The sequence below is a fragment of the Pontibacter aquaedesilientis genome (assembly GCF_014773225.1).
Classification (GTDB): domain Bacteria; phylum Bacteroidota; class Bacteroidia; order Cytophagales; family Hymenobacteraceae; genus Pontibacter; species Pontibacter aquaedesilientis.
This window is the reverse complement of the sequence record NZ_JACXAJ010000006.1, coordinates 114,110-171,780: the sequence shown is the minus strand read 5'-3', so window position 1 is coordinate 171,780 and position 57,671 is coordinate 114,110. Positions and strand designations below refer to the sequence as shown.

54 protein-coding genes and 1 tRNA gene (2 of these 55 running past the window's edge) are annotated in these 57,671 nt (G+C 52.3%); 20 read left to right on the top strand and 35 right to left on the bottom strand.

The features are described from left to right. The 4 genes from H9Q13_RS13180 to H9Q13_RS13165 all read right to left on the bottom strand — a co-directional run. Positions 1-21, bottom strand: partial view of a hypothetical protein gene (locus tag H9Q13_RS13180; RefSeq protein WP_191184274.1) — the 5' end (the start) only. It extends 192 nt beyond the left edge of the window; only the first 21 of its 213 coding nucleotides appear in the window; it begins with the start codon at positions 19-21; its stop codon lies off the left edge, out of view. A gap of 239 nt (positions 22-260) precedes the next feature. Next, positions 261-962: a methyltransferase domain-containing protein gene (locus tag H9Q13_RS13175; RefSeq protein WP_191184273.1), complete on the bottom strand. Its 702-nt coding sequence runs from the start codon at positions 960-962 to the stop codon at positions 261-263. Next, the gene (locus tag H9Q13_RS13170; RefSeq protein WP_191184272.1) at positions 943-2,064 is read right to left on the bottom strand and encodes a type III polyketide synthase; all 1,122 of its coding nucleotides are present in this window, start codon (positions 2,062-2,064) and stop codon (positions 943-945) included. Before H9Q13_RS13170 ends, H9Q13_RS13175 begins: the two co-directional genes overlap by 20 nt. A 155-nt stretch (positions 2,065-2,219) precedes the next feature. Beyond that, positions 2,220-3,347, bottom strand: coding sequence for an NAD(P)/FAD-dependent oxidoreductase (locus H9Q13_RS13165; protein WP_191184271.1), 1,128 nt, complete (start codon positions 3,345-3,347; stop codon positions 2,220-2,222). Positions 3,348-3,507: 160 nt separating this feature from the next. Here H9Q13_RS13165 and H9Q13_RS13160 point away from each other — a divergent pair, with 160 nt between their 5' ends. Continuing rightward, positions 3,508-3,876 (top strand): T9SS type A sorting domain-containing protein, encoded by a 369-nt coding sequence (locus tag H9Q13_RS13160; protein ID WP_191184270.1) that lies wholly within the window; start codon positions 3,508-3,510, stop codon positions 3,874-3,876. 91 nt (positions 3,877-3,967) lie between these two features. Here the strand turns inward: H9Q13_RS13160 and H9Q13_RS13155 are convergent, their stop codons facing one another. Further along, a complete protein-coding gene (locus H9Q13_RS13155; RefSeq protein ID WP_191184269.1) occupies positions 3,968-4,312 on the bottom strand; it encodes a hypothetical protein in 345 nt (114 codons plus the stop codon). Positions 4,313-4,460: 148 nt separating this feature from the next. Further along, a tRNA-Arg gene (locus H9Q13_RS13150) sits at positions 4,461-4,532 on the bottom strand. Positions 4,533-4,897: 365 nt separating this feature from the next. Here H9Q13_RS13150 and H9Q13_RS13145 point away from each other — a divergent pair. Both H9Q13_RS13145 and H9Q13_RS13140 read left to right on the top strand, forming a co-directional pair. Beyond that, positions 4,898-5,455, top strand: coding sequence for an STAS/SEC14 domain-containing protein (locus tag H9Q13_RS13145; protein ID WP_224744276.1), 558 nt, complete (start codon positions 4,898-4,900; stop codon positions 5,453-5,455). Between the two features lie 52 nt (positions 5,456-5,507). Continuing rightward, complete coding sequence (locus tag H9Q13_RS13140) at positions 5,508-5,924, top strand: hypothetical protein (RefSeq protein ID WP_191184268.1); 417 nt, start codon at positions 5,508-5,510, stop codon at positions 5,922-5,924. A 38-nt stretch (positions 5,925-5,962) separates the two neighbouring features. Here H9Q13_RS13140 and H9Q13_RS13135 read toward each other — a convergent pair whose 3' ends face one another. From H9Q13_RS13135 to H9Q13_RS13120, 4 genes are all read right to left on the bottom strand, one after another. Further along, entirely contained in the window at positions 5,963-6,466 is a 504-nt protein-coding gene (locus H9Q13_RS13135) for a GAF domain-containing protein (protein WP_191184267.1), read from the bottom strand. Positions 6,467-6,586: 120 nt separating this feature from the next. Beyond that, positions 6,587-7,162 carry a heme NO-binding domain-containing protein gene (locus tag H9Q13_RS13130; protein ID WP_191184266.1) on the bottom strand — a complete coding sequence of 192 codons (576 nt, stop codon included), beginning with the start codon at positions 7,160-7,162 and terminating at the stop codon, positions 6,587-6,589. A 61-nt stretch (positions 7,163-7,223) separates the two neighbouring features. Beyond that, positions 7,224-7,658, bottom strand: coding sequence for an STAS/SEC14 domain-containing protein (locus tag H9Q13_RS13125; RefSeq protein WP_191184265.1), 435 nt, complete (start codon positions 7,656-7,658; stop codon positions 7,224-7,226). A gap of 461 nt (positions 7,659-8,119) precedes the next feature. Further along, complete coding sequence (locus tag H9Q13_RS13120) at positions 8,120-9,355, bottom strand: Pycsar system effector family protein (RefSeq protein WP_191184264.1); 1,236 nt, start codon at positions 9,353-9,355, stop codon at positions 8,120-8,122. 410 nt (positions 9,356-9,765) lie between these two features. Here H9Q13_RS13120 and H9Q13_RS13115 point away from each other — a divergent pair, with 410 nt between their 5' ends. Beyond that, positions 9,766-13,575: a metallophosphoesterase gene (locus H9Q13_RS13115; protein ID WP_224744275.1), complete on the top strand. Its 3,810-nt coding sequence runs from the start codon at positions 9,766-9,768 to the stop codon at positions 13,573-13,575. An 82-nt stretch (positions 13,576-13,657) separates the two neighbouring features. After that, a complete protein-coding gene (locus H9Q13_RS13110; protein ID WP_191184263.1) occupies positions 13,658-14,707 on the top strand; it encodes a DUF6268 family outer membrane beta-barrel protein in 1,050 nt (349 codons plus the stop codon). Between the two features lie 80 nt (positions 14,708-14,787). Here H9Q13_RS13110 and ppk1 read toward each other — a convergent pair whose 3' ends face one another. From ppk1 to hflX, 3 genes are all read right to left on the bottom strand, one after another. After that, positions 14,788-16,890, bottom strand: coding sequence for a polyphosphate kinase 1 (ppk1, locus tag H9Q13_RS13105; protein WP_191184262.1), 2,103 nt, complete (start codon positions 16,888-16,890; stop codon positions 14,788-14,790). A 95-nt stretch (positions 16,891-16,985) separates the two neighbouring features. Then, positions 16,986-17,480 carry a SixA phosphatase family protein gene (locus tag H9Q13_RS13100; RefSeq protein WP_191184261.1) on the bottom strand — a complete coding sequence of 165 codons (495 nt, stop codon included), beginning with the start codon at positions 17,478-17,480 and terminating at the stop codon, positions 16,986-16,988. Positions 17,481-17,705: 225 nt separating this feature from the next. Beyond that, positions 17,706-18,911 carry a GTPase HflX gene (gene hflX, locus H9Q13_RS13095; RefSeq protein WP_191184260.1) on the bottom strand — a complete coding sequence of 402 codons (1,206 nt, stop codon included), beginning with the start codon at positions 18,909-18,911 and terminating at the stop codon, positions 17,706-17,708. A gap of 212 nt (positions 18,912-19,123) precedes the next feature. On the opposite strand from hflX, the gene rfbC reads away from it, so the two are divergent. Next, positions 19,124-19,666: a dTDP-4-dehydrorhamnose 3,5-epimerase gene (gene rfbC, locus H9Q13_RS13090; protein ID WP_191184259.1), complete on the top strand. Its 543-nt coding sequence runs from the start codon at positions 19,124-19,126 to the stop codon at positions 19,664-19,666. A gap of 30 nt (positions 19,667-19,696) precedes the next feature. Here the strand turns inward: rfbC and H9Q13_RS13085 are convergent, their stop codons facing one another. From H9Q13_RS13085 to H9Q13_RS13075, 3 genes are all read right to left on the bottom strand, one after another. Next, positions 19,697-19,930: a hypothetical protein gene (locus tag H9Q13_RS13085; protein WP_191184258.1), complete on the bottom strand. Its 234-nt coding sequence runs from the start codon at positions 19,928-19,930 to the stop codon at positions 19,697-19,699. A gap of 19 nt (positions 19,931-19,949) precedes the next feature. Then, positions 19,950-20,657 (bottom strand): hypothetical protein, encoded by a 708-nt coding sequence (locus tag H9Q13_RS13080; RefSeq protein WP_191184257.1) that lies wholly within the window; start codon positions 20,655-20,657, stop codon positions 19,950-19,952. Between the two features lie 291 nt (positions 20,658-20,948). Continuing rightward, a complete protein-coding gene (locus H9Q13_RS13075) occupies positions 20,949-22,235 on the bottom strand; it encodes a UDP-N-acetylmuramoyl-tripeptide--D-alanyl-D-alanine ligase (protein ID WP_191184256.1) in 1,287 nt (428 codons plus the stop codon). An 85-nt stretch (positions 22,236-22,320) separates the two neighbouring features. Between H9Q13_RS13075 and H9Q13_RS13070 the strand changes: the two genes are divergently transcribed. Beyond that, a complete protein-coding gene (locus H9Q13_RS13070) occupies positions 22,321-24,600 on the top strand; it encodes a T9SS type A sorting domain-containing protein (protein WP_191184255.1) in 2,280 nt (759 codons plus the stop codon). Beyond that, the gene (locus H9Q13_RS13065; protein WP_191184254.1) at positions 24,600-24,971 is read left to right on the top strand and encodes a hypothetical protein; all 372 of its coding nucleotides are present in this window, start codon (positions 24,600-24,602) and stop codon (positions 24,969-24,971) included. The genes H9Q13_RS13070 and H9Q13_RS13065 overlap by 1 nt, the downstream gene beginning before the upstream one ends. Positions 24,972-25,053: 82 nt before the next feature. On the opposite strand, the gene H9Q13_RS13060 is transcribed toward H9Q13_RS13065, so the two are convergent. The 3 genes from H9Q13_RS13060 to H9Q13_RS13050 form a co-directional block, all read right to left on the bottom strand. Further along, positions 25,054-25,827, bottom strand: a complete 774-nt coding sequence (locus tag H9Q13_RS13060; RefSeq protein WP_191184253.1) for an amidohydrolase — start codon at positions 25,825-25,827, stop codon at positions 25,054-25,056. Between the two features lie 93 nt (positions 25,828-25,920). Continuing rightward, positions 25,921-27,069, bottom strand: coding sequence for a methionine aminotransferase (locus H9Q13_RS13055; protein ID WP_191184323.1), 1,149 nt, complete (start codon positions 27,067-27,069; stop codon positions 25,921-25,923). Between the two features lie 59 nt (positions 27,070-27,128). After that, positions 27,129-27,650 (bottom strand): uracil-DNA glycosylase family protein, encoded by a 522-nt coding sequence (locus H9Q13_RS13050; protein ID WP_317173904.1) that lies wholly within the window; start codon positions 27,648-27,650, stop codon positions 27,129-27,131. Between the two features lie 150 nt (positions 27,651-27,800). On the opposite strand from H9Q13_RS13050, the gene H9Q13_RS13045 reads away from it, so the two are divergent. Further along, positions 27,801-28,346 (top strand): hypothetical protein, encoded by a 546-nt coding sequence (locus H9Q13_RS13045; RefSeq protein ID WP_224744274.1) that lies wholly within the window; start codon positions 27,801-27,803, stop codon positions 28,344-28,346. Between the two features lie 14 nt (positions 28,347-28,360). On the opposite strand, the gene H9Q13_RS13040 is transcribed toward H9Q13_RS13045, so the two are convergent. The 10 genes from H9Q13_RS13040 to H9Q13_RS12995 form a co-directional block, all read right to left on the bottom strand. Further along, complete coding sequence (locus H9Q13_RS13040; RefSeq protein ID WP_191184251.1) at positions 28,361-28,798, bottom strand: acyltransferase; 438 nt, start codon at positions 28,796-28,798, stop codon at positions 28,361-28,363. A gap of 196 nt (positions 28,799-28,994) precedes the next feature. Then, positions 28,995-29,804, bottom strand: coding sequence for a hypothetical protein (locus tag H9Q13_RS13035; RefSeq protein ID WP_191184250.1), 810 nt, complete (start codon positions 29,802-29,804; stop codon positions 28,995-28,997). Positions 29,805-29,956: 152 nt separating this feature from the next. Further along, positions 29,957-30,364, bottom strand: coding sequence for a response regulator (locus H9Q13_RS13030; protein ID WP_191184249.1), 408 nt, complete (start codon positions 30,362-30,364; stop codon positions 29,957-29,959). 75 nt (positions 30,365-30,439) lie between these two features. Then, the gene (locus H9Q13_RS13025; protein WP_191184248.1) at positions 30,440-32,029 is read right to left on the bottom strand and encodes a PAS domain-containing protein; all 1,590 of its coding nucleotides are present in this window, start codon (positions 32,027-32,029) and stop codon (positions 30,440-30,442) included. A gap of 273 nt (positions 32,030-32,302) precedes the next feature. Beyond that, positions 32,303-35,674: a transcription-repair coupling factor gene (mfd, locus tag H9Q13_RS13020; RefSeq protein ID WP_191184247.1), complete on the bottom strand. Its 3,372-nt coding sequence runs from the start codon at positions 35,672-35,674 to the stop codon at positions 32,303-32,305. 160 nt (positions 35,675-35,834) lie between these two features. Further along, the gene (locus H9Q13_RS13015; protein WP_191184246.1) at positions 35,835-36,401 is read right to left on the bottom strand and encodes a hypothetical protein; all 567 of its coding nucleotides are present in this window, start codon (positions 36,399-36,401) and stop codon (positions 35,835-35,837) included. Between the two features lie 318 nt (positions 36,402-36,719). After that, a complete protein-coding gene (locus tag H9Q13_RS13010; protein ID WP_191184245.1) occupies positions 36,720-37,265 on the bottom strand; it encodes an REP-associated tyrosine transposase in 546 nt (181 codons plus the stop codon). Positions 37,266-37,370: 105 nt separating this feature from the next. Continuing rightward, positions 37,371-38,438 carry a J domain-containing protein gene (locus H9Q13_RS13005; RefSeq protein ID WP_191184244.1) on the bottom strand — a complete coding sequence of 356 codons (1,068 nt, stop codon included), beginning with the start codon at positions 38,436-38,438 and terminating at the stop codon, positions 37,371-37,373. 137 nt (positions 38,439-38,575) lie between these two features. Then, positions 38,576-39,937, bottom strand: coding sequence for a mechanosensitive ion channel family protein (locus H9Q13_RS13000; RefSeq protein WP_191184243.1), 1,362 nt, complete (start codon positions 39,935-39,937; stop codon positions 38,576-38,578). Positions 39,938-40,027: 90 nt separating this feature from the next. Beyond that, the gene (locus tag H9Q13_RS12995; protein ID WP_191184242.1) at positions 40,028-40,945 is read right to left on the bottom strand and encodes a glutamate--tRNA ligase family protein; all 918 of its coding nucleotides are present in this window, start codon (positions 40,943-40,945) and stop codon (positions 40,028-40,030) included. Positions 40,946-41,139: 194 nt separating this feature from the next. On the opposite strand from H9Q13_RS12995, the gene H9Q13_RS12990 reads away from it, so the two are divergent. The 7 genes from H9Q13_RS12990 (at position 41,140) to H9Q13_RS12960 (ending at position 46,593) form a co-directional block, all read left to right on the top strand. Continuing rightward, positions 41,140-41,565, top strand: coding sequence for a hypothetical protein (locus tag H9Q13_RS12990; protein WP_224744272.1), 426 nt, complete (start codon positions 41,140-41,142; stop codon positions 41,563-41,565). Positions 41,566-41,626: 61 nt separating this feature from the next. Continuing rightward, positions 41,627-42,586 carry a tetratricopeptide repeat protein gene (locus H9Q13_RS12985; RefSeq protein WP_191184240.1) on the top strand — a complete coding sequence of 320 codons (960 nt, stop codon included), beginning with the start codon at positions 41,627-41,629 and terminating at the stop codon, positions 42,584-42,586. A gap of 129 nt (positions 42,587-42,715) precedes the next feature. Further along, positions 42,716-43,681, top strand: a complete 966-nt coding sequence (locus H9Q13_RS12980) for a DUF2157 domain-containing protein (RefSeq protein WP_191184239.1) — start codon at positions 42,716-42,718, stop codon at positions 43,679-43,681. After that, on the top strand, positions 43,671-44,747 hold the full coding sequence (locus H9Q13_RS12975) for a DUF4401 domain-containing protein (RefSeq protein ID WP_191184238.1): 1,077 nt from the start codon (positions 43,671-43,673) through the stop codon (positions 44,745-44,747). Before H9Q13_RS12980 ends, H9Q13_RS12975 begins: the two co-directional genes overlap by 11 nt. Further along, complete coding sequence (locus H9Q13_RS12970; RefSeq protein WP_191184237.1) at positions 44,737-45,237, top strand: GDYXXLXY domain-containing protein; 501 nt, start codon at positions 44,737-44,739, stop codon at positions 45,235-45,237. Before H9Q13_RS12975 ends, H9Q13_RS12970 begins: the two co-directional genes overlap by 11 nt. Positions 45,238-45,256: 19 nt before the next feature. Beyond that, positions 45,257-45,760, top strand: a complete 504-nt coding sequence (locus H9Q13_RS12965; RefSeq protein ID WP_191184236.1) for a hypothetical protein — start codon at positions 45,257-45,259, stop codon at positions 45,758-45,760. A 212-nt stretch (positions 45,761-45,972) separates the two neighbouring features. Continuing rightward, complete coding sequence (locus H9Q13_RS12960) at positions 45,973-46,593, top strand: hypothetical protein (RefSeq protein WP_191184235.1); 621 nt, start codon at positions 45,973-45,975, stop codon at positions 46,591-46,593. Positions 46,594-46,609: 16 nt separating this feature from the next. Here H9Q13_RS12960 and H9Q13_RS12955 read toward each other — a convergent pair whose 3' ends face one another. Continuing rightward, positions 46,610-47,158, bottom strand: a complete 549-nt coding sequence (locus H9Q13_RS12955) for a lipocalin family protein (RefSeq protein ID WP_191184234.1) — start codon at positions 47,156-47,158, stop codon at positions 46,610-46,612. Positions 47,159-47,170: 12 nt separating this feature from the next. Continuing rightward, on the bottom strand, positions 47,171-47,602 hold the full coding sequence (locus tag H9Q13_RS12950; RefSeq protein WP_191184233.1) for a GNAT family N-acetyltransferase: 432 nt from the start codon (positions 47,600-47,602) through the stop codon (positions 47,171-47,173). Between the two features lie 278 nt (positions 47,603-47,880). Between H9Q13_RS12950 and H9Q13_RS12945 the strand changes: the two genes are divergently transcribed. The 4 genes from H9Q13_RS12945 to H9Q13_RS12930 all read left to right on the top strand — a co-directional run bounded on the left by H9Q13_RS12945 (position 47,881) and on the right by H9Q13_RS12930 (position 52,401). Further along, entirely contained in the window at positions 47,881-48,378 is a 498-nt protein-coding gene (locus H9Q13_RS12945; protein WP_191184232.1) for a YajQ family cyclic di-GMP-binding protein, read from the top strand. Between the two features lie 97 nt (positions 48,379-48,475). Further along, on the top strand, positions 48,476-49,255 hold the full coding sequence (locus tag H9Q13_RS12940; RefSeq protein ID WP_191184231.1) for a TerC family protein: 780 nt from the start codon (positions 48,476-48,478) through the stop codon (positions 49,253-49,255). Between the two features lie 182 nt (positions 49,256-49,437). Then, positions 49,438-51,720, top strand: a complete 2,283-nt coding sequence (locus tag H9Q13_RS12935) for a M20/M25/M40 family metallo-hydrolase (RefSeq protein WP_224744271.1) — start codon at positions 49,438-49,440, stop codon at positions 51,718-51,720. An 81-nt stretch (positions 51,721-51,801) separates the two neighbouring features. Further along, a complete protein-coding gene (locus tag H9Q13_RS12930; RefSeq protein WP_224744270.1) occupies positions 51,802-52,401 on the top strand; it encodes a DUF4142 domain-containing protein in 600 nt (199 codons plus the stop codon). A 28-nt stretch (positions 52,402-52,429) separates the two neighbouring features. Here H9Q13_RS12930 and H9Q13_RS12925 read toward each other — a convergent pair whose 3' ends face one another. The 4 genes from H9Q13_RS12925 to H9Q13_RS12905 form a co-directional block, all read right to left on the bottom strand. Beyond that, complete coding sequence (locus H9Q13_RS12925) at positions 52,430-53,098, bottom strand: hypothetical protein (protein ID WP_191184228.1); 669 nt, start codon at positions 53,096-53,098, stop codon at positions 52,430-52,432. Between the two features lie 477 nt (positions 53,099-53,575). Further along, positions 53,576-54,583, bottom strand: coding sequence for a dipeptidase (locus H9Q13_RS12915; protein ID WP_191184226.1), 1,008 nt, complete (start codon positions 54,581-54,583; stop codon positions 53,576-53,578). Between the two features lie 59 nt (positions 54,584-54,642). Next, positions 54,643-57,126 carry a TonB-dependent receptor domain-containing protein gene (locus H9Q13_RS12910; protein ID WP_191184225.1) on the bottom strand — a complete coding sequence of 828 codons (2,484 nt, stop codon included), beginning with the start codon at positions 57,124-57,126 and terminating at the stop codon, positions 54,643-54,645. Positions 57,127-57,452: 326 nt separating this feature from the next. Next, positions 57,453-57,671, bottom strand: the 3' end of a protein-coding gene (locus H9Q13_RS12905) for an RNA methyltransferase (RefSeq protein ID WP_191184224.1). Its footprint extends 312 nt past the window's final position; only the last 219 of its 531 coding nucleotides appear in the window; its start codon lies off the right edge, out of view; it ends in the stop codon at positions 57,453-57,455.

Genomic DNA, 57,671 nt, shown 5'->3' with positions numbered 1-57,671 from the left:
GTTAAGCGTGCTTTTGCTCATGTCGTCAGGTTTTGATTAAGCGATTAGCTATACTTTTTACGGGCGTACCACAGCACATAGTAAATAGCCGGTTGTAGCGTAGCAATGAGTGCCAGTACAAGCCAAATATTTGTTAAGAACTCGCGGGTCCAAGCAAAATAAAGGATTGTGGCTGCCAGCAGCACAGAAAGTAAATAGAGTATATTGAATCGTCGCATCATATGAGAGTTGCTTTTTATACCCTGTTAAGATACTAATTGTTAGGCTTTCTTCAAAAGAAGCTGCCACCGAAAAGCCCACATCCAGCGCAGACTATACCTGTCTATACCTGCCTCCTGCACCAATCTTTGTAGTTCATCTCTCCGGAAAGCCCGCCAAACGGAGAGCGGCGCATCGTTTTTAACCAGGTAGGAATCCGAAAAAAAATGGGTAAGCAGTTTGATGGAATGATAGGCCAGCCAGTGGCGGTGCAGGTCGTTGATGATGACGGCTATACCTGCCTGCCGGTGCAACTGCCTGAACATGCTCACGAGCTGTTCATCCGTGAAATGGTGGCAGAACAGACTGCAAACCACAATGTCGTATTGCTTTTGCTGAAACTGATCCGAGAACACATCATGCTGCTCCAGCCTGATTTCCGGAAAGCCGCCGCAGCGCTGCCGGGCGTACTGCACCATAAAATCGTTGGCGTCTATACCTGTGAGGTGCAGTTTTATGTTTTTGCGGCGGGCCCATTTGGCGATGTGGCGCAGCGTGTCGCCGCCGCCACAGCCTATGTCGGCAATATGCAAAGGCGGACCATTATACCCATCCAGGAGTTTATCCAAGGCATCCAACACCACCTTATACCCACCCAGCCAGGTGTTGATCACCTCCAGCTCTTCGAGGTTGCGCCGCAGCTCATCCCCCGACAAGCTAAGGTCGTCCATCAGTTCGGGTTGGTTAGACCGTTGTTTCAGCATAGTGCACTTTGAGTAGCATCGATTCCAGTGTCAGGCCCGGGCCAAAAGCAAAGCTCAGTACCGGCTCGTCTTTCTCCTGTGTAGTCAGGCTGGCCATCAGGTCTTTTAGCACAAACAGCACCGTAGCCGACGACATGTTGCCGAATTCATGCAGCACGCGGTAGGCGTGGCGGTTGTCGTCGCGTGTCATGCCCAGTTCCTGCTCTATCACCTCCAGTATGCGCCGCCCACCGGGGTGTATCGCAAACAGCTTAATTTCTGAAACCGTGGTCCGGAGACCTTGCAGCAGACGCTCCGTGAGTTGTTTTATGCCGTTTTTGATAAGATCTGGCACGTAGGAAGAGAGTGTCATCTCGAAGCCCGTGTCGCCGATGTGCCAGGCCATCTCGCGCTTGCCGGCGGGGGCCAGGTCGCAGTGGAAGGACTGCAACTCAAGACTAACCTCCGGGCAAGGCTGTCCTTGCATAAGCACTGCCGCCGCGCCGTCGCCGAACAGCGCATTCGACACCAGGTGGTCTTGCTCCGGATTCTTCTGGAAATGGATCGTGCAAATCTCGGTGCAAACCAGCATTACCTTTGCGCTTGGGTCGGCTTTGCAGATGGCATCGGCCAGTTTGATGGCGTTGAAAGCCGCATAGCAGCCCATGAAATTAACGGCGGTGCGCTGCACAGAGGAGTTCAGTTCAAGCCGCTCCACCAGCTCAATATCGAGTCCCGGCGCATACATGCCCGTGCAGCTCACCGTGATCAGGTGCGTGAGTTCCGGCAGCGTTATGCCGCTGAGTTGCTTCAGGCAGTTGCGCACTGCCTCCTCCGACAAATCGAGGGCGTGCTTCCGGTATACCTCCATGCGCTGCTGCACCGTCGGGAAAGGCTCGAGATCGGTTGTGTTAGGGAAGAAGGTATAGTCGCCGTTTTGGCGGGTGAAGTCTTCGAGCACACTGTAGCGCTGCCCTATACCTGATACGCGGTAAAGTGCTTTGAGCTTGCGGGTGTCCTGTTCGTTCATTTGCAGGGCGGCGGACATAAAGTCGGCCACCTGCATCTGCGGGATTTTGTGTGGCGGGTTAGCCGTGCCGATACCGCATATATAGCTTTTCATGAGCTGGTTTGTGTAGCGTTTGTTCCCTGTGAAAACCCACGTCTGCTTTGGTCAGCTAGGGTAGGTATAGCGACAACAGGCACAGGTGCTGTAAGTTTAGCCTATACCTGAAAAGGGCATAGGCGTGGGTTTGGTTAAGTACGCAAGCGGCCGTTTTAAGATGTAGGCGACCCGAAAGGTTGTCCGTGCGTTTGCCGCATGATAAGCTGCACAGCCGCCGGGACATGGCGCAGTGTATTCACCGCCACTTCCGAAAGAAAAGGATTGCCAAACAAACGCTGCACGGTGCGGCCTACCTGCAGTCTGCGTTCGAACTGGTTTTTCCATGCGTGGGTATAGCTGGTTTCCAGGACCTGCCGGTTGCGGTCGCCCTCAATGTAGTGAAGCACATGTTCGGTCGCCAGTTTTCCTGCATGTATCGCCATCGCCATGCCGTTGCCGCACAGGGGCGTAATCATGCCCGCCGCGTCGCCACACATGAGCATGTGGTGGTCCACACAGGTTTTGGTGGCAAACGAGATCTCGTTGATGACCTCGGGCTGCTCATATAGAAACTCCGCCTCCCGGAAAATACGGCGCAGGTGCGGGTTCTGCTGCAGCACAGCTTTTTCCATGGCAGGTATAGCTCCGTATCGGCGCAGGTTGTCGCGGGTGGTCAGGTAGCAAAAGCAGTAGCGGCCGTCCTCAATGGCTGATATACCGGCGTAGCCGTCTTTAAAATTGTGCAGTGCGATCAGGTCGGTGGGCATGTCAAGGCGCAGGTGATATTTCACTCCGATGTAGGGCGAGCGTTTCGCAAAAAAGGAGCGGTTGAACTGGCGGTCCAGTGCGCTGCGCTTGCCATAGGCCCCCAGCACCACTGCCGCCGCCAGGGTGTCGCCGTTTGCCAGCTTTAAGTGAAACCCGTTGCCTGTAAACTGCACATCCTGTACCGTGGTATGCACCCGCACCTGCACACCCCGCGCCAAGGCAAGCTGGTAAAGGAAATGATCAAAGGTATACCTGCTGATGCCAAAGCCACCGAGGTCGAGCGGCGACTCAAGTTTTACCCCCTTGGGTGAGGTAAGCATAAAGCGTGAAATGGTGGCGGGTCGGAGCATGGCGGGGTCTGCCCCGATAGAGCGCAGGTAGGGCAGCACCTCATTGGATACATACTCGCCGCATACCTTGTGCTGCGGATATGATTTTTTTTCGAGTAGCGTCACCGAAATGCCCTTGTCGGCCAAAGCAATGGCACTGGTCAGTCCGGCAAGCCCTCCTCCGATAACGGCAACATCTATCAAACAGTCGCTATGTTTTTAAAGTCCAAAAAAATGATGTGGATATTTGGTGAAAGCATCCATTTAGTAATGTAAAATACAAGAACAATTTATCTTTACGAACGTTTAAAATATGGAACAACTTTTGTAATACTTTAAACGGAACTAGAACTTAAATTTCAGCATGAAACAAATTATACTTACTCTTTTTATCTGTTTCGCCACGTTGCTGGCACAGGCCCAGGTTCGCGACCCCGCAGCTGGCCAGGCAGGCAACAAGGCGAGGGCTTTGGAGCAGCAAGATAAAGAAGTATCCATCTACCCTAACCCTAACAACGGGGTTTTTACGATTTCCTTCTCAAGTCTGGATGCAAGTCAGGTTGATCTTCGCATTATCAATGTAATTGGCAACGAGATCTACCACGAAGTAGTAAAGCGATCTGAGCTGCACACGGCCAAAACGATAGATCTGACCAGACTCGCCAAAGGATTGTATTATGTCAAAATAGAGACAGACGGCTATAGCTCGGTTAGACGGGTTGTAGTGAAATAAAGATAAGATACACCCCAAGCAGCGAGGGCCTTTCGGTATAACCGGAAGGCCCTCGCTGTTTGTTCAGTGTACTAGCTTTGATGAACTCAGTTTACTCTGGCAGAATGGCCTTTGACACAAAGCCCGTATACATCGTTGTGTCTTTTTGGACGCGCGCTTTCACGAAGATAGCATCTAGGGTGTCCAGCACCTGAATCAACTGAGTCGTATCGAAGTATACCAGGCTGGTCGCCTGAAAACTGGCAGTCTTGTATACCTCGCCGCCGATAAGCGGTTTTGTGACATAGATGACATCCGGGCCTAATTGGGAGGCTGCACCCGTTTCGCTGGCCATAGTGGCCTCCGACTCGTCAGCCTCCATCTTGCCCCGCTCCGTGTTGCAGGATGTCCCCAGCAGGCAGGCAGCAGTCAGGCAGGTTAACAGAGTTGTTTTCATTTTGATAAGGAGTGGCTTCAAATACAATATAGGGTAATAAAAACTCTTTTAAAAATGTGCCCTGCCAGCAGCCGTCTGCTGGTCAGACGTTTTCTTTGAAAACAATACCGGTTGCCACACAAACAGAGGCTTCGGGAAATTGAGGGTGTGGCCCTGAGCAGAATCGAACTGCTATCTAAAGTTTAGGAAACTCCTATTCTATCCATTGAACTACAGGGCCTTGGTAATTGATTGGTTAGCTAAACACTTCTAATCCTTATTCCCTTTTTATGCAGAAATGTTCTTTAAGCCTTGTACGATAAGAACTTAATACGACTCTGTTTTGCTGCCAATTGAACAAAGATAACTCTTCTGAACACATCTTACAAAGTCGTACGACGGATAGAGTCAAATTAAGAAAGCCGACAACATACCTAAACGCAAGCAGGGTACTTAACAACTGAAAATAGAGTCTGATGTTTGTCGATAAATTAGCGTACCTTTACTTGTTATCTGTGTCTGATTTCCGATTGGTGTTTAATTCATCATTATTTCATCCTATGAAAATGATGATTGAAGCTGAGAGAATTGCAGCGTTAAAGCGATATGACATTTTGGACACGCCCCCAGATGGTAGTTTCGATCGTATTGCGCTTCTTGAGAGGGAAAAAAATTATTTACTCAATGGGGAGGATGCTATTTCCAAACCCTCTGGTAACAAATCCAGTATTAAGTTCTGTTATGCAAATTCCGAAGATGAGGCAACAACTTACAAACGCTTTTGGTAAGGTATTTATTACCATTACTGCAGATACCGAAAACAGATGGATACATACTAATTGGGTTGGATACTTAACGCAAGAGAATGTGAAGGCAGGTGCTTTGGCTTATACAAATGCTGTCAAGGAGTATGGCTATAGTTGTGTGCTAAACGATACAAGCGAGGTGCTTGGCAGTTGGGATCACTCCCTGGAGTGGGTAATAGATGAGTGGTCTATACAGGCAGCCGCAGCAGGAATAAAACATTTCGCTCTGATCACCACACCTGAGTCTTTTGCAGGGGCTACGGCTTCCAATTTTTCCTCCAATAACAAAGCCTTTGAGGTCAGGGTGTTTGCGAACGAAACCACCGCGAAAGCATGGTTACTCCAACATTCTATTTAATTCAGAGATTATCTTTTACTGGTGTCAACACAAGGCTAAAATATTGAACGGGATGGAACAGCAGGTCAGGTTGAAAAAGGTATTTGGGGATGTGTTTTTCACAGCCACAAGAACACAGGCAGGTGACATTCTGCATGTAGAGTGGTATGGAACGCAGTCGGTGGAGACTGTGAAGGAAGGCGGCTACAAAATGCTGGAGATGATGAAGGAACAGCCCTGTGCGAAGCTGCTCAACAGTAACAAAAATGTGGTGGGGTCCTGGGATATGGCCCTCGATTGGGCAGAAAAAGTTTGGACGCCTCAGATGAAAGCTGCTGGCCTGCGTTATATGGCGCAGGTGGTGCCTACCAGTATTTACGCCACCTTAACCATCGAAAGCCTGATACAGCGGATAGACAGGGAGTTTATGATAAGAATTTTTGAAGACGAAGAAGAGGCTGAAGACTGGTTGTGTTCAGTAACTGGGTAGAGCCCAGGCAGGCTTCAGCCTATAAACCCAACGTTCGCTTAGGACTTCTCTATCTCGTCCATCACAATAGAGGCAAGGCTTTGGAGCATTTTCTGATCTGATGCAGTGAACTCCCTCGGTACCTTGTCGACAATGCACACAGCCCCAATGTTATAACCATCTGATGTGGTTAAGGGAGCGGCCGCGTAGAACTGCAGGCCAAAATCACCTATAACCATCGGATTAGCCAACAGGCAAGGTTCCTCCCTAGCATTCTCAAAAACGGTAACATCACTATTTAGTATCGCCAAAGAACACAGGCTGACAGCTCTGCTCACCTCATTCAATCCATCCATCCCTGTCTGGGCTTTTGTGATAACATAGTCTCTGTCCACGAAATTCACCAGAGCGATCGGCACATTGAACATACGGGAAGCGATGGCGGCAATGTGCTTAAAGGTACCGTTCTCTTCGTAGGTGTCCAGGATATGCAGGCTTTTCAGCTTTGCCAGTCGTTCGTTGTCGTTATCAGGGATTATCGGTAATCCAAATGTATTGTTCATTGTTAAATGTCAAAGTAAATCCAACGCGTGGACTGAAAAAGAAGGAGGTGAAGGCTATTTAAAAGAAACCGAGCTTAAGCCTCCTTCAGGTCTCCAGTGTAAAACTAAGCAATTGCCATATCAGTTCAGAAAGTCAACCTGAATCTGTACCCTTTCCTCGTCAGGGGCGGTTAGTCGTGTCACAGACACACTGTCGCTCTCATTGTGATACTTTGCAATGCCCTTGATGATGCCAACGGCTACGCCCGACATCCTTCGTTTGGAGTAATAGTCCACAATTAACTGCTTGCTACCTTTCTTGGTTACCAGCAACATGGGAGGGTTTGTCCTCTTGTCCTGGTTCTTCACGGCACCGTGCATAGAGCTTTCTGTATGCAACAGCATGTCGTATGTGCGCCAGTTTGGATTTACGTACTTGTTGTAAATCAACAGCAGGTCTGGCACTAAAAACTCCCCAAACTGCTCCATCAAATCATAGACAGGAATGCCTGTTACCTCAGAAGCCTTGTTTACAATAGCGAACAGTTCCCTGGTAGGGTACATCTCGTGCATCTGGTAGGAGGCGCCTTCCAAGCCTGTTGACTGCAGGAGCTTCATCCAGGTACTGTAATCGTATGCATGTTCTACGAAGCGCCTTAATAAAGCGAATAAAGAACCATGCATGTGGTCTTCGGTGCTGTTACTATTGTGATCCATGCTATTATAGGTTATGTTCCTAACACAATATACTACGAGGCAATATTAATACGAGTCAATATTAAATTGGGCGTGATGAAGGCCGTGTTATAGGCAAAACGTCACTTTTCAGCCAATCAAGCGCTTTGCTGACTTCGGTGAAGCGCTGCACCTCCACTGAAAGAGTCATGTTATCCAAAAGAGTCTTCACTACTTTCTCTCTTTTTGAATCGGGTGTTACGAGACGTGCCACCTTCTGGACTCGGGTTGCCATCAGGTTTCGGTAGAACTCAGCGATAATGTCAGCGTAACTTTCCGCATCAACCGACATGTTTGTTTGCCGGGCATCCAGCAATACCCGCTTCACATCATAGTTTCGCACATGCTCCACTATAATAGCCAGGCTTCGTTTCATCTCTGGCAACACAACATCATCCACATTCGGCATCTCAAAAGAAAGTATGTCGGTTGCCGGTTCGTAGTCCAGCGTCAAGAAGCCGTTTTTGTAAATCACCATGCTTTATAACCTGTTTTTTATTTGAAGTGTAACGGCGTGCAAGTTGCGACGCAGTGGCGCTGACCAGGGTGCCAGTTACATATTTAAGTCCATAGGCAAGAGTTTCTTCAAACAAGCCTTTTTATCATTCCTGTCAACCACGCCCGCTCATATGTCTGGCAGCATTGAACCTTAACGGTTGAGCTCTCAATACATAGGGGATGTAACCTGCCTGCGTCCTAGTTTGGGTGTTTTTTTCCTAAAAGTCTGTTGCGCACCGTAATTGGTATGACAGGTAGTCGTGTAGAGTAGGTTACGAGTAAAACGGAAGAGGTTGAGGTATAAACTATGTTTTGTTCATACAGGAGTCACCCCGGAGCGGCTTATCAGAGTGTGAAGATCAGAACCCAAGTTAGAGATATGGCTGGCTGAAGGTATACGCCTCCGGCCCACCGCTACTAATGTAGTTTAATTCCGCCTATTTACAACCTGGACTGCGCTGCTGGGGCCGGGTCCACGATAGGGGCATCATAAAGGGCTATGGAGATGCCAAAAGCAATCACGGTAAGCACCAATCCTACCATAAAGATAGAGTAAGAGATGCGTAGAATCTTATACTTGCGACCCAGCACCTCCCCCAGGTAATAGATGTCGGTGATCATGTTGGTGTATAACGATTTTTTGTCGCGCATAATTTCGTGCATGCCGTTTTGGAAATCCTCCAGCGGGATGTTGGTGAAGTTTCCGAAAAATAGCAGGTTTACCTTCTTGCTGTTGATTTTCTTCTTGTTGAAAGAAAAGCTGGTGACCTCGGGCTGCGCAGAGATAATAGCAAAGATCACTGACCCCAGTGTGGTGAGCAGCAGCATACCCACAGGTATAAGCAAAGAGCGGTGCTGGGCGAACTCAGCCCCCGTGATAGAGGTCTTGGTGCTTAGGTAGGTGATAATAACGGACATGATGATGGCGTTGAGGCTGATCATCATATTGGCTTTGTTATCGGCTATGGCGCTCAGGTTGAGGTGGGTGCGATAAGTGTTGCGAAACATCGTTTCGATGCCCCGCTTGGGTTGGGCAAGGGTCTCGCGGTGGGCCTTCTCCTCCTTCTTCAGCTTTTTAGACTCTTTTTGCAACCGGTTGCGCTGCTCCTGGATATTGAGTCCGAGTTGCTCGGCATACTTATGCTGTGCCTTGTCGGTGTAAAAAGTGGTCGAGAGCAAGAACTCCATCTGGAACTGGGCCCACTCCTGATCTGTGAAAAACCTGTCCTGAAATATCTCCCATTCCACACGCAGCAGCTCGGCCGTCGCAAAGAAGGTCTCCTTGCCGATGTTGGCCATGTCGGCGTCGACTATTATTTCCTGCAACAGGCTGTTCGGTTTGGTACCGTGCTTGGTGGCCATGATGCAATCGGCAATGCGGGCAATGCGCTCAGGCGGATACTGCTGCCCCTGCAGCCAGGAAGATGCGAAACGGATGCTTTCTTCCTCGTGTCCTTTGTAGGCCGTCACATAGCCGGTGTCATGAAACCAGGCGGCAAGCTCCAGATCCTGAAGCTCTTCCTCGCTCAATTTATGAAGTTCACCTAACTGGCGGGCTTCGTTGGCGGTTTCGAATGTGTGCTTATAGTTATGGTAGACGAGCTTCTTGGACAATTGCTCCTTGAATAGCCTGAATACATACTCGCTTGCTCTTTTGACGATGTTCTGCTCTTCCATAGTGGTGTTTTGCCAGACCTCTGGGCTCTGCATTCGCTGCAAAGCCAATTGTTGGCTATTGAAAGTGGTGCTGTTTCCAATTTGCGGTTACGGTGAAATACGGTTTTAGTTGAAACAGGATGTTAGGGCAGGCAAAGCCGTTCGGCCAAAGAGAACAGGCGGGCCGTGTGAAGTATTCCAAAAACTTAATGTTGATTCCATACGTTATGAATCTCAGTTTGGCCGTTCCCAGCGCGTTTGCTTCCATGTATAGCAGGAAGGTATACGGCTACAGAAAATACCTATGTTGTACACAGCACCTGCCCGTATACCTGATAGTAAATCCTCTGAAGCCTGCCGGGAGCAGGGCCTTGCCTGTATGGATTATACCTGCTCTTTGCCTTGAGTAGAATAGTCAGCCCACAAAAAATATGAGAAACACGATTCACCCCATGCGATCTATATTCCGACCTCTGGCTGTTGGTCTTAGCCTGTTACTCCTACAAGCCTGCACCACGCAAAAACCCTACTACAGCCGCGACGTGCAGGACTGGGACCAAAAGCAGCCCAATCCTGAAAACAAGGTGCAGTATACCGTTTTCCTGATTGGCGATGTGGGCGCTCCGGACCTGAAACAGCAGGAGCCCTCGCTAAAGCTGATGCAAAAGCAAATGAACGAGGCCGGGGAGCAAAGCGCCACCATCTTTCTGGGCGACAATGTATACCACAACGGCCTGCCAGAGCCTGGCCGCTACGACCGGGAGGTGTCAGAACAACGCCTGAACGCCCAGCTGGACGTGCTCCGGGGCTATACCGGTGAAAAGTATATGATACCCGGCAACCACGACTGGAACCACAGTGGCCGAGGCGGCCTGGAGTTTGTGGTGCGTGAGCAAAACTATGTGAACGAATACCTGACCGAGGAAGGCATCGTGGTGGGTGGGGACTTTTATGTGCCTGGCGACGGCTGTCCTGGGCCATATGAGATTAAGATCAGTGATGATGTGGTCATGATTGCCCTGGATTCGGAGTGGTGGCTGCACCCATGGGAGCGCCCTTACGGTGCTGGCAGCAACTGCTGGGCATCCACAGAGGCCGACCTGCTGGTGAAACTGGAGGATATCATTGAAAAGCACCAGGGCTCCAATATTCTGGTTGTGGCCCATCACCCTCTGTTCACCCGGGGCAACCATGGCGGTTTCTTTACCCTGAAGGACCACGTCTTCCCGCTTACGATGCTTCGCGACTGGATATACCTGCCCCTGCCGGTTATCGGGTCAATCTATCCGTTTGCCCGCAAATATGGCGGCATTCTGCAGGACATACCGCACCCACGCTACCAGGCCTACATAGAGGGTATGCTGAATATCTTTGACAAGTACGATAACATCGTGTATGCTGCCGGGCATGAACACTCCCTGCAGCACTTCAAGCACAACAAACTGGCCCACATAGTAAGCGGCTCGGGCTGCAAGACGCAGCATGTGAAGCCCGGCGGCGAGGCGATGTATACCCACGAAGTAAAAGGTTTTGCCAAATTACTCTACTACACCAACGGGGAAGCCTGGGTGGAGTACTGGACACCCGAAGGCGATGGCTCAGAAGGCACCATGACCTTCAGAACACCCTTGTACGCCAAGGAACCGCGCCGAAGGAGAGAAGCTGTTGTAGACGAAACCAATTATGCCGACAGCACCATTGTGGTGGCAGCCAACGACAACTATGTGGCCAAGGGCCTGCGCCGTACCTTGCTGGGCGAGCACTACCGCCAGGAGTGGGCAGCACCGGTAGAAGTGCCGTTGCTGGACATGCGAAACGAAATGGGCGGCCTGACCCCTTACCAAAAAGGCGGCGGCAAGCAAACGGCCTCCCTGAAGGTGCGTAACCCGGAAGCGCGTGAGTATACCTTGCGCACCGTAGACAAAGACCCGACCCTGGCCTTGCCGGAGTATTTGCGACAAACGGCAGCCAAAGCCCTGCTGCAAGACCAGATTTCGGCGCAGCACCCCTATGGGTCGCTGGCTATACCTAAACTGGCAGATGGCGCAGGCGTTTACCATACCAACCCGAAGCTGGTATATATCCCACAGACGCCCTACCTGCGCCAGTACATAGATGAATTCAGCAACACACTGGCCTTTTTGGAAGAAGACGCCGATGAGAACCACGAAGACGTGGCCAGCCTGGGCTTTGCCGAGAACCTGGTAGGCACCGACAAGGTGCTGAAGGAACTGCGTCAGGACAACGACAACAAAGTCGATCAGCAAGCCTTCGTGCGGGCACGCCTGTTCGATATGCTGGTAGGTGACTGGGACCGGCATGAGGGGCAGTGGCGCTGGAGAGAGGAGAAGACCGACAGTGGCAAGGTATACACCCCTGTGCCCGAAGACCGTGACCAGGTGTTCTTCAAAGCAGACGGTATTATACCTTGGTTGGCCACTCGCAAGTGGGGTGTGCGAAACGTGCAGAACTTCGGCTACGATTTCCGTGACATTGTTGGGCTCAACCTGAGCGCCCTTACCATCGACCGTACATTCACACCCGCCATTACGCGGCAGGAGTGGGTGCGCATTGCTGAAGAAATAAAGGCCGGCGTGACAGATCAGGTGATTGAAGAGGCAATTGCACAATGGCCGGAAAGCGTGCAAGCCATCTCCGGCGAAGAAATCAAGGCGAAGCTCAGGTCACGCCGCGACAAGCTGGCCCAGGCCGCCGAGGCCTACTACGAGCACATATCTTCTATGGTGGATGTGGCCGGCAGCGACAAGCACGAGCGCTTTATTGTAAACAGACTCAATGATGACGAGACGCACCTGACGGTATACAAAATCAATAAAGAAGGAGAGCTGCTCGACACACTTTTTAAACGCACCTTTTATACCTCCGAAACCAAAGAGTTGCGCCTTTACGGGCAGCGTGGCAAAGACCAGTTCGAGGTAACCGGGGATGTGAACAAAGGTATACTGGTGCGCATTATCGGGGGCAATGACGAAGACATCATCACGGACAAGTCGCGTGTAGCAGGTATAAAAAAGCACACCGTGGTGTACGACACCGAAGAGGGCAATAAGTTCATCTTCGGACCTGAAACCAAAGACAGAACGAGCATTTCGCCTGACGTGAATTTCTATGACCGCGACAACCACAAGCTGCCTTACTGGGGGCCGCGGCTGTCGTTTGAGTACAACGTGGATGATGGGCCGTTTGTGGGAGGCGGCGTGCTGGTTCGCACGCACAAGTTCCGCAATGCGCCTTTTGCCGCGGAGCACATTCTGGAAGGAAACTACGCCTTCTACACCAACTCCTTCAACGTGCGCTACAAAGGCGACATCATGCAGGTTTTCGGGAATTGGAACATTGGGGTGAATGCCGCCATACAAGGCCCGCAGTACCAGCGCAACTTCTATGGCTACGGCAACGACACCAGGCAACAGGACGGGCTGGATGACTCCTTCTACCGCGTGCGTTTCAAACGGGTGAATGTCGGGACGACTCTCAACAACAACCTGGCGCCCTTCTTCAAAATTGGTTTTGGGCCTACCTACGACCGCTTCAGGGTGGTAAACTCTGAGAAGGAAACCTTCCTGGTGAACGAGGCGCTGAATGGCCGTTTGGAGGCAGGCTCCTATGACTTTGAAGAGAATCGGTTTGAGTCGCAGCACTATGTCGGGATGATGGCCTTCGCGAACATGGATGTATTGGGGGAGGGCAACCAAAAGAACCCACGCATTGGCATGCGCTCGCACAACCGCATCAGTTACAACAAGCAGACCGATGGAGAAGGGCTAAGCTATACGCACGTCAGTTCGGAGTTCGTCTTCTACCTGAGTCCTAACTTCCCGTTCCAGCTGACATGGGCAGGCCGCCTGGGGGCAGCGCACAACTTCGGTGATTTCCGCTTCTACCAGGCCAATACGCTGGGGGGCATGGATAATCTGCGTGGATATCGCCGCACACGTTTTGCAGGCCGCAGCTATGTTTTTGCCAATGCCGAGGCCCGCCTGGCGCTGTTCGATTTCAACCTGTACATTACTCCCGGAAAGCTGGGTGTTTTAGGCCTGTATGACGTAGGGCGCGTATATTACGATGGCGACGATCGCAGCGGTTTTCTGCGCAACCTGCACACAGGTATAGGTGGCGGCATTTGGGCCGACATCATGAATAAAAACGTAGTGGCGCTGACATATGCCAAAGGCGATGTAGACAGGCTCTGGAACTTAAGCTTTGGCTTTTTATTCTAAACCCATTGTAAATCGTATAGAAAAAGTGCCGTGGCAAGCGGCACTTTTTGCTTTTACAGCCAGCTAATATTTGCACCAAACTATGAAATTATCTTTACCAAAATTACTCCTGCTGCCCCTGTTCGTTTGGGGGGAGCAGGCAATGGCCCAGGAAACTGGGCGGGATCTCACAGATCTGCAGAAGCAAACCATCGAATACGCCAGCCCCGGTGTAAGGGGCATGGGCAAGAGCCGTGGCATCGTGATCGGCTATGAGCGTCTGCCGCAGTTTGATATTGAGTCGGAGTCGGACAACCCGGAGGTGGGCAATGGCAGTGCGCGGGTACGGCGGCACAATAAGTTTTTTGTGCGGGCGCTGGCTCCTGTCATGAACAAACCCCAAACCAAGCTGATTCTGGGTATAGACCACAAGTTCGAGGAGTTCAATTTTGAGAACGTGTCACCTGCCTCCTACAGCCTGTACCGCAACCTGGAGGATAAGAACCTGAAGAGTCTTGGCCTGCAGCTGGCTCTTCTGCATTCCTTTGACGAAGTCCGGTTTATGCTGGTGCGGGCCAAGGGCGAACTCAACGGCGACTATACCCGCGACAACATCAGCATATCAGACTACCTGAAAACCAACCTGGACGTAGCCTATGGCTGGAAACGCACCCCGGACTTTGCCTGGGGTATTGGCCTGCAGTATGGCTATACCTTTGGGCGGCAGCGCATTTTCCCGGGCATTATGTACAACCGCACCTTCAACGACCGCTGGGGCGTAGAGTCCATCTTCCCAGCCAACCTGCGGCTGCGCTACAATGTATCCGAAAAGACCCTGCTTTACACCGGGTATAGGATAGAGGGGGCCAGCTACAACCTATTTGCCAGCGAGCCGCCGCTCTCGCAGTTCAACGACATTGAATTGCGACGCACTGATATAAAAGGCCTGCTACGACTGGAGCAGGAAATTTACGATTTCCTGTGGTTTGCTGTTGAAGGAGGCTTCCGGCAATACTACCGCCACCGCGCATTCGATGACATAGGCTCTCGGGATGAGCTTATTAAGAACTCCCTGGCTGGTGCCGGGTATGTCGCCATAGAGCTGTATGCCGTGCCACCACGCAAGCTCCTGGAGCGTAGCCGCAACAAGTAACATCAGGTATAGAAAGAAAGAAGGCCCGGGTTGCAGGTATAGCATCCCGGGCCTTTTTGTGTTATGCGTTTGCCTTATACTTATTTTTTCTTTTTGGTAGGCTCCATGCCCTCCGGAATAAGCCCACGCAGGTACTCGTAGGTAGCGTACTGGGAGCGGGTATGGGTAAGGGTGGCGTGCTCCATATAGGCGTTGTTGATGTCGCGGGCTTTGGTATCGTCGGCCAGTTGCAGGTCAATGATGTTGCGGACCTGCTCGACGATGTCCTTCTGCAGCAGCGGAAAAGCCACTTCCACGCGGCGGCTCAGGTTGCGGGTCATCCAGTCGGCGGAAGCCACATAGTATTGCACGTTGCCGTTGTTGTGGAAAATGTAAACCCTTGCATGCTCCAGGTAGCGGTCCACGATGCTGCGCACCCGGATGTTCTCGCTTAGCCCTTCCACGCCAGGCACCAGGCAGCAAATGCCCCGCACGATCAGCTCTATTTTCACGCCAGCCTGGCTGGCGGCGTACAGTTTCTTGATGATGCGCTCGTCCTGCAGGGCATTCATCTTGAGGATCATGGAGGCAGGCTTGCCTTGCTTGGCGTGCTTCATCTCCCTGTTGATCAGCTCCACGAACCGGTCGCGCATGTTAATAGGGGCCATCAGCAGTTGCTTGAACTCCTTGTCATGCTGTCGGTCTATGAAAAAGTTGAACACCTGCTCTACATCCTGTGTGATTTCCTTGTTGGAGGTGAATAGCGCATGGTCGCAGTAGATCTTGGAGGTATCCTCGTTGTAGTTGCCTGTGCTCAGGTAGGCGTAATTTACCAGTTTGCCGTCTTCGTTCCGGGTGATCAGGCCCAGCTTGGTATGCACTTTCAGGTCAGGAACGCCCAATATTACGTTAGCCCCGGCCTTCTGCAGTTTGCCGGCCCAGAAGATATTGGACTCTTCATCGAAGCGTGCCTTCAACTCCACCACCACCGTCACCAGCTTACCGTTTTTGGCAGCCTTTACCAGCGATTTGGCAATGGCCGAGTTCTCGGCAACACGGTAGAGGGTGGCGCTCATGGCAGTTACCTTAGGGTCTTTGGCCGCCTCATCAAACAGGCGCAGCACATAGTCGAAGGACTGGTAAGGGTAGTGCACGATGTAGTCCTGCTTTTGCATGGCCGTGATCAGGCTCTCTTCCTTCTCCAGTAGCGGATGCACCAGCGTTGGCTGGGGCGTATACTTCAGGTCCGGCAGGTTAAAGTCGGGGAACTGGAAGAAGTCGCGGAAGTTGTGATACTTGCTACCTTCCACCAACTCATCCTCCGAAATGCCGGTATGGGCCATTATGGCGTCCAGCATAGCCTTAGGTGTCTCGGGGTCAAAAAGTAGACGGGCCGGATAGCCTTCTTCCCGCTTCTGCACGCTCTTCTTGATCTTGGCCATCAGGTTGCCGGACACTTCCTCTTCTATATCCAGTTCGGCATCGCGCGACACTTTCACGGCATGTGCCTCAAAGCGGCTGTAGTTAGGGTATAGCGCAGGCAGGCAAAAGCGAATCACATCGTCGATGAACATGACATAGCGCTGATCGCCTACGGTAGGCAACTTGACGAAACGGCCACCGTGTTTTTTGGTCGGTATCTCCAGCATGGAAAAGCGCTCCAGCTTCAGGTCTTTCTCCGTCGGGTCGAAAAGGTGCACGCCCAGGTATACCGTTTGGTCTTTCAGGAAAAAGTGCGTCTCGGTGTCGTCGAGCAAGAGCGGCAGAATATGGGGCTGTATGTGTTCGGCAAAGTAATCTTGCACGAATTTCTGTTGCTCCGGGTTCAGCTCGCTTTCTGTGAGCAGGTTGATGTTGTTATGGCGCAGATCCGCCAGTATGCCATCCCGAAACACCTGTCCGAACTCTTCCTGCTGGCGGCGTACCTCCTGCATCACCTGCCCAAAGGTATCGGCGGGGTCTTCGGCAAGTTTGTCACGGGTCTTTTTGTTCAGTTTGATCAGGCGTTTGAGTGTGGCTACCCGTACCTTGAAGTACTCGTCCAGGTTAGCGGAGAATATGGCCATGAACTTCACGCGTTCCAGCAGGGGAACAGTGCGGTCTTTGGCTTCCTGCAGCACCCGATAATTGAACGCCAGCCAGCTGAGTTCACGGTTGATCAGGGGTGCTGTGGCAGTGGCTTTATCTTTTGTATTAGTATCCATGGTTGAGTGTGTTGCCCGATGCGGGGCGCTGGGTATAAAAGTGTCAGGGGGCAGCAGAGGGTATGGGGTTGGCCTTGCTGCGCCGCCATGCTATGTTATTTGTGGCTTTTGGGTGTGTCGTAGAACAGCAGCTCTGCATTGTCGCGCTTTATGTCGTGCCAGCTCTCGCAGTCGAAGCGCAGCGCCACCACCCCGGCTGTGGGCATGCTGGCGATGTGTTTGGGCGAAACCATGTTGGCAAACTCCGAGATGGGCTCGTTGTGGCCCACAATCATCATAGAGTCCACATCGGCGGGTGCTTCGCGGACTATCTCGAGCAAATCTTTCGCACTGGCACCATAGATGCGGTCGTCCACCACAATGTCGTCGGCATCGAAGCCAAGTTCGTGCCCCACCAGGGAGGCCGTAGAGATAGCCCGCACCGCCGGGCTAGACAGGATGAGCTCTAGTTTTGCGTTGTTGGCGGCTAGCTCCTGTCCCATCATGGGGGCATCGGTACGGCCGCGCTTGTTCAGTGGTCGGTCATGGTCGCTCAGCTCTTCAAACTTCCAGCTGGACTTTGCATGACGCATAATATACAAGGTCTTCATAAGGTTTTCTCTTTCGGAAAAGGGTATAGCGGGGCGCTTGGTACATAGTGCGGCCGCTATGCAAGGTGTTTACTGCAAGCGCGCGAAAATGGTTGTGGAGAGGTGGCGAGAAGTGCACTTTGCGGGCCTTGCAAGGTATAGCAGTACAGTTACAAACAGCTTAAAACCAGAAAAGGGAACTGCCCAAACTGGACCGTTCCCTTTTCAAATGTATGGGGGTGAGTTTTAAACGTTGTTTGGGTACCGCTCGAAATGAATCTCTGCCACGCGGCGCTGCAGCTCAGCTCGCAGCTCGTCGATGTTGATGCGGTTAGTTGCGGAGATAAACAGGGCAGGGGCATGCATCTTGGCCATGTAGGTAGCCTTTAAGTCCTCAATGGAGGGACGTGCCTGAGATGTTTCCTCGCCTCCTGCCTCTTCCTCTTTCAATTCCTGCTCCCGCTGCTCCAGGTACTGGTCTATTTTGTTGAATACCAGCAAGACCGGTTTGTCGGCCGATTTGATGTCGAGCAGGGTGTTGTTCACCACGGCAATGTGATCCTCAAAAGAAGGGTGCGACACATCCACGACGTGCACCAGCAGATCGGCCTCGCGAATCTCGTCGAGCGTGGACTTGAAGGCCTCAATTAATTTAGTAGGCAATTTGCGGATAAACCCTACCGTGTCGGAGAGCAGGAACGGAATATTGTCGAGCACGACTTTGCGTACTGTGGCATCCACTGTAGCAAACAGCTTGTTCTCGGCAAACACGTCGGACTTGGAGAGCAGGTTCATGAGCGTGGACTTGCCCACGTTGGTATACCCCACCAAGGCCACACGCACCATACCTGCACGGGACTTGCGTTGCTCGAAGTTCTGTTTCTCGATTTTCTCCAGTCGCTCGCGCAGCAAAGAGATCTTGTCGCGCACGATACGACGGTCAGTCTCGATCTCGGTTTCACCCGGACCCTTCATACCGATACCACCCTTTTGCTTGGAAAGGTGAGTCCAGAGGTTGGTCAGGCGGGGCAACAGGTACTGGTACTGGGCCAGCTCTACCTGTGTGTGCGCCTGTGCCGATTTGGCACGTAACGCGAAGATGTCGAGAATCAGTAAGCTCCTGTCCACGATCTTGACCTGCAGTTCGCGCTCAATGTTACGCACCTGCGAAGGGCTCAGGTCATCGTCGAAGATCACCATGTCGATGTTATGCTCTTTCACATAAGCTTGTATTTCTTCGAGTTTGCCGCTTCCCACAAAGGTGCGGGTGTCGGGCTTGTCGAGCTTCTGCACGAAGCGCTTCATGGACACGGCGCCGGCTGTTTCGGTGAGGAAGGCCAGTTCGTCGAGGTACTCGTTGGTTTGTTCGTCGGTTTGTTTGTAACCGGGCACGGCCACCAGCACGGCAGTTTCCTGAGGCTTGGCGGTTTCGTAGTATTTTTGTTTACCCATTTTCAGATGTTAAGCGAAGCGATTAGGTAAGCCTTATTTTGGGCTTGGGTCTTTTTACGTAATTGTCCCCGGCCCTGGTCAAAGGGCGGCAGGTATAGCACTTTGGGGCATACGGAACAGGTGCAAGTTAGGTGAAAAATTTCAGAAGAAGGGTGAAAAAACCTAACTTGCCGGCCTTATACAAAAGCGACAGCATACCCCCGTCACCAGCCATGGAGCATAAAACCTATCACATCGAAGGCCTGATCGAATTTATACCGCGGGTGTTCCGCGACGAGCGGGGCTGGTTTATGGAAACGTATAGCGGGAAGATGTTTGAGCCCTTCGGTATCAATCCAGTTTTCGTGCAGGACAACGAGTCTGTGTCGAAGAAAGGCGTGCTGCGCGGGCTGCATTTCCAAAAGCCTCCTTTCGCGCAGGGCAAACTGGTGCGTGTGGCTTCGGGCAGTGTGCTGGATGTGGCAGTGGATCTCCGCAAAGATTCCCCGACCTACGGGCAACATGCTACCTGCATATTAGACGCCAAGCAGCACAACATGCTTTACATCCCGGAAGGCTTCGCGCACGGTTTTGTGGCACTGGAGGAGAATACCAGCTTCCTCTACAAATGCACCAACTATTACCACCAGCCATCCGAAGGCGGCATCCTCTGGAACGACCCGTCCCTGTGCATAGACTGGGGTATAGCCAATCCGCTGGTTTCCCCCAAGGACGAGGTGCTGCCGCTGCTGCAGGATTTTTACTCGCCGTTTTAAATTTAGACGTTAGATAATAGACACAAGATTTTAGACTTCCTTACCATCTTTTCCTGAGCTTGAGCCTACAAATAATCCCCCAGTAACACTCCATGTTATGGTTCCATCAGGAGCACTGCTGTCTGTATAGGTTACCTCCTCGTTAGGGCAGACCGTTGTGGAACCAGCAATCTGGCCGAAAGAGCAGTAAGCGGTCAGCAAGAGAACCAAAAGAAGCCTATACTTGAGAGTTAATGTTAAGTTTGTTTTGTACATCTGTTTCATATTCAAGTTTGAGTGATTTCTACAGTCTGAAATTTAATTGAAGGGATGCTAAGGGGAGTAGGAGTGAGTTTATCCTTTCTGTTTTAGCGCCACCTGTGAAAACGCCTCTATCCTCTAGGCTCTCGTTTACATCACCCCATGTGCCTGAAGCAGAGTACCTTTCTCTACTATAGCCAAGGGAAGCCTTACATTCAGCAACAAGGTATAGCTTAGGAGATAATTCATACCTGAAATTGAGGAAAGGTTGTAAGTTGACTCCGATAGTCTTATATTTTCTGTCTATTTGTTCATTAAGAATGACATTTTCACCTATAAGAATATTATCAAGAGAAAAGTGCCTACGCATCACATAAGGGGATAGATCAAGACCGTAACCAACGGAAAATAATTTGCTGGTTTGATATTGCCATTCATGGCCAATTACAAATTGAAATAATTTTGTCGCAATCAAAGTGTCTTGCGGTGCGGGATGAGGTGTGAGTGTTGTAGTATAATGTTTACTCTCATAAGCACCAAATACTCCAATTCTTATTGAATTTGCTGTTACATACTGATATCTGTAAAGTAGGCCATAAGCAACTGGATGTTTTGTATTAAAGGTGTTATCATATATTGGGTTGATAGTAATACCTAATGAATGTCGTGAATAAGCAGAATCCTGCGATTGAGCAGACGCAAACTGGCAGGCGAAGAGAAGGAGGAAAATTAGAGAGTATTTGATTTTCATAAAAGGTAGAAGTGAATTTAGAATAATTACATGCGAATATATGTAAAGTTATATGTATAATATTGGAATATTATCTGTTAAAAATGACTTATATATAATAAATAATAATTGTAACTTTTAGTAGTTGTTGTGTGATAGGGTATTTTTGTGATTTAAATAATATTGGTTTAAGTCGGGTTGGTATCAAAGTGACGAGCTTAAATTAAAATGAAGTCAATAATTAAAAAGCGCCTGACAAAACAGATTTGCCAGGCACTAAATACGGTACTAACTAAAGAATAATCTCCGACTCTACAACACCTCCACCAGCGTCTCCAGTCCCATACCTCTTGAGCCTTTCACCAGCACATAACTCTCCAAAACCCGATTGGTCTGCAGCCAGTTTTGTAGTTCTGCCTTGGTCGGGAAATAATGGAATCGGCTGTCAACTTCAGCGGCGTGCTTCATCTCCGGTCCGCAAAGCAGTACTGTCTCAAAGTTTTGTTCCGCAATGATCTCGCCGATGGCTTTGTGCTCGGTGGCGCTCTCGGTGCCCATCTCCAGCATGTCGCCCACGATCACTACTTTGCGGGGGGCATTCATGCCGCCGAAGTTGCGGATAGCCGCTGCCATGGAAGTCGGGTTGGCATTATAAGCATCCAGAATAAGCGTGTTGCTGCCTTTCTGCATCACCTGCGAGCGGTTGTTCACGGGGCTGTAATTGGCGATGGCGGTGTTGGCCTTCTCCAGCGGTACCCCGAAGTACTTGCCGATGCAGGCGGCGGCGGCCATGTTCTCGTAGTTGTAGCTGCCGACCAGTTGAGTGTGCACCACATGGCCTTCCTCGTCCTTGTACACCACATAAGGCGAGGCCTCCAGCAATTCGCTGTGGTAATAGTCGCCCTGGGCCGGGTAGGTTACTTTGTGCTCGATGCGGCGGCTCATGCGCATCAGGTGCTCGTTGCCGGTATTCAAGAACACGGTGCCGCCATGCTCCAGCAAATGCACGTACAACTCACTCTTGCCGCGGGCCACACCCTCCAGACTGCCAAAGCCCTCCAGGTGCGCCTTGCCGATGTTGGTGATCATGCCGTGTGTGGGCGAGGCAATGCTGCTCAGCAAAGCGATCTCCCCGATGTGGTTGGCCCCCATCTCAATGATCGCCATTTCGTGCTCGGGCTTGATGCGTAGCAAGGTGAGTGGCACCCCGATGTGGTTGTTCAGGTTACCCTGGGTATAGAGCGTGTTGAATTTCTGGCTCAACACCGCATAAATAAGCTCTTTGGTCGTCGTTTTACCGTTGCTGCCCGTGATGCCGATCACTGGTATGCTGAGTTGCTTGCGATGGTGACGGGCCAGGTCCTGCAGTGCCTGTAGCGTGTCTTCCACCACAAACACGTTGTCCGATGCCAGCGCGGGATCATCCACCACGGCATACCGGGCGCCTTTTTCCAGAGCGCCTTCGGCAAACCTGGCTCCTTTGAAGTTAGGTCCGTTCAGAGCAAAAAACAGGCTCTGGTCCTGCGGGGCGCGGGAGTCGGTGCTCACGTGTCGGCACTCCAGGTATTTTGAGTAAAGAAAGTCGATGCTGTTCGGCATGAAATGCGTATTTTTAGTCTATGATTGGTGGCAGCTGCCTGAATGAAGGAATAGCACGCCACCGCCTTGGCAATATACATCCAAAATGGCAAAAGCAACAGCTCAATTGCCCAACAAACTGTCTATGCGCTACTTGCTGCCTACTTTCCTTTTTCTGCTGATGGCTATACCTGAAGTACTGGCGCAGGAGCCTTTGCTTTTTCGTCAGCGCACAGATATACCTGTGAAAGTCGGGGATACGGAACTGCACAACCCCTGGAGCGGCGGCCTCAACACACCCCAGTTCTCGACCATCGACCTGAACAAGGACGGTCGTGAAGACCTCTTCATTTTCGACCGCATGCTGGGCAAGGTCTACACTTACCTGGCAGTGCAGGAGCAGGGGAACTGGCGCTATACCTATGCTCCGGAGTACGAGGCCATGTTCCCGACGGAGCTAGAGAATTGGGTGCTGCTGCGCGATTACAATTGTGACGGACTCAAAGACATCTTTACCAGCACCTCGCTGGGTATACGTGTCTACCGACAGGAGGCAGGCAACGACAGGTTCCCGAAATTCACGCTGGCCGAAGATGCCCTCTTTTACCGTAGCCGTAACGGAAGCAGTAACGTCAACATGCAGGTGAACAGCGCCGACATACCTGTTATTGTAGACATGGACGGCGACGGCGACCTGGACGTGCTGATTACAGAGTTTTCGGGGGGCTATACCCTGGAATACTACCAAAATATGCAGGTAGAGGAAGGCCTGGCCTGCGGAACACTGCAGTTCACGCTCGGCTCTGATTGGTGGGGGCAGATTACCGAATGCCACGGTTGCAACAATTTTGGATTTGGGGTGCAATGCCGTCTGGCTTCTCCACTGCATAGCGGGCACGACGGCTCGTCGCTGCTGGCCATCGACCTGGACGGAGATGGCGACAAGGATTTGCTACTGGGAGGCGTAGAGTGTGAGAGCCTGGTCAAGATGGAAAACAAAGGGTCTAGCAAGCTGGCGCGAATGGAAAGCCTTGAGCGGAGTTTCCCTGCCGGAACCAAGGCTGCCAGCCTCAACCTTTTCCCGGCGGCCTACTACGAAGACGTGACCTTCGATGGAATACCGGACTTGCTCGTGGCCCCCAACAGCAGCGAAAACATGGGCAACCTGGAGCTGCAGCGCTCGGCCTGGCTTTACCGCAACACCGGCACGGCTAACAATCCCGCCTTCGGCTTTGTAATAGATGATTTCCTGCAAGCGCAGATGATCGATCTGGGAGAGGGGGCATTCCCTGCCTTTGCCGACATCAGCGGCGATGGTTTGCCGGATATGCTGGTCGGCAACAACCGCTCGAACCGTAACGGCCGCTTTGTGGCCAGCCTCCGCTATTACCGCAACGTAGGCATCGCAACCGAGCCCGCCTATACCTTGGTAACGGACGATTATCTGGGCCTGTCTGCCGAAGGCATGCTTTCAATGAAGCCTGCCTTCGTCGATATGAACCGCGACGGGGGGCCTGACCTGGTGCTCACTAGCAAGTCGCAATCTGGAGCCGGGCATCATGCCGAGGGCTCAACCCATATTAATTATTACACCAACAGTGCAGGTGCCGGCCAGCCTTATTCCTTCAACCCTGCCCGACACGTTCACCTTCATGACTTGGCCGATGGCGACACGCCTTTTCTGTATGATGTAAGCGGCGATGGACTATTGGATCTATTGGTGGGCAAGTCGAGCGGGGCACTGGACTATTTCCGAAACACAGGCAACAACGTTTTCAAAGTAGAAAAGCAGGCCTTGGGAGGAATCGACTTTAACTTCCTGCGCCGCAACCTATCGCCTGCCGTAGCCGACCTCGACGGCAACGGAAAAGCGGATTTGCTCACCGTGGACGACAGCGGAACCTTGCGTGTATACCCAGATTTTCAAGACAACCTAAGCGGCAACTTCACGGCTACCACCGACCTGTTGGAAAATGAACTCACCAGACAGGTATACAGCACGCGATTCGGTCGTGGCCTGAGTCTGGCTGTGGCCGAATTGGGAGGCCCGAATCGGCTATACCTTGCCGTGGGCACACAAGGCGGCGGGCTATACCTGCTGGAGCAAACTGGGGGTAATACAGCCAATCCGGACACAGACCATGGTAAGTTAGGGCTCAAGGTATACCCCATCCCGGTGCACGGCATTTCGGAGCCTTTGCAGGTACGAGCCGATGAGCCGGTAACATTAGTGATACACGATATGATCGGACGAAGCATCTACGAAGCGGGCAGCTATAACCGCCGCCATACCTTGTCACTGGGTCATCTCAAAGCCGGCGTATACCTGCTCCGCGCCACTTCCCGCGACGGTCATGTTGAATCACGTAAACTAATCATGCAGTAATGCAGGCTTTTCTGTTGCTAGACCTTTCGGAGGCAGGGTCCTTTGAGCAGCCCATCCTGGCAAAAGTGCGGCAGCGCTTTCCGGCTATACCTGTTTTCGATGTAGATACCCGCTCAGACGCCGTGTTGCAGCAGTATGCCGTGCGCTTTCTGGAGGAAAACCCCGAGACGGTGGTGTGTGTGCAGGCAGGGGAGGGGGAACTGAGCCGATTGATGCCTTTGCTTGAAGAGTTGTTGCAGCCGCATGCGCAGCGCCACATCCTGCTGCTAGGCGAGCAACCCCGTTTGCTGCGCATGTTGCAGGCCCGCACCGGCATAGCCTATACCTTGCTGCCTGACGAAGAAACGCTGCAGCAGTTTCTTGACAGCTAGTGCCCCTGCCTTTTACTCGGTGATTTCAGTTTTTCTGCTAAAACAGAGATCGCGGCAGCTGCTTGCAATCTCAAATTTAAAATCAGATCAAGGTGAAATCGTCAGCGTCGAGGTGCGCCGGAAAAGCCTCTCTGAAATCTGTGAGCTCCTGTCTGCTGAGCGTGACGGTATGCACGCCCTCCACCTCATGCGTCTCCAGCAAATGATACCCTTTGGGATGGATAATGGCCGAGTCGCCGGAGTAAGGGTGCCCGTTGCCGTCGGTGCCAACCCGGTTCACGCCCACAACATAGCTCAGGTTCTCAATGGCACGGGCCTGCAGCAATGTGCTCCAGGCATTGGCACGGGGCTTGGGCCAGTTGGCCACGTATAGCAACAGGTCGTACTGGCTTTGGGTGTTACGGCTCCAAACCGGGAAGCGCAAATCGTAGCACACCAGCGGGCAGATGCTCCAGCCTTTCAGTTCCACCAATAGCTTCTCTTTACCAGCGGTATAGGTATGGTGCTCTTTTGCCATCCGGAACAAGTGGCGCTTGTTGTAGTGCTCGTGTGTGCCGTCGGGTCTCACCCAGTAGAGTCTGTTGAAATAGTTGTCTCCATCTTTCACGATCACGCTGCCAGTTAGCACGGCGCTATACCTGGCTGCCTCCTCCTTCATCCATTGCAGCGTAGGGCCCTCTGCTTCTTCCGCTAAACCAGGCGCGTCCATGCTGAAACCGGTCGTGAACATTTCCGGCAGCACGATCAGGTCTGTGGCTGGCTTGTTCGCCGCCAGTTTCTCTGAGAACATCTGGCGGTTCGCGGAGGCGTCCTGCCAGTGCAAGGCAGTTTGAATGATGGTAACGCGGAGGTCCATGTTTTAATGGCTAGTGAATAAGTAAAGAAAAATGAGTTTAGTGATTGAGGGTCAAAGAAGAATAACACAATCAACGATTAACGAACAACGACCCTACAAAGTGACCAACCGCTCTGCAGCCTGCCGTAGCGTCTCCTCACTTTTGGCGAAACAGAAGCGCAGGTAGTTGTGGTCAGTTTTGTTGTGGTAGAAAGCGGATACGGGTACAGAGGCCACGCCAATTTCCTGTGTCAATCGCTTGGCAAAATCGAGGTCGTGCTCCTGCGAGATGGCGTCGTATTTCAACAACTGGAAATAAGTGCCGGCTGAAGGGATGAGCTCGAACCGGGACGGCTTTACCAGTTCGCAAAACAGGTCACGCTTGGCTTGATAGAAGTCGGGGAGAGAACGGTAGTGGGCTTCATTGTCCATGTAGTCGGCAATGGCCAGTTGCAGGGGCGTAACCGAGCAGAAGGTGATGAACTGGTGCATTTTGCGCAGCTCGGTTGTTAGGGCCGGGGGCGCTACGACATAGCCGATCTTCCAGCCGGTGGTATGGTAGGTCTTCCCGAATGAGGAGATCACAAAGGCCCGCTGCCGCAACCCTTCTACCTGCAAAGCACTCACATGCTCCTGCCCGTCAAATACCATGTGCTCGTATACCTCGTCACTCATAATCAGGATATCGGTGCCATCCGTCAGGCTGGCCAATTTCTGTAGATCCGAGCGCGGCATGACGGCACCGGTCGGGTTATGCGGCGTGTTGATGATGATCATGCGGGTGCTCCGCGAGATGTTTCTCTTGAGCAAGTCCCAATCGATATGGAAGTCAGGTATAGCAAGCGGCACATAGATGGGTATACCGCCGGCCAACCGAATCGCCGGGGCGTAGCTGTCGTAGCAGGGCTCGAGCAGCATCACTTCGTCGCCGGGTTTTACCACAGCCGCAATCGCGGCAAACAGGGCCTCTGTAGCCCCGGAGGTCACGGTCACCTCCTGGTCGGGGTCGGGGCGGTAACCATATACCTTCTCCGTCTTTTCGCTGATCTTGTGGCGCAGCGCTGGCATGCCGGGCATGGGGGCATATTGGTTGAATCCTTCCTGCATATACCTGGTCACGAGCGCAATAAGTTCATCCGGGCAGTTGAAATCCGGGAAGCCTTGCGACAGGTTGATGGCTTGGTGCTCGTTGGCCAAAGCTGACATTACAGCAAAAATGCTTGTGCCAACATCAGGAAGTTTGCTGCTTGGGTAGTGGATCATAGGTTGCATGTGTACGGATAAACGAAGATAGCACTTATAGGTAAGACGCCAACAAAAATTCAGGCAAGCACCTGCGCCACCAACTGCTGTAATTCAGGTATAGCTTCCTGCTCAAACCAAGGGTTGCGACGGAGCCAGAACTGATTGCGCGGCGAAGGGTGAGGAAGGGGCATATACCCGGGCAGGTAATCTGCCCAGTGTATGACGGTTTCGGTGAGGGTGGATTTGGCTGTGTTTCCCAGAAAGTAGTCCTGCGCATATTTGCCCACCAGCAGGGTTAGCCGGATATGAGGTAGCAACGGCAAGAGCAACTGGTGCCAGTGACGGGCACACTCGGGGCGGGGCGGCAGATCGCCGCTTTTGCCTTTTCCGGGGTAGCAAAAACCCATTGGGATGATGGCCACCTGGCGCTCGTCGTAGAAAACCTCCGGCGCTATACCCATCCACTGCCGCAGTCGTTTGCCGCTCTGGTCGTCCCAGGGTATGCCACTGGCGTGTACGCCTGCCCAACGATCAGCAGGCGCGCCGATGGCGTGGCTCGCAGCACTGGTCTTGGCCCTAGCGGTAAATGCTCGGCACAAATCTGGCAGGCGCGTACCTTCTCCAGCAACGTGTCAAGGGAGTCATGCATGGCTGTTGCAATGATACACAGGTTTAACCAAAAGCACTTTCATGGGTATATAGGAGATATGATGCCCTGTTTACGAATCATAATTGTTCTCTGCTGCTGTTTGTGCCTCTCTTATGCAGGAAGCGCACAGGAGAATCCGGTTTACAAGCATGCGTATACGCTTAAGTTTTTCGGGCTGTCGGCACATTTGCGTGCTTCACCATACCCGGAGCTGTTCAAAAACAGACTCGACGAAAAAGGTATACTGGTGATGAATTTTGGGGGTATCGTCGGGTATGATCGCTTGGTGGTGCGCGACATCATCAGTGTGCGGGTGGAACAGGGATTGTATTCCGACTGTGCCTCCTCACTGGCAGGCTTCACGCACCTGGGCTGGCGCGGGAAGATCTTTCAGATGGGCCGTCACTCGCTCAACGGCGGCTTAGGCCCCACACTGGTATACCGCCGCGATTGGAACAGGCTGCCAGGCTACGAAGATGATGGTTACTTCAACCGCCATGGTGGCTGGCAATACAAGTTCTACTGGTATGGAGGCGAATTTGAGTACAACTACCAGTTGGCAGGGCAGTATGACCTGTCATTCAATCTGGTGCCAGGTATACCGGAACTGGTGTCGTTCGGAGCCGGATTTCGCAAACGATTTTAAACGGGAAAGCGGGCTTACCAGCCACGCTCCTCCCAATCCTCTTCACGACGGCTTTGTTGCCGGCGGCGCTGTTCGCGCAAAGGCGGCTGGTGCTCGGGCTGCTGCCAGCGGTCGCGGGCGTGCTGGTTCTCCGGTGAGTAATAGTCGCCTCCACCTCGCCATTCGCGTTGTTGGTTCATGCGGCGGTCGTGGTGGTCGTCGGAGAAGCCATGCTGGTGCTGGCTGATGTCGTGGGAGCGCTGCTGCTCATGTTGCTGCTGCCTGTATTCGTGTCGTTCCCTGTCTGCGCGGGCACGCATATCCTGCTCATAATGGTACCTGTCGCGGTCATCCCGGAAAGGTCTTGGCTCTTCCCAGCGGCTTCTGAAATTCTGCTGTTCTGCTGCGTGGCGTGGGTGCCGGCGATGTTCTCTGTCGTGGTGTTCGTGGTATCTTTCTTCTTCGTGATGCATTGCTCTTTTCTCCTGTTTAGTTAAAAATAAACCGTCGGTGCCAGTGAGTGCCGCACCGGATTTTTTATTTACGGGAGGGTTGTGAGGATGTTCCTCAAGTCAGATTTAGAGGCATAAAAAAGGAGCCCCTGTTGTCTGGGGGCTCCTTTTATTACTAATCTACTACCAAAGTAACCTAATCAGATTTCTATACGGATTACCGGCGATTACGTTGGTCTCTTTTGGCGTCATCATAAAAATTATCTTGGCCAGAGTCTGTTTCATCGGCCCAGCGTGGCCCGCCCTCGTAGCCCCGGTCAAAATTCCTGTCGCGGAATGGCTCAGAGCCATAACGGTGGCGGCTGCTCAACTGCTCGGCTCGGCTCCCGTAGTCACTGCGGTTGTGCGGGCGGTACTCCGGGTCATCCGCGTGCATGATGTCGTCCCAGGTATCGCGAACCCGCTTGAAGAAACCGCGCTTGTCACGGTTCTCCGGCTCCACGTCAGGAGAGTAGCGGCCCTCGTTGTACCAGTTGTGCGAGCCGCTACCATAACGGTAATCATCTTCTTTGTAGCGGCTGCGTGAGCCCGGGCCTTCACGCCAAAGGCTGTCCTGCGAGGTTGGCGGTTCGTTGTAGTTGCCTGGCTGCGAGGTGCCTTGTCTGGTATAGGATGGGGTCGATCCGCTGTACGGTCTGTTGCCATGGTTTAGATAATTGCGCTCGTTGCGGTAAGGGCTCTCCGATCGTGTGCCGTAATGGCCGGTTTGGTGGGAGCCACGGTCGCTTTGGTAAGGGGCAGGGCGGCCACCCATGTAATGGCTTCCTTCGGTTTGGTTGCGATCCCGGTCCTGGGCGCCTCTTGGGCTAGGGCCGGTGTGGAAGAAGTTGCCTTCGTCCCAATCTTTCTCGGCGCGGCCTCTGTAACCATAGCGTGGTGTTTGGTGCTGGTCTTTGTTGTATAGGTCACGGCCTTTGCGCTGGTTTTCATCTCCAGGCCTGCCGTAGTTTTCTTCACGGTTTCTCATGATCTCTTTCCTGATTTGTTTTTGTCAAATAATCCGCTCTTGGCGGCGTTATTTTTTACGCGTTACAGGGGCTATTGTTGGCTATCGCGCAGGTATAAAAAAGAGGCGCCAACATGGTTAGCGCCTCTCAACTGGTTCGGTAATGATCAAAATCAAAAATACTCTTCCATGATTTCCCGCACATCGGCCTCTGCCAGCGGCTTGGAATAGTGCCTGCGCACCTCCGGGTATTTCTTGAGGCGCTCCAGGTCGTAGAAACTGGCCGAGGAGGTGAGCATCAGCATGACCGTCCTTTTTCGCTTCTCCTCATCAAACTGATGGTACTCCTCCAGAAACTCAAAGCCATCCATCACAGACATCTTGATATCCACAAAAATAAGGTCAGGACTGGGGTGGTTTTCAGCTCCACTGTAAGCTTTGTTCAGATAGTCCAGCGCTTCCTCGCCGTTGGTTACCACCCGTATCACCTCAGCCGCCTCCATGCGCGAGAGCAGCCGCTGGTTCAGGTAATTGGTTGTATCGTCATCATCAATCAGAAGTATAGTCTTGACAGATTTCATAGTCTAGTATTTGTGTTCTTTTACAAAGGATACCTTTTTTTGTTTTAAAGAAAAGGTAAAATCAGGATTGGCATGCTAAGAAACGCTTTTGGCGAGGGCTTCTGCCCGCTGTCGGGCCTTCACCAGGTTGGTTACTTCTATAGCCGACACCATGATCCCCTCCACCTGGTTGGTGTTGTCAAAAAGTGGCTGGTACTTGAAGTTAAAGTAGGCATCCCGGGGTGTGCCATCCAGCAGGTGGTCGATCGGGGCTCTGAATTCGTTGATACGAATCGTATTGCCTTTTTTGTATACCTCTTCCAACAGGTCGAAGAAACCCAGTGGCTCCAGTTCGGGCCAAATCTCGTAGGCTGTGCGGCCAATGTACTGCCTGCTGCCATATATTTTGTACACACCGGGGGTTACATACTGGCAGGTATGCTTGGGGCCATGAAACACGCACAGGTGTACCGGCGATAGGCGAAGCAGGGTTTCGAGCTGTTGCTCTTCCTTGTCTTTACTGTACACGTTTTGTTTTTGCTCGTCGATGTCGGTGTAAGTGCCTATCCAGAGGGAGACCTTACCATTTGCGTCATGCATGGGCACGCCGCGCTCCAAAAACCAACGGTAAGTGGCGTCGTAGTGGTTGCGAATGCGGTACTCCAGCTCAAAGCCTTCGCCGCTGGCTACGGCATTGTTCCAGCTGGTCAATACCATCGCAGAGTCTTCCGGGTGAATCGCACTGATCCATCCCTCGGTTTGGCCCGGCCGCATACCCGTGTAGCTATACCAGTGGTCATTGAAGAACAACACCTTGCCCTGAGCGGAGGCAGTCCAGGCCATATGAGGCAGCACTTCGAGCAGGTGCCGGAACCGGGCATCGCTTTCTTTCAGCGCCTTCTCCGTGTGTCGCCCCTGTGTCATGTCAATGATAGAACCGATGGTGCGCACTGGCCGCCCCTGATTGTCATAGGTGGTATAACCCTGGTCCAGGATGTGGGCATAGGTGCCATCGGCTTTCTGAAAGCGATATTCGCCTGTCCAGGTTGGTTGCTGGTGAAGCAGTGCCTGCTGGATGCTTTGCTGCACAGACTCAAAGTCGTCGGGGTGCACACGCGAGTCCCATGATTCTCCCCCAGGCCCCATGTCCTCCGGGGTATAGCCGAAAATCTCCTGCAGTCCCTCTCCCCAGGTCATCCGGTTGTTGGCGATGTCGTATTCCCAGGCAACGGCCTTCATGGCATTGGCCAGCAGGTTGAGGTGCTCCTGGCTTTGCTGTCGGCTTATGTCGCTCAGTACTTTCTCTGTGATATCGCGCATCTCATGCAAGAGGTACAATACCTGGCCCTGGTCATCCAGTATAGGGACACTGTTGGCATTCCAGTAGCGCTCCTCAAAGCCGCCTCCCTGCTCCTTGGGCATCATCATGTCGTAGCGAAGCGTCTCGATACGGCAGGGCTGCTTGTGCTCCAACGCATGGTGCAATGACTGAAACACCAGCTGCTCGGAGTCCATTTGCGGATTGCCCGGGTTGTTGGGGAACAGGACGAACAGGTGCTGCCCAACGGCCTGCTCCCGGCTGATTCTGGTTTGTTTCAGGAAAACATCTGTTGCCTCGACGATGATCAAGTCGGGTGTCAGGACGATATACACGCCTGGCAAAGCACGGAAAACAGACTCAAGCACGGGGAGAGATAAGGTAATTTTCGGATACACGGTAGCTGAATAAGGGTGTGGTTTTCGTATTCGTAGCGTTGGAGTGCTTCTAAAATAGCAAATTAAAGTCAGAGGATTGCTATAAATCTTGTTTTTGGAGTGATAATTTTTCTTAAATCTATCTAAAAACAGTTGTAAGGCCTTGTCGTGCTGATGGTTGAGGCGGCTTGGTTGCAAGCAGGCCCCTATATGCTCATGGATGGCATGTAGGGGCCTGCTCGTAAATAGGCTGCTCGCTACAGGTTAGGCGGTCATCGCTGCTTTCACCCCAAACCCTTCAAAAACCTCCCGTGCGTCAGCGATATTCCGGATGTCGTCCACGATCACGATCAGCTTGGTCTTGGCCTCTTTCAGGCGCGAGCGGCGTGAGTGCTGCTGCACATACTTCAGGATGTTGCCGAAGGTCTCAGATTGGAAGTAAGCGTCGTTCTTCTCGCTTGGCAGGTAGCCTTTCATTACCTCTTTCTTGATGGTGAGCTTTTCGAATCCCAACTGCTGTGCCTGCCAGCGCAACTTCACGATCTCAACCAGCTTCTGTACCTCTTCCGGCAGTGGCCCGAACCGGTCGACGATACTTGCCCGGAGCTTCTCCAGATCCTGCAGGTCCTTGGTGCTATCGAGCTTGCTGTAAAGGCTAAGGCGCTCCGAGATGTTGCTCACGTACCAGTCCGGTATCAGCACCTCCATATCAGTTTCGATGTTACAGTCGCGCACCGGCTCAATAAACTCGGCCAGGTTGTCTTTCAGGAACAGGTCACGGAACTCGGTTTCTTTCAACTCCTTGATGGCGTCGTCGAGCACCTGGTGGTACATCTCAAACCCGAGGTCGCTGATGAAGCCGCTTTGCTCGCCACCCAACAGGTTGCCGGCCCCACGAATGTCGAGGTCGCGCATGGCGATCTTAAATCCTTCGCCGAGGTCAGAGAACTCCTCCAACACGCTGAGCCGCTTGCGGGCATCGGTTGGCAGGCCGGCTACTGGCGGTGTGAGCAGGTAGCAGTAGGCCTTCTTGTTGGAGCGGCCCACGCGGCCCCGCATCTGGTGCAGGTCTGAGAGGCCAAACATGTGCGCCCGGTTGATGATGATGGTATTGGCATTAGGTATATCCAAGCCCGACTCGATGATGTTGGTAGACACGAGCACATCGTACTCGCCTTCCACAAACTTCATCATGCGTTTCTCGAGCAGTTCGCCGTCCATCTGGCCGTGGGCAAATGTAATGCGGGCGTCCGGCACCAGCTTGAGGATCATGTTCGCGATTTCATCGATGTCTTTCACGCGGTTGTGCACAAAGAACACTTGCCCGCCCCGCTTCAGCTCTGCCATCACCGCATCCCGAATCAGGATTTCATCAAACACATGCAGCTCCGTTTGCACAGGTTGGCGGTTAGGTGGTGGCGTGGCAATCACGCTCAGGTCGCGGGCACCCATGAGCGAGAAGTGCAGTGTGCGCGGAATAGGTGTGGCCGTGAGTGTGAGTGTGTCCACGTTCACCCGCATTTCTTTCAACTTCTCTTTGGTCTTCACGCCGAATTTCTGTTCCTCGTCAATAACCAGCAAGCCCAGATCTTTGAACTTGACGTCTTTGCTTACAATGCGGTGCGTCCCAATCAGGATATCTACTTTGCCTTCTGCTACACGCTGCAGGGTGTTCTTGATGTCTTTGGCAGTCTTGAAGCGGTTGATATAATCCACTGTGACCGGGAATTGCTCCAGGCGGTCGCGGAAGGTTTTGAAATGCTGCATGGCCAGTACCGTGGTTGGCACCAGCACGGCTACCTGCTTTCCATCGCAGGCTGCCTTAAAGGCGGCACGAATGGCTATCTCCGTCTTGCCGAAGCCCACGTCGCCACACACGAGGCGGTCCATTGGGTGCGGCTGTTCCATATCAGCCTTTACGTCTTCGGTGGCTTTGCCCTGATCCGGGGTGTCTTCGTAGATGAACGACGACTCCAGCTCGGCCTGCAGGAAGCCGTCGCGGGTATAGGCATAGCCCGGCGCGGCCTTGCGCTTGGCGTATAGCTGAATAAGCTCGGCAGCGATGTCCTTTACCTTGCTCTTTACTTTTTTCTTCTTGTTTTCCCACTCCGGCGAACCCAGCTTGCTCATGGTCGGCGGGCCGCCCTCTTTGCCACTATACTTGGAAATCTTGTGCAGCGAGTGGATGGACACATACAGCAAATCGTCGTCGCGGTATACCAGTCGGATGGCCTCCTGCAGGCGCCCGCCTACCTCCACTTTTTCGAGGCCAGCAAAACGGCCCACGCCGTAGTCGGTATGGGTGATGTAGTCGCCAGGTTGCAGGGTGCGCAGCTCCTTCAAGGTCATGGCCTTGGTCTTGGAGCGGCCCTCTTTGGCTTTGTGCTGGTAGAAGCGGTCGAAAAGCTGGTGGTCGGTATAGCAGGTGATTTTGAGCTGTTCGTCAATAAAACCCTCACGCAGCGACACTGCCAGGTGCTGGAAACGCATGTCATGGTCCAGTTCGTCGAAGATGGTGGTGAGGCGGTTGATCTGGCGCGGCGAATCGGTGGCGATCACGTTCACAAACCCTTTGCTCTGCTGTTCGTGCAGGTCTTTTACCAACCGGTAAAAGTCTTTGTTAAACGAAGGCTGCGGCTTGGACTGCAGTTGCAGCACCTCGGTGTCTTTGTAATTGAAGCGCTTGCCAAACTCCACGATGCTGAACTTCTCCAGCAGCTTCTTGAACTGCTTCTGTGTCTGGAACAGCTGCTCCGGGTCCGACACGATCTGGGTGCCGCCGCTGCCTGCCATCAGCTTGTCAAATGCCTGCGATGCCTTATCGAAATACTCGTCGATCACATCCAGCGTTTGACGCACATCCTTAAACCAGATAGCAGTGTTCTTGGGCAGAAAATCGAGGAAAGCCTCGCGTGTTTCCTGCAGGAGTTTGGTCTGCACATTAGGTATAATCGAGATGCTTTTCTTCGTCTCCACCGACAGCTGCGTGTCAGGGTCGAAGGTGCGTATACTCTCAATCTCATCCCCGAAAAGTTCGATGCGATATGGCAGGTCGTTGGCGTACGAGAAGACATCCACAATGCCACCACGCACGGCATACTGGCCCGCCTCGTACACAAATTCGGTGCGCTCAAAGCCATACTCAGCCAGCATGTCGCTCAGGAAGTTAGTATCCAGCTTTTCGCCAACCTTCGCGCCCAGCGTGTTCTCCACCAGCGATTTTTTGTTGATCACTTTCTCGGTGAGTGCCTCGGGGTAGGTCACGATCAGCTCGCCTTTTTCAGACTTGCTATTGAGGCGGTTGAGCACCTCGGCCCGCATGAGGATGTTGGCGTTTTCGGTATCGTCGAAGCTGTAGGGCCGCTTATAAGAGGTTGGGAACAGCATAACCTCCTTCTCGTCGCCGAGCAGGTTTTTGAGATCGGTATAGAAATAGGCTGCCTCCTCTTTGTCGTGCAAAACGAAGAGTTGGTGCTGCGGGTGCAAGGTATAGACAGCCGAGGCCATCACAGCATCCAGACTACCCGCCATGCCTTTGAGTTGCAGGCGGTAGGGTTTATCGGCTTTCAGTCGCTCGGCAATGGTCTGCACCACCCCGTCGAGTCGGTACAGCTCTAAAAAATCAGTTACTTTCATTCAGTTCTAAAAGTCACAAAACAGCAAAGGCAGAACACAGGACTTTTCGATAGTCGCGTTCTGCTGGTTGTTATTTACAAAGATACGGAAGTTAATGTTTTATCTGAACTGGGAGATGGGGGAGAAGGTTGCGGGGGAGGAGGAACGGATTTGTTTTATACTACAAGTATCTTAAATCTAAGTCTGTGAACAAAGCCGTAAAATAGCCCATGATCCATAACTGAATGGGTAGCAGCAGAAGATTCATAACTGCTGCATTTAAGAGCTGCTCCTTATTGTTTCGCATAACCACTCCGAAGACAGCGATCAGTCCAAAGCTAATCGGGAGAAAGCAAAGAGTGCCAAATATGCCCGGAGTTTGAATCAACTCTTTCTCTTCGCCAAACCTTTTGATATAGCCTGTCTTAACTATGTTGAAAATATAAGTGGTGACAAGTTTTACTGAATCGGCTTCTCTGGGGTTAAAGCCTTGGATCTTGTCATATGGGTAGTAAAAGTTTTCTGTAATTAGCGTCACGTAATCAAGCTGGCTTCTACTTGATCTGCCTGTAAACTTAGAGTAGGTGGTAACGTGTGCTTCTTCCCTTGCCAGTATCTTTTCATTGCGGATCACTTTTGGAAGGAGGAAAATGTCCAGAAACACTAAAAAAGTTAATGCTAAGCAGAAGACATTAAACCATCTGCAAATCTTGATAACAATAGGTGGAAGAGAGTTCGCGTAAGCCATACAGGCACAATATAGGAAAAGGCAGATAATATTTAAATTCTTGCCATGCCGCAAGTTTAGCGCAACTTGTGGCTTTCCATGAGCCCAGTTTGTAACTGGGGCATACCACTTTCACCCCCGCCCTCCGCTCTTTCGGATTTGCAATCCGAAAGCACTTACTGCGAGGATTTGTAATCCGACTTCTACACTGCCTTTGGTAAAGCAGACTGCAACAGCAGAGAGTATAAAAGCGGATTGCAAATCCTGATAGTATCCGTTTTCGGATTGCAAATCCGAAAAAGCCAAGCCTTAGGTTCTTCGATGCTTGTCACCCCAGATCTATTCTAACAAAATAACATCTAACAAGCCTGGTTGTCCGGCGTAGTTCAAGGCCGAACTATACAGGTAGTGCTCGGGCTCGGCAACTATTTCAGCTGCCACAGGATTCTGATGTATGTACTGCAGCTTCTGTTCCATAAAGCTGTTTGTATGAAGCTCTTTGGCCTCATTACCATCCTGCCAGAATTTGAAGTTCTTCGTTTTTATATCGTTGGCAGCCGCGAAAGTAAATCGGTTGAGCAGCCAGCCTTTGCGGCTTTCGTTTTCTTCCTGTATGGCTTTTATGATTGATTTACTTGTGAATTTTTTAAAGTCGCGGAGGATGTCTGACAGATTATACCCATCTTTTGCCCCGGCTATCAGATGTAGGTGATTGCTCATGAGGCACCAGGCATATAAGTCCAGCCCTTTTTGCTGCTGACAGTATTTGAGAGAATCCAAAAGTATATGTCGGTATGCCGGGCGGGTAAACACATCAACCCAATCCACTACTGTTAGTGTCAGGAAGTACAAATAGCCCGTGTGTACTTTATTTTTCAGTCCCATGCAGGCTTGTACGACTATTGGTGGCAGCGGATTACAAATCCTTGCAGTAGAAAACTTTCGGATTACAAATCCGAAAGAGCTGAAGCAGGTGGGGTAAACCTATACCTACTTCAGCAATACCTTGATCATTTGCGGATCCTGCAATACCCGTAGGTTCTGCTTCAGCTGCTCCAATTCATAGGCTAAACTCTCTTTGGCCCGCTTAAACTTCTGGTTCATCTGCTTGGGGCTGCCGCAGAAACGGTCGTAAAACGTGGCGTTGGGGCCAAAGATGAAATCGTTGAGCTCTGTTTGGAGCTCGTTGAGCTGATCATCCAGCAGCTTCACATAGTACTGCAGTTGCTCGTCAGGCATTGTGTCGAGTGCTATACCTTGTTCTTGCAGAAACTCCATTTGCAGGCGCAGCAACTCAAAGAAATCATCTTGGTGATAGGCCTGGGTTACGCGCTTCATGGCTTCTTCTTTCCATACCCGCTTGGTTTCATCGCGCTCTTTGTCGGGGTGCAGCTGCTTGGCCAGGTCGGTGTACACGCGGCGGCTGGCTTTGCTGATGTTGCTGAGTTCGGCCTTGGCTTTGGCCTCTTTCACTTGCTGGGCTTTGGTCTTGCGGCCTTTCTGACGATTTTGCCTGGCCTGTTCCCTTTCTGCCTCTTCGCGGTCGAGCTGGGCCTGTATGCGCTCAAAGTCGTCCAGGTCATCCCAGTCGTCGGCTATACCTGGTTCCTCTTCGGCTATACCTTCATCCGGTAAATCCTCCTCGTCCTCTGTGTAAACTTGAAGTTCTGCATAAGAAAGCTCGGCATAGCGGTCGTGCAGGGCCACCAGGTCGCGGCGCTCATAGCTCTGAATCAGGTCGAGGGTGATTTCGGTGATGAGCTGCGCGAGTTTTTCTTTTTCCCGGAAGCTGAACAAGGGAAGTGCAAAAGCTTCGTCCAGCAAGTGGGCCAGCTCCACGCGTTTCTCAACCTGTTGCATAATGACAGGACGCAATTCCTTTTCGATTCGCTTTTGGGCTAGGTCCATGCTGTCGCGCCGCGTGGCTATTTCCTGCTTCAATTGCTCTATCTGCGCCACTTTTTTGTTGAAATCCTGCTGCAGTTTGTTCAGCGCACGCTGGTTTGGGCTGGAAATTTGGGGGGTGAGCGAAGGGACCGGTTTGTTGGAATACGACATGATGAAAAAGCTAACTGGGCAAAGGTACCCAAAGTAGAGCGCTATACCTTGGCTATGGGTGCAGAAAGGTAGCGGTGGCCTTCGGGCGGCAGCAGAAACGTTTAAGCGACAGCCGTGTTACTGGGGCGCACCATGGGTTATGATTTCGATTTGTCTGTGTCGGCTATACCTGGCTGGACAGGCACGCCTTCCGGGTTGATGAACTGTATCTGCTGGCGTGGGTATACCGGGATGATCTTGCCTATGTACTCCGGTTTGTTCAGTTCGTTGGTAATGCGCAGCGTGAGTTCGCTCTTCCACTTGCGGCGCTCCCTTGCCCCCACCAGGTAACGGATGGTTACGTTGGTCCACGACTCGTCCATGGAGACAAAAACCTGTGGTTTGTCCGGCACAGCATCGTCCAGACCCGCCCGTTGCAGGAGCTGCGAGTAAGAGGCGGCAGGCGCTTTCATGTAATTGCCGAGCAGGCCTAGCGCTACGCCTTCCAATACCTCCATGGCCAAGGGTACATCCGACTCGTTGGCCACGCCCACATCCAGTTCGTCCCACACATAAGGGAAATCGCCGGTCAGGTTAATGATAGTGCCGGTCAGAACCTCGTTGTTTGGAAAAGTGACCAGGCGGCCAGTGGGCTGCTCAGCCCGCACAAAGCCCGGTTGGTAAGGCGCGCCTATTTCCCATACCGTGGTCGTGAGGAAATCGATGCGGTACACATCGCCGAACACTTCGCCCACTCTGATGCGGTCACCGACGCGGTAGTAGCCTTGGTAAGAGTTCATGAGCCAGCCGGTAAAACTCTCTATCGGGGTTTGCAGCGACCACGACAGGGCAAGGCCAATCAGTCCGAAAGAACCGACCAGTGCCCGGATGTCGCCGGCTACCACGCTCAGGGCCACGCCAACAGCCAGCAACCAAACCGCAATGGAGACGAGAGAGATAACGGCACTGGAGCTTTGCCACCTGCCTATGCTGCGCTGCAGGATGGCCCGCAACACACGTACCACCAGCCAGGCCAGCACCAGCGTAACCAATGCAACCAGTATTTTGGGCAAGTTGAAGATAAAGCTGTCCCACAATCCCTGAAGTGCCCCGATGGCCTCCACAGCGGATTCCTTGGTCGAGCCGTTCTGAGCTACGGCTTCTGTTGCTGTGTCAGCAAGCGCCGATTCTCCCTGGCTCACCTCTTCCACCACTGTCACGGTATCCGGGCCATTGTCCTGCGCCAGGCCGGCTTCGCTGGGGGCGAACATCAAAAGAATAAAGCCCGTGATGGCCACGGCCAGGATGGAGGCCTGCCGGAAGTTGCGGAGTCGGTTCTGGGCTCCCTTTACAGCGGAGCCGCGGGTGGGTTTTCTTATGCGGACTTTGGTGCGGAGATTTCTGCGTGTAGTAGCGGCGGTGTATCCTTTGGGCTGACCCGTGTCGTGTGTGCCGGTACTTGCCGTCGAGGCGCGCAGGTTTCGCGTGGAAGTTCTTCTGTTTCGGTTATTGGAAGGCATAGGTTTTGCGGCTTTCTCAATTGTGCTGCCGGATTTGGGCAGTTTCACTCTATACGGAAGAACGGCCGGGGCGCTGCAAAGGGTCGCCCGCTATACTTGTGCGAAGTGCCTGGGCAGGTCGTTAAGCTCAAAGCGTTTCAGAAAACTTTGCGCGTCTGTTATACCTGCGTCTTGCCAACCGAGCAGTTCAGCCAGTTTTTGCCAGAGTTGCTTTGTCGTGAGTCCTGCCTTGCGCATTTCGGTGAGCGAGAGTGCGTCGTGCGATTTGGAGAGTTTGTTGCCCTCGCTCACGATAAGCGGATGGTGCACAAATTGCGCTTCCGTAAAGGCGGTGGCTCCGGTGTGCTGCGCCAGAAAAAGCTGTGCCGCCGTGGAGAGCATGAGGTCCTCGCCCCGCACGATCAGGTTCACGCCCATGGCCAGGTCATCTACGATCGAGGCAATCTGGTAGGCCGGTATACCGTCTTTTCGGCGCACCACAAAGTCGGGCATCTCAAGGGCCAGCGCCACGGTGCAGTTGCCCAGCAGCTGATCTCTGAAAGCGACGACGGTGCCCTCCGGGATACGGACACGCCAGGCGGCATGGGGCGTGTCGAGGGGTAGCTGCTCGTCGCGGCAGGTGAGTGGGTATAGCCCCTGCGGCGACAGGGCGCTTATCTGGCTGCGGGAACAGGGACAGGCGTAGACCATGCCTTGCTGCACCAGTTTGTCGAGTTGCGCCTGGTAGGCCGGAAGCCTGAGAAGCTGTGAATAGTTCTCCCGGAAATCCTGTGGGTTGCGCGGCCCTTCGTCGTAGTCGAGGCCCATAAAGTCAAGGGTGTCGAAGATATCCTGCAGGTACTCGGGCCGGAAGCGGGCATTGTCGAGGTCGTCGATGCGCAGCGCTACGAGGCCTTGCTGCTGACGGGCCAGCGCCCAGGTAATGGCAAACGACAGCGCATTGCCCAGGTGCAGAAAGCCGCTGGGGGTAGGGGCAATGCGGGTTTTAAGAGCTTGAGTCGTTTTCAACAGGTATCGTGTTTAACTTATAACGGCAAGGTATAGCGGCCGTATCAGAATTCAAGTTACAAATTCTTAAAATGCTTGACGGTAAGGTTGAGAAATAGATGGATTTTGCTATGTTTGATTATGCGCAGATAGGTGTATGTTCACGCTTATGAGGTAGTAGCGGGTAAAGAAAACACAGAAGAAAAGAAATGCAAGTGAATGCAATAGCGGATGAGGCTGATAGTAGTACCTTGCTTAGGCTACTTTACGAGGTTATTCAATGGGACGCGTTTCATGCTGAAGATCTTGAAGCTATTAACACGGCAATAGTAACTAAGGCAAATGGAAGAAAATATAAAGCCTTAGCTGAACTATCCCTCATATGCTTTTTACAGGCAAACATAGGGGTTGGCTTTAAAGAAAAGTACTATGTGTTTGATGAAGATGAGAATGAAGTAAGAAGACAGCTAAGGTTGAGTTTCTATACCCATCTAATCATCTTCATTCTTTTAGCTGTCATTGTCCCCACGCTAACTGGAAGGATAATAGCAGTTTTGCTTTACATGATAGTGACTGTTTATTGGGGTATGGCAATCTTTACACCTGTTTACAAAAGATTAAAGAAACACTTCATTCGCTAACCACACCTATAGGTTAGCTTCGCCACCCTATAGGCAAGTCCGTTAATAGTAAATTTGAAATATGAACAGACTAATCAAAATCTTTTGTGTTTTACTTCTCTTTTCTCAACAAGCCTTCGGTCAAACCGAAAAGGAAGCGGCTGTTACTTACGAAAAGGCTGCTGAGTTCTTCAACTCAGAGCAATATGGTAAGGCTTTAGAAATTACAGAACAACTTATCAAAAGACATCCTAAAAATCATATAGCCTGGACTTTGAAAGGTCAAGCACTATTTAATCTTGGCAAGGAAGACGAAGGGCTAACAGCAATCAGTAAAGCCATTTCACTAAACCCAAACTATTCAGAGGCATATGGCTATCGTGCCGTAATGCATCATTTATTGGGTAATACAGAGCTCGCCATCAAGGACATAGCCATTGCTATCAAAGACGACCCTAACAATATCGAGTTACTTCTGATACGTGGTAGCTTTTACCATAGAACAGGTGTTTTTAATAAAGCTTTGGGTGATTACAATACAATCTTAGCAAATGATCCAAATAACTATACTGCTCTTACATTTAGAGCATTAGCTTTTAAAAGCTCTAATAATATTGACAAAGCATTGGTCGACTTAGATAAAGCAGTAAATATTAGCCCTAACGAATCTTTTGCTTTTGAAGAGAGAGCACACATATTTACTAAACTTGGTCGGTATGCTGAAGCCATCGAGGATTGGAGCAAGGCTATCAATAACCTTTCCGGCAATGAGAGTAGACCGCTTCTACGAGCATTTGCCTACAATAACAGAGGGTTTGCTTATTTTAAGTCAGGAGATAACACTTTGGCTCTTAAAGACATTAATCAATCCCTTCAGATGGTGCCAACAAATTCCTATGCCTACAGGAACAGAGCCCTTTTATATCTAGAAAAGGAAGACAAAGAGAAAGCTTGTGCCGACATAGCAAGAGCCTTGGAGATGGGCTTTGAAGAGCAGTATGGAGATGAGATTGGAAAACTAAGGGTATTGCATTGCCAATAACAAAAATAACCGTAACAGGATGTATACCCCATGATGCTACAGCTGTGACTTGCACGCTATCTTCAAAAACCCGTTACCAACCAATCAACCCACTAACCCCTCTGTTAAGCTGTTCAAATAAGGCGACAAATGAAACCCAGGCTGACCCGCGACACCATTCACAGCATTGCCAGGCACAGTAACTGGCGCGAGGAAGGTATAGCCGCCGGGCTGCGCAAAAGTCAGGTATACGCCGGTCCGCGGGACTGGATAAAGTTTATCCGCCTGTTCCTGCTCGGGCTTGGAGGCAGCTTTCTGGTATCGGGTATTGTCTTCTTCTTTGCCTACAACTGGGCCGACATGCACAAATTCGTAAAGCTGGGTCTGATCGAGCTGCTGATACTGGCGGTTACGTTGGCGGCGGTGTTTTCCAAACGCAGCAACACAGTGAAGAAGGTGTTGCTCACAGCCGGCACCATGCTGGTGGGTGTGCTCTTTGCCGTGTTCGGGCAGATCTACCAAACAGGTGCCAATGCCTACGACTTCTTTCTGGGCTGGACGATTTGTGTGGTGCTGTGGGTGCTGGTAGCTCGCTTTCAGCCGCTGTGGTTCATCTTCCTGGCGCTGCTCAACACCACTTTCGTGCTCTATACCCAGCAGGTCGTCACACACTGGTCCTTTGCCATAGTACTGGATAGCATGTTCATTCTCAATGCAACAGCTGTTATCATGTGGGAAGTCTTAGCCACGAAAGGCCGTGCAGGTATACAGCACCATTGGTTCCCGAGAATTGTAGGGCTGGCGGCGATCACGGTCATCACCATCAGCATGATCTATACCCTGTTTGCAGGTATACGGCAGGACTTCGGACTGGCTTATTTGCTTGGCGTAGCGATGTATGGCGCAGGTATAGCCTACGGACTGCGGGTGCGCGACATTTTTTACCTGACGGCGCTGCCCTTTAGCGGAATTGCGGTGGTAACGGCCATACTGGTGCGGCTGGGCGAGAACATCCCGGAATTGATGCTGTTGCTGGCCACGCTCTTTGTGGTTGGTAGCATTACCCTGCTGATACAGTACCTGGGTAAACTTAACCGACAGTGGCATGGACGATAAAGAAGCGCGACAGCTCAAAAACCTGCTGCAGGAGATCACGCAGGAACAACCCGACTTTCGCTGCGACGAAGCCGCCATCACGACGGAAGTAACCCAATCTACTTCTTTGCTGAAACGCTGGCCGGTGAAAGTGCTCACCATTTTGGGTGGTTTGCTGGCTACTTCTACCTTGATGGGAGCTATCGCTATGACAGTGTTACTCAATTCAGGTATAGCCATGCTGGTTTTTGGCCTGGTTTTCCTGATAGGGGCGGAAGTGATGATTCGCTCCAGCAAAGACGCCACCACAGACGCCCTTGGAGTCTCCTGGAACATGGCAAGCTATGTCATGCTGGCGATAGGCACAGGGCAACTGACCGATAATTCGACGGCTGTGGCGCTGGTTTTAGGTATAGCCTCTACCTTGGTACTGGTCTTTTCCCGGAGCGCCATCTGCGTGTTCGTCGCGGTGCTGGTGCTCAATGGCAGTCTGCTGAGCCTGACTTTCATGCACCAGGTATACAACCTGTCCCATGCACTCCTTGCTATGCTGGCTGCCGTGCTCACTTACATGAGCCTCTACGAGGCAAAGCTACTGGCGGCTTCCCGCAGGGTTGCGCTGGTGTTCGGGCCGGTGCGTATGGGAGTGATTTTATCGCTGGTGACAACGCTGGGGCTGTTCATGCATCAGAAATTTCTTTCCAGCAGCATCACGCATTTCTGGCTGTCGGGTCTGTTTTTGATTGGCTGCCTTTTGCTGCTGCTAAACCGTGTGCTGTGCGAGAATGGGGTGGAGGATAAAAAGACGCAGGCCATTTTTTATACCTGTTGCGGTTTGATTCTGGTGCCGACTATGATGGCTCCCTCCGTGCCGGGCGCTTTGCTGGTGGTGCTGTCCAGTTTCTACATCGGGCACAAAACAGGCTTCTGGGTGGGGTTGTTGGCGCTGGCCTACTTCCTGGTGCTTTACTACTACGACCTCCACATGACGCTCCTGGCCAAGTCGGGGGTGCTGGTGCTCACGGGCAGCCTTTTCCTAGCCGGACTATACCTGTTAAACCGTTACCTGCGACGCCATGAAGTATAACCTGAAGAGTATTGTCGTGCTGGTGAACCTGGTGGCGGTACTGGCCTTCTTCAATTTGTCGGTGGTGGAGAAAGAGGAGATACTGGCAGACGGCCAGCTGGTGCTGCTCGAGCTGGCGCCCGTAGACCCGCGCTCGCTCATGCAAGGCGACTACATGGTGCTCAGCTATGCCATTAGCCAGACACAGGAACTCGACAAACTCCCCAGTCGGGGCTATGCCGTGGTGCAGCTCGATTCGCAAAACGTGGCGCAGCTGGTTCGCTATCAATCCGGAAAAGAGCCGCTAAACCCCAGCGAACTACTGCTTCGGTATAGCAAAGGCAGGTGGGCGCTCCACCTCGGGGCGGAGTCTTTCTTTTTTGAGGAAGGCCAGGCAGAAACGTTTGAGAAAGCGAAATACGGGGGGCTGCGTGTGGACAGGGAGGGCAACAGTGTGCTGGTAGGGCTGTATGATGAGAACCGGAACCTCCTTGTGCGTAGTAAGGAATGATGTGGATAGACCCTGGCTTATGAAAGATACACTGTACAGTTACAACACGGGGCATTGCTTCGGAATCGCCTTTAGGGTGTTTGGCTGGTTGGCTACGCTCTTAGCGCTATTCACTTTGGTGTCTGGGTATGTGGCTGCATCTTATGGCTACGTGGCTGCCTGGCTCATTTTGCCGGTGGGCATCACCACACAGTTCACGCATTACCGCACAGAGTTCGATCTGGAGCACAGGACCTACCGGGAAGGAATTGGGTTTGCAGGGATGACCTTTGGCGATAAGCTGCCCCTGCCTGGGTTTGAGTTTTTATTTCTGAAACGGAACAGGTATAGGCAGACCATGGAGTCGAGAGGGTCTATGAGCACCTTTGCCCTGGAGAAATACGACGGTTACCTGAAGTTGGCCGATGGGGTGAAACTGCATCTGCTGCAGCGGAAAGACAAGGGGAGGGCCATGGCGGAAATGGAGCGGATTGCCCGCGAACTGAACGTTGAACTGCGTGATCTGACAGAGTTGAAAATATAATGCAGGTTGCACCCAACCATGCACCTCCCTTGTTTGTTGCAGTACTGCCTACTAGGTCTCCAATGGATTCCGCCAGGCAAGGCTGAGCTGGTGAAACATTAGCCCAAGAAGCGGGTTCCGCTGTAGAGCATGTGCAGCATTGTGGACCAAGAGCCAAAGCACTGGCGGAAATTGCGTAAACAGAATTACACAACCTTATACCTTGCAAAGCCATGAACCATACGCCACACCATCAGCATGACAAGCAGTCGCTGGTTGCCAATGTGCGCCACCAACTCACTTCTTTTATCCGCTCCTTTACCACCATACTTTATGTCGCGATGGGTATGGCCGTGGTGGGTGTCGTGATGAAGTTCCTGGGCCTGACGGGCGGCAGCTTTGTATTCGTGTTTTCGATGGTAGTGCTTCTGCTGCTTTTTCTGGTACAGGTAGGCTTGTCGTTTTTCTACATCGTGTCCAACATCTGGCTGGCCTTGCTGGGCTCTATCAGCAGCCTGTCGCTGGTCATGAGTTTTGTGGCGCTCATTTTCCGCTACCAGAACTGGTACGGCTGGCAGGTGGTCTTTTTTGTGGCGCTGCCCTTGTATATCCTGGTGGGGTTGCTGCTTTTCCTATACCTCCGGCGCTACAAAAAACTCCATGAGCCCCTTCGCTATTTCTTCTACCGCAACCTGGTGGTTCCTTTTGGTTTTCTGCTGGTGCTGGGCATTGTCTCTTTCCTATTCAGTGCCGATAAGTTCAACACCGAGCAGGATGACATATTGCGGGAGTCGCCTGTGCCGGGTGCCGCGGCCACCGAAGACGACACCACAGGTATGTGGCGGGCTTACTGATCAGGCGCTATACCTGCTACTCTGCACAGCTTTGGTCCATGAGTTCCAGCTGCTCCACCGGAAAGCCCTTGCTATTGGCCAGTTGCTCCAGCCGGGCGTAGGTAGCCTCGTCCAGGGTTGGCGTGCGGGACAAAAACCAGAGGCTTTCGCGGTCAGGTGAGCCCACCATCACGTAGCGATAGTCGGGGTCGAGCTCCAGAATCCAGTAGTCGCCCTTGAAAGGCCAGAAAAACTGTACTTTCAGCTTGCTGTTGTTGCTCCCCTCCACCGGGAAGGCCTTGCCATTCACATCGCTCACCTTCCCATCTTTCAGGCAGGAGTTGTATACCTGCACATAGCCTTCCTCAGCATGGAGTGTATACTCGGCACTGGTGCAATGGCAACCCCTGGAGAAGCGCTGTGGGATAGAGGCGATTTCGTACCACTTGCCCATGTAGCGCGCCAAGTCCACGTGGGGCACGGTATCGAGCGGGGCGTTGCTGCTACTGCAGCCGCTGATAATGAAAGCGCCGAGCAAGACAGCACCGGCGGTCAGGATAAGTTTTTTCTTTTTGATGAAAGCCATTTTTGCAACGGGTTACAGTTGCTTGGCCATTTTGTAGTGCTGAATGGAGCCAAACAACAGGTATGTTTTTTCTACTACCTCATACCCGTTGCGGCGGTAAAAGTTTACGGCATTTTCGCGGGCCTGCAACGTCATGGTGGTGGCGCCCAGCTCTCGGGCGCGGTCCTCCAGGTAGCGAATCAGTTGGTCGCCGAGGCGCTGGCCCTGCTTATCGGCCCGCACACCCATAAAGCGGATTTGTGCATCCTGCGGGGTGTTCAGATGCAGGCGGCATATCCCTAACGCTTCTCCCGCGTCGTCTACCAGCATGGCATGTATGGCCTCGCTATCGTCCTCAGCCCGTTCGCTGCCCTCGGGTTGGTCCCATGGCTTGCGCAGGGTGTCGTAACGCAGTTGGTAGTACTGTTCGAATTGCTTGGGAGTGGAGGGTTCAATGACGTGCATGTTAATTGCTAAATGGTTGAATTGTTTAATGGTTGAATGGTTGATCAGGGGGATTCACAAATATTAACACACCCCTGCGCCCCCTCAAAAGGGGATTGCAACTGAATTTTCGGAGAAAAGATAATCCAGCGAAGCAATTTAGCAATCAGCAACCAACAATCAACAATTTAACAATTCAACCATCAAGCAATTTAACCATTTAACCATTCAGGCATTTAAATAACTTTGTGGGCGATAAATCGTGTAAAACTTATTTCTGTTACCAAACCTGAAAAACTATGGCATCTTTTGATATCATCAGCAAAGTAGATCCGCAGACCATGGACAATGCAGTGAATGTGGCCCGCAAGGAGATCATGAACCGCTATGATTTCCGCGACACCAAAGGCACGTTGGAGTACGACAAGAAAAACAACGAAGTGCACATCAGCATGGAGAACGACATGCGCCTGCAGCACACCGAGGATGTGCTCATCGGCAAAATGGTGAAGCAGGGCCTCGACGCCACCGCCCTCGATTTCTCCAAAGAGGCCTACGCGTCTGGCGCCATGGTGAAGAAAGACATCAAAGTGAAAGCCGGCATCGACAAGGAGACCTCCAAGAAAATCATGAAGCTGATCAAAGACAGCAAACTGAAAGTGTCGGCTGCCATGATGGACGAAACCATCCGGGTGACCGGCAAGAAAATCGACGACCTGCAGCAAGTGATCGCCCTGATGCGTACCAACGCCGAAGAAGTGGGCATGCCGCTTCAGTATGTCAACATGAAATCTTAGTGGTTGCATGGCTAAATTGTTAAATGGTTTTTTAGGGACAACCATTTAACAATTTAGCCATTTATCAATTTAACCCTTACCCTCACCTTATACCTATATGGAAATTTTCGCGAATCCGGATACCTGGATAAGTCTGCTCACCCTGACCTTTATGGAGGTCGTGCTTGGAATCGACAACATTGTCTTTATCTCGATCATTGTCAGCCGACTGCCAAAGGAGCAGCAGGCCAAAGGGCGTAACATTGGTTTGATGCTGGCCCTTGTGTTCCGCATTATCCTGCTGATGTTCATTGCCTGGATCGTGAGCGCCAGTAACCCGATCTTCTCGATCAACCTGCCGTTCACAGAAGAGGACTTCCCGGTATCGTGGCGCGATATTATTCTGTTTGCCGGTGGTCTGTTCCTGTTGGCCAAATCTGTTACCGAGATACACAACAAACTGGAAGGCGAGGAAGAGGGGCACGAAACCGGAAAGGCACAGATAACGCTAGGCAAGGTGCTCATCCAGATCATCCTCATCGATATTGTGTTTTCTTTCGACTCCATCCTGACGGCAGTGGGCCTGGCCCAGGAAATTATGGTGATGGTCATTGCCGTCATCATTGCGATGGGCATTATGCTGGTGTTCGCCAAGTACGTGAGCGACTTCGTAAACAAGCACCCAACCGTGAAAATGCTGGCGCTGGCCTTTCTGATTCTGATCGGCTTTATGCTGGTCGTGGAGGCGCTGCACCAGCACATCCCGAAAGGCTACATCTACTTCGCCATGTTCTTCTCGCTGATGGTGGAAATGCTGAACATGAAACTGCGAAAAAAGACAACCCCAGTACATTTGCGTCAGAACGAAGTGCTGACTGAGGGTGATCCTTCACGTTAGACATTTGCAGACACGAAGCAGGCCGCAGCCCCGCCAGGTATACCTGGTGGGGCTGCGGCCTGCTTCGTGTCTGCGTAGTGGGTAAAAAGATTCTGGAAATATATTTATATTGTAAAAGTAAAATATTATACCTGTACTCATTTGCTGCCATGCCCAACCGTCCCTATTTAGTTGCTCTCTTTTTGCTCACAGCCCTGGTGGGGCTAAGTGTGTACAGTGTTAGCCTGATGAGTCCGCCGGAAGCCCTGCCAGCCGATGCGCCCCCTGCTGAGTTCTCGGCGGAACGCGCCATGCGGCATGTGCGGGAAGTGGCCCGTGAACCCCACGCCATGGGTACCCCAGCGCATGCCAGGGTGCGGCAATACCTGTTGCGGCAAATGGAAGCGCTGGGCCTGCAGACAGAGGTACAGGAAGCGACTACCGTGAACCAGGTGGGCGAAACTAACAATGTGGGCTATGTATACAACCTGCTGGGCCGCCTGAAAGGGACGCAGCAGCGCGGCAAAACCGTGCTGGTGATGGCCCACTACGACTCGCAGCCCAACACCCCCGGTGCCGGCGACGATGCGGCAGGTATAGCCGCCCTGCTGGAAACAGCCCGTGCCCTGCAACAAGGCGAACCGCTGCAGCACGATGTGATTTTCCTGATGACCGATGGCGAAGAGTATGGTCTCTACGGGGCCAAAGCCTTTCTGAAGCACTCCTGGGCGCATGATGTGGCGGTGGTGGTCAATATGGAGGCACGTGGTAACGCCGGCCCCAGCATGACCTTCGAAATCAGTCCCGAGAATGGCTGGATCGTGGAGCAGTTTGCCCAATCAGCACCCTATCCGTTTGCCAGTTCCATGATGTATGAGGTATACCGCCGCTTGCCCAACAACACCGATTTTACCGTGTTTCGGGATGCCGGGTATACGGGCGTGAACTCTGCCTTTATCGATGGGTTTGTGCACTACCACAAAATGACCGACTCGCCCGAAAACCTGAACCGCAACAGTCTGCAGCACCACGGCAGCAACATGCTGGCACTGGTTCGGCAGCTGGGCAGCGTCTCGCTTGACAACACCAAGGCCAAAGACAGGATTTTCTTCAACCCGGCAGGTAGCTGGCTGGTGCAATATCCGGCTGGACTGAACATGCTCTGGGCCGGTCTGGTAACGCTACTGTTGGTGGTGACGATAGGTGTGGGGTACCGGAAAAAGGCGCTTTCCATACCTCAGGTCTTGGGCGGCTTCTTCGGCTTTTTGCTGATCACAGCCATTGTTTCGGGCGTGTTTTTCCCAATCAACACGTTTGTGAAAAGTATGCTTCCTTATGCGCATGATAGCAACGGCGTGTATGGAGCCGGTCGTTTCTTCATGTCCTATCTGTTGGTAGCACTGGGTTTATTCCTGTTGCTCTGCTGGCTTTTGCTGCGCTGGATGTCGGTGTTTTCGCTGCTGATGGGCGCTTGCCTGGTGTGGTTTGCCCTGATGGCGGTGACGTTTGTGCTGGTGCCAGTAGCGGCCTACTTGTTTCTTTTTCCGTTGCTTTTTGTTTTGGGCGCCATGCTGGTGGTCTTCCTGCTCGAACTGCACGAAAAGCCGGTGGCCTGGGCCTATGCCATAGTGCTGCTAGTAGGGGTGATGCCAGCTATATTCATGCTTATGCCCCTGGTGCGGTTCCTGTTTGTGGTGTTTGCGCTTCAGATGCCGGTGGCCATGGTTGCTACCCTGATACTGCTGTTGGGGTTGGGTATACCGCTGCTGGTCGTGATAGACAGAAACTTCAGTTGGCGCGGGATGCCCCTGCTGCCGGCGCTTTTACTGTTTGTAGGAGGAGTGCAACTGTTTCGGGCCATCGAGGCCGAGAAGCCATCCGAAAGTCAGCCCCTGCATAGCCATGTGAGCTACTACCTGAACGCCGACGACAGTGTAGCGGTGTGGGCCTCCGCTTATGAAAGAACCGATGACTGGAACCGACAGTTCTTCCCCAACCCCTCAACTGGTGCCCTGGCCGAAATTTACCCGATGGCTTCGCGTCAGTACCTGAAAAATCAGGCAGAGGCTATACCTGTAGAGGTGCCTGTCGCCACACTGGTAAACGAAGGGATAGCACCGGGAGAACGCATACTGGCCCTGCGTCTGCGCTCACCACGCGGTGCCGCCCACCTCGACTTCGTGCTGCAACCATTAGAGGAAGGTGGCTTAATCGGGGCCGCCATCAACGGCGATTCCCTTTCACTGGGACCAATCGAGACAAAACAGGGAGCGGTATACTTTGCCAAAGTGCATGGGCTGCCCGAGTCGAAGGAAGTGGAGCTGGAGGTGCGCCTGAAGCAGGGCAGCAGCCTGATGCTATACCTGTACGATATTTCCATCGGACTGCCGCGGCAACTGGTGCGCAAACCTATACCTGACCACGTGGTGCCGGAGCAGGGCCGCGATAGTAACCTGACGCTGGTTCGCAAGTCCTACCGCTTTTAGTTCGAAGGATAAATTGTATAGTCCTAAGCCAAGCGCTGCATTATAAAAGGTTTTTGCAAATAGGATAAACTCATCGCAAGGATGTACGGTATAGGTATCAACCAAGCCCCTTATGCCCTGCCTATGTTTACCGATAAACTCCTGTCTATTGCCTTCGGGCTACTGTTCCTGCTAACCATTGCCTGCGGCGATACCGTGGAAACGGAAACGGGCGAGGCGATAACCCCACCTGCGGTAAAAGAGATGAGTCGAACTGCCGCATTTGTGGACTATGCGGCCAGTACCAACATGCTGCAGGCGAAACTAGCCCAACTAGCGATCGAAAAAGGCCAGAGCGAAGAGGTGAAAGCCATGGGCGAACAGATGCTAGCCTTTTACGGCAGCGCGTTGGATGAGCTGCGCACAGTGGCGAAAGCAGAAGGGCTTCACAGCAGTCTGCCCGATTCGCTGGGCACAGCAGACCAGGAGACCATAGAAGAGTTCAGGAAGCTGCCGGCTGCCGAGTTTGATGAGCGCTACCGGCAGTATGTCGACTCGTCACAGAAATCGCAGCAGGAACACTACCAGGAAATGCTGGTGCGCACGGAAGAAGAGGAAATCAGGAAATGGATAAGCGAAATGCAGCTGCAACTACAGGCACGCAGAAAGCTGAGCCTGGAATACGACAGCACCGGTAAATGACAGGGATGGCAAGGAAATTTGCGGAGTATTAGCTCCAGAGGTCGGCCGCCTTACGGGCCATCCGGAAGAAAAGGTCTTTCTCGAGTCCGGCCACCTGCCGTGCCTCGCATTCGGAATAACCGTTTTCGGAGGCATTAAGGTAATCGTAGTAAAGCTGCGCCAATTCCAGGGAGTCATCCTCAAATTGCTCGGTCAGGCTTTCGCGCTGCAGCTTCTCGGGCTCAAATACCTTGGACGGGTATAGCTTGTCGAGCTGGTAGATCAGGTACTTTTGCGAGGTGTTATCAGAGCGCTTGCTGCCACCGCCTAGCAGTTGTTCAAGCGGCAGGTCGTCGTCATCGTCAAACTCATCCTCAAACCCATCGTCCACCGCCAGCGGCTCATACACGATCAGGTCAAAACCGGTAAGCTCCAGGTAATCGTCAAATTGCTCCTTGATCGGGACCAGGGTCGGGGAGTCGTGCTCGCTGTTGAGCACGTTGGCCATGTGCAGGGCGATCTCCTTTCCCTTATCGCCGGCACCGATCAGGATCTGGTTAAACTGTGTGAAATCGCAACCCAGGTAGATGAATTTGTACTCGTCGTCGAGAATGGTGAAGCACCAAAGCGTGATAAACTCCGTGTCGTCAATAACGACTGTGTCTATATAGAGCTCATTGATCTGAATATAGTAAGGAGAGTACTGCGGAGTGTCCATGGCTGTTAAAGCTATCGTTATAGTTCAATTTGGGCAGCAGCCTGGCCGACTCCAATCAGGTGCTGTATTTGATTATACGCAGTTTAGAAGCACGCGGCAAGGTATCAATCCAGAAACTAAGCGAAAAGGCCTAATCTTCATGCCGGTAAATAAAGTACAACACGCCACCGAGTATAGTCACACCGATACGTATTAACCAGCCAATTGTTTCACCCCATTGGTTTACCCAGTTGATTGCTAAGAGATTAGCACCCGTGAATCCTATGAATAGTGACACAAAGCCAATGAGGAGAAGAAAGAGTCCGATGAATTTCATACCGATGCGGTTTTAGTTTAAATGAAGCATGTTATAACAATAAACAGTACCTTGTAGGGATCTGTCTATATAGCACACTTTAAATGTAATAAAAATTATTTTCAGCGCAAGTTTCTATGCGATCAGTATGAATTTTCTGGCAGGTATGGCTTCGACGGTGCTCAGGACCAGATTCGCTCCATAAAGCGCTGCGCATTTTTATAGGCGAGCTTTTGGAGTTGCTCCTGCGAAAGGTGCTGTTGCAATTGGTTGAGCAGAAAGGTATAGCTGGAACCGGCCTGCTCATGCTCGGGGAAGTAATAGGGGATACGACTTAGATCGGTAGAGTCGGCGGTATAGAAATAGTCGGCCCCGAAGCAGATGGCATCTTCCGCACCCGTCTCAAAACCATAGCGTATGTGGTGCAGCAATGCCTCCGGATCAGTGTTGTTCACGAACGCCCGAAGGAAGTTCATCCCGATCAAACCCTTGCGGCGAATGATCTCCTGTGCAATTTCGTCGGGCAGGTTGCGGTTGTGCTCCCATACCGGCCTGAAGTTGGAGTGGCTCGCGATAATGGGGATATCAAGCTTTTCGCGGTCGATGTGCTCCAGTATATCGAAGGCCAGGGCGTCACTGGTATGCGAAAAATCCACGGCGATGCGGCGGCCGTGCAGGTAGTCCAACAGCATTTTCCCGTCGCGGGTTATGCCCAAACCGGTGGAATTGCCACCCCCGAAGCGGTTGCCCAAGTGGTGCGTAAAGCTAATGTACAGAAGCCGTTCCACTGCCTCGATGATCTTTTCCAGTTTCTTAAAACCGTCCTCCAGCGGTTCCTCCTCCTCGCAGAAACCGGATGCGTTCTCGATAGCAGCTACCATGCCGGTACTGACTTTGCCGCTCAGGGCAGCCCGCAACGAATCGACCCCGGTTACGGCTGTGAGGCGGCTCTTCTCGTCGGCAGCCAGCTTTTGAAATATCTCGGCCTGCAGATGGGCGTAATTGGTGCTGCCGGGCGCGGTGGCGCAGTAAATGGCCATGGTCTGCAAAAGCACATTGCCCTCGTTGAGGGATGGCAGCGCACAGCCGATCTCAGCCACACGGTCGATAGCCGAGCCGGGCACATCCGACAGGTATACCAGAAGGTCACAATGCAGGTCTATGATCGGCAATCGGGCAGGAGCAGTCATGGTTTCGGGTTTGGTTGGTGTTAGATACGGAGAAGTAGAAAAAGAGGGTATACCTTAACTTAGTAATCAAAGCCCTCGTCGCCTCCGTTCTGCTCTTCGCGCTGGCGGCGGCGCTCCCGGCTGCTCTCTTCGCTGTTGAGCCGGTAGGTAAAGCCCAGGTAGATGATGCGGCTTTGGCGGCGGTTCTCGCTTTCGGTTCTGAACTCAGGGCCAAAACTCAGGAAATTGAATTGCCGCGTGTCGAACACATCCGATACACGGAGCGAAATGGTGCCTTTCTTCTTCAGCACATCCTTTTTCATGGCTAGGTCAGTGCTGAACATCTGCTCCATGCGGCCTTGTATGTCAGCCGTCGGTGCGCGGTAGAAGCCGGATATTTGAATACTCAGGTCTTCCCACACGGTAAAGGTAGAGTTCACTTTGGAGTTCCAGCTGAACTGTGCATTGCTCAATTCCGTGTCGGCCTGGGTGGTGTTGAGCTGTGTCCGGAAGCCCGAAACGCTTCCGTTCAGCCGCCACCATTTCGTGGCAGGGTAGTTAAAGCCAAGTTCCACCCCGTAAGCCCGGTTGTCGGAGATATTCAGAAAAGTGGTCTCAGTGGCAGGTATGGTGTCGTTGTTTACAATGACATTGGTCACCGTCCGGAAGCGCTCTATCTCATCCAGGGTGTGGCGGTAGAAAACAGTTGCGTTGACAGAGGCATCGCCCCAGTATTTCAGGTAGCCCAGCTCCAGGGAGTTGACAAACTCTGGCTTCAGGTCAGGGTTGCCGTAATTCACATTGAAGCGGTCGGAGCGGTCTACGAACGGATTGAGGAAACGGCTGCGCGGCCTGTTAATGCGGCGGCTGTAGCTAAACTGCAGCTTGTTGTCCGGGTTAAAATCCTTGGTGATGAACACGGTCGGGAAAAGGTCGAAGTAACTGTTGCCGTCCTTCATTTCCTCGGTGCGCAGGTCGGTTTTGGTTACGGTTTGCTCGGCCCGCACCCCTATCTGGTAGCTGATGGATTTATACTTGTTGCTGTAGTTGGTGTAAACAGAGTAGATGTTCTGGTCGAAAACAAAATGGTTGCTCTGGTCGGTGCTGTACACTAGTTCACCGGTCTCGTTGTTCAGGTTAAAGAAGCGGGAGTTTTCGTCCAGCCGCTCAAACGAGCTGCGGAAACCAACCTCGAAGCGGCTGTTATCTGAGATGGGGTGCACGTAGTCGGCTTTGGCCACTATTTCTCTGTTTGCGTCGTCCACCAGGGTTTGCTGCACCTCTGGCAAAGCCCCCTGCAATCCGCTGGTCTCCCTAAAGTTGGCCACCTCGTCATCTATGTTCGTGTTATAAACGATGTCGGCGGTCAGTTCCTGTCCTTTTTTGCCGAAGGTCTGGCGATAACCCAGCGTCACATCAACGGCATTCTCATTTTCCTCTTCGTCGGTGTCGCGCGTCCGGGTGCTGACCAATTGCCGGTTCTCATCCTGAAAGCGGTAAGAGATGTTGCTGTAGCCTGTGTCCCGGCCAAAACGGTAGATGCCCGAAGCCGACAAGGTATGCCTGGGAGTGAGGTAATAATCAGCGCCCAACCTAAGGCTGTGCGAAATGTCCTGGCTGTTGCGGTCCCCGTTCTGAAGGCGGTAGCTGGTGCTGTCCTGCTGCCCCAGGTCGTCGAAGTGGTAATTGGTCGTAAAGCTGTTGCGCTCCCCCGGCCGGGTGCGCTGCCTGAAGTCGTAGCCCGAGTTCAAAGACCACTTGTTGTAGCGGTAGTTCAGGTTAAGCGATGTATTGTAGTTGTCGTAAGTGCCGGCCGTGACCGAGGCAGACCCATTGAAACCGGGTTTTTTCTCCTTCTTCAGCACCAGGTTGATGATGCCGGATGTGCCTTCGGGGTTGTATTTGGAGGAGGGGTTGGTAATCAGCTCTATGCTCTCAATCAGGTTGGCCGGAATTTGGTCGAGGGTCAGGTTGGAGAGAGCCGAGCGCTTGCCATCCACCAAAATGGTCACATTCGAGCTGCCGCGCATGCTCACATTGCCGTCAATGTCAACCGTTACAGAGGGCAGGTTCTGCATCACTTCGGCCACAGAGCCGCTTTCGGCATTAATATCCTGACTCACGTTTACCACCCGTTTGTCCAGCTCAAAGTCCACTATGGGCCGTTCGGTCACGATCTGCACTTCTTTGAGCTGCGTAGCGCCCCCCTTTACAGGTATAGCGCCCAAACGCACATGGCTATCGGAGGCTGAAACAGTGATGCCAGGTATAAATTTGGTGGGATAGCCTACGGAGGAAATGCGAAGTATGAAATTGCCTTGTGGTACGCGGTCGAGCTCAAACTTACCCTCCATGTCGGAAGTAGCGCCGGTTACCAGGCTGGAGTCGCGGACCGTTAGCAGCACCACATTGGCAAAACCGAGCGGTGCCTGGGTCTCCTGGTCTTGCACAGTGCCAGAGACCTTGCCCCGGCCGGAAGCCGCCTGTTGCTGGGCCTGCACACTGGAGAAAGTAAAGAGCGTAAAAATGAGGGGAAAGAGTAATGGTGAAAAATGAGTTCTCATAATTTAATATGGGGTCAATAAGAAAAGTGCTGATGCGCTTCAGGGTGGTGGAAGCAGCAGATGGGTGCGCAGAGAAGGCATTGGCCGGGGTTAGCCGCTTTCCAGTGAAGGAGTTACAGTTCGCCCCGGCTTCAACTATTAGCCACAGGTAAGACAGGTAGCCAGGGCAAGGGTTTAACCGGGAGGGGAAATTATTTTAAAAAGGCGCAGAACCTTGAGCCAGGGAGGTGGGCTGTCGGTCTGGAGGAAGTGCCCGAACAGGGTATACGAGACAAGAACCGTCTTCTCTGCCATGCCTCAGGTATAGCCGAGAAGACGGTTTCATTTTAGCGCATGAGTTTGCTCAGGAAATCCCATACGACCACACCCGTAGCGACCGAGATGTTGAGGGAGTGCTTGGTGCCGAACTGCGGGATTTCCAGCACGAAATCAGACTGGTTGATGACCTCCTGCTCCACACCGAACACCTCGTTGCCCAGCACCAGGGCATAATGCTGGTTGGGTTCAGGTATAAACTCATTTAGCTTGAGGCTATTCTCCGCCTG

Coding starts and splice junctions, on each gene's coding strand:
- H9Q13_RS13070 (WP_191184255.1), top strand. CDS start 22,321: ATGGCAAAAGCAACAGCTCAATTGCCCAACAAACTGTCTATGCGCTAC.
- H9Q13_RS13160 (WP_191184270.1), top strand. CDS start 3,508: ATGAAACAAATTATACTTACTCTTTTTATCTGTTTCGCCACGTTGCTG.
- H9Q13_RS13125 (WP_191184265.1), bottom strand. CDS start 7,658: ATGGTGATTTACAAAAACGGCTTCTTGACGCTGGACTACGAACCGGCA.
- H9Q13_RS13030 (WP_191184249.1), bottom strand. CDS start 30,364: ATGAAATCTGTCAAGACTATACTTCTGATTGATGATGACGATACAACC.
- H9Q13_RS13140 (WP_191184268.1), top strand. CDS start 5,508: ATGGAACAGCAGGTCAGGTTGAAAAAGGTATTTGGGGATGTGTTTTTC.
- H9Q13_RS13035 (WP_191184250.1), bottom strand. CDS start 29,804: ATGAGAAACCGTGAAGAAAACTACGGCAGGCCTGGAGATGAAAACCAG.
- H9Q13_RS13155 (WP_191184269.1), bottom strand. CDS start 4,312: ATGAAAACAACTCTGTTAACCTGCCTGACTGCTGCCTGCCTGCTGGGG.
- H9Q13_RS12910 (WP_191184225.1), bottom strand. CDS start 57,126: ATGAGAACTCATTTTTCACCATTACTCTTTCCCCTCATTTTTACGCTC.
- H9Q13_RS13175 (WP_191184273.1), bottom strand. CDS start 962: ATGCTGAAACAACGGTCTAACCAACCCGAACTGATGGACGACCTTAGC.
- H9Q13_RS13075 (WP_191184256.1), bottom strand. CDS start 22,235: ATGCCGAACAGCATCGACTTTCTTTACTCAAAATACCTGGAGTGCCGA.
- H9Q13_RS12950 (WP_191184233.1), bottom strand. CDS start 47,602: ATGCACGTCATTGAACCCTCCACTCCCAAGCAATTCGAACAGTACTAC.
- H9Q13_RS12985 (WP_191184240.1), top strand. CDS start 41,627: ATGAACAGACTAATCAAAATCTTTTGTGTTTTACTTCTCTTTTCTCAA.
- H9Q13_RS13085 (WP_191184258.1), bottom strand. CDS start 19,930: ATGAAACAGATGTACAAAACAAACTTAACATTAACTCTCAAGTATAGG.
- H9Q13_RS13170 (WP_191184272.1), bottom strand. CDS start 2,064: ATGAAAAGCTATATATGCGGTATCGGCACGGCTAACCCGCCACACAAA.
- H9Q13_RS13040 (WP_191184251.1), bottom strand. CDS start 28,798: ATGCATCACGAAGAAGAAAGATACCACGAACACCACGACAGAGAACAT.
- H9Q13_RS12940 (WP_191184231.1), top strand. CDS start 48,476: ATGGAAATTTTCGCGAATCCGGATACCTGGATAAGTCTGCTCACCCTG.
- H9Q13_RS13005 (WP_191184244.1), bottom strand. CDS start 38,438: ATGTCGTATTCCAACAAACCGGTCCCTTCGCTCACCCCCCAAATTTCC.
- H9Q13_RS13135 (WP_191184267.1), bottom strand. CDS start 6,466: ATGAACAATACATTTGGATTACCGATAATCCCTGATAACGACAACGAA.
- mfd (WP_191184247.1), bottom strand. CDS start 35,674: ATGAAAGTAACTGATTTTTTAGAGCTGTACCGACTCGACGGGGTGGTG.
- H9Q13_RS12955 (WP_191184234.1), bottom strand. CDS start 47,158: ATGGCTTTCATCAAAAAGAAAAAACTTATCCTGACCGCCGGTGCTGTC.
- H9Q13_RS12960 (WP_191184235.1), top strand. CDS start 45,973: ATGAACCATACGCCACACCATCAGCATGACAAGCAGTCGCTGGTTGCC.
- hflX (WP_191184260.1), bottom strand. CDS start 18,911: ATGGGTAAACAAAAATACTACGAAACCGCCAAGCCTCAGGAAACTGCC.
- rfbC (WP_191184259.1), top strand. CDS start 19,124: ATGGAGCATAAAACCTATCACATCGAAGGCCTGATCGAATTTATACCG.
- H9Q13_RS12925 (WP_191184228.1), bottom strand. CDS start 53,098: ATGGACACTCCGCAGTACTCTCCTTACTATATTCAGATCAATGAGCTC.
- H9Q13_RS12930 (WP_224744270.1), top strand. CDS start 51,802: ATGTACGGTATAGGTATCAACCAAGCCCCTTATGCCCTGCCTATGTTT.
- H9Q13_RS12915 (WP_191184226.1), bottom strand. CDS start 54,583: ATGACTGCTCCTGCCCGATTGCCGATCATAGACCTGCATTGTGACCTT.
- H9Q13_RS13110 (WP_191184263.1), top strand. CDS start 13,658: ATGAAATTATCTTTACCAAAATTACTCCTGCTGCCCCTGTTCGTTTGG.
- H9Q13_RS13015 (WP_191184246.1), bottom strand. CDS start 36,401: ATGGCTTACGCGAACTCTCTTCCACCTATTGTTATCAAGATTTGCAGA.
- H9Q13_RS13120 (WP_191184264.1), bottom strand. CDS start 9,355: ATGGAAGAGCAGAACATCGTCAAAAGAGCAAGCGAGTATGTATTCAGG.
- H9Q13_RS12980 (WP_191184239.1), top strand. CDS start 42,716: ATGAAACCCAGGCTGACCCGCGACACCATTCACAGCATTGCCAGGCAC.
- H9Q13_RS13010 (WP_191184245.1), bottom strand. CDS start 37,265: ATGGGACTGAAAAATAAAGTACACACGGGCTATTTGTACTTCCTGACA.
- H9Q13_RS13145 (WP_224744276.1), top strand. CDS start 4,898: ATGACATTTTGGACACGCCCCCAGATGGTAGTTTCGATCGTATTGCGC.
- H9Q13_RS13115 (WP_224744275.1), top strand. CDS start 9,766: ATGAGAAACACGATTCACCCCATGCGATCTATATTCCGACCTCTGGCT.
- H9Q13_RS12975 (WP_191184238.1), top strand. CDS start 43,671: ATGGACGATAAAGAAGCGCGACAGCTCAAAAACCTGCTGCAGGAGATC.
- H9Q13_RS13100 (WP_191184261.1), bottom strand. CDS start 17,480: ATGAAGACCTTGTATATTATGCGTCATGCAAAGTCCAGCTGGAAGTTT.
- H9Q13_RS12965 (WP_191184236.1), top strand. CDS start 45,257: ATGAAAGATACACTGTACAGTTACAACACGGGGCATTGCTTCGGAATC.
- H9Q13_RS13055 (WP_191184323.1), bottom strand. CDS start 27,069: ATGATCCACTACCCAAGCAGCAAACTTCCTGATGTTGGCACAAGCATT.
- H9Q13_RS13060 (WP_191184253.1), bottom strand. CDS start 25,827: ATGGACCTCCGCGTTACCATCATTCAAACTGCCTTGCACTGGCAGGAC.
- H9Q13_RS12970 (WP_191184237.1), top strand. CDS start 44,737: ATGAAGTATAACCTGAAGAGTATTGTCGTGCTGGTGAACCTGGTGGCG.
- H9Q13_RS13000 (WP_191184243.1), bottom strand. CDS start 39,937: ATGCCTTCCAATAACCGAAACAGAAGAACTTCCACGCGAAACCTGCGC.
- ppk1 (WP_191184262.1), bottom strand. CDS start 16,890: ATGGATACTAATACAAAAGATAAAGCCACTGCCACAGCACCCCTGATC.
- H9Q13_RS12945 (WP_191184232.1), top strand. CDS start 47,881: ATGGCATCTTTTGATATCATCAGCAAAGTAGATCCGCAGACCATGGAC.
- H9Q13_RS13130 (WP_191184266.1), bottom strand. CDS start 7,162: ATGGATCACAATAGTAACAGCACCGAAGACCACATGCATGGTTCTTTA.
- H9Q13_RS13080 (WP_191184257.1), bottom strand. CDS start 20,657: ATGAAAATCAAATACTCTCTAATTTTCCTCCTTCTCTTCGCCTGCCAG.
- H9Q13_RS13065 (WP_191184254.1), top strand. CDS start 24,600: ATGCAGGCTTTTCTGTTGCTAGACCTTTCGGAGGCAGGGTCCTTTGAG.